A 51887-nucleotide genomic window follows, 5' to 3' on the forward strand; every position below is an offset into this window, starting at 1 on the left:
CTGTTGTCGTGCTGAATCGCCGTCAGCGAGCCTACAGACAACGCTTCTTTATAATGCTTACGGCAGACCGAAACATAGCGTTCATTACCGCCTATCACCACCTGCTCACCATCTGCATAAGGTTTACCGGCCTGGTCAAGACGAAGCACCATACTGGCTTTGCGACCGCAGAAGCAGATCGTTTTTAATTCGACGAGTTTATCCGACCAGGCGAGCAAATACTGACTCCCGGCAAACAGCTCACCGCGAAAATCCGTGCGCAGACCGTAACAAAGAACGGGGATATCAAGCTCATCGACCACTTCTGACAGGGCATATACCTGTTCACGCGTCAGAAACTGGCTCTCATCGACCAGGACACAGTGAATCGGCTGTGCAGCATGTTCTGCATGAATGTCTTCAAACAGATCGGTTTTCGGGTTAAAAAGCCTCGCAGGCGACGAGAGTCCTATTCTTGAGCTCACCTTCCCTGCACCAAAGCGATCGTCAATTTCAGCCGTATAAACAACGGTTCGCATCCCGCGCTCCTGGTAATTGTACGAGGATTGCAGCAACGCGGTGGATTTCCCGGCATTCATTGCCGAATAGTAGAAATAAAGTTGTGCCATTGGCCGTAAAACCCTAATCAATGTGTAATATTCCCGATGAGTCATTGTACCATATTTTGTCTGGTCATCAGCGATGTAGCACACAGGGGAAGCGTTTCAGCGAGGAGTTTACAACCTTCTTTTTATGAAAATAGCCCGTTAAAACATGTAGTAAACACCCTCTCCTCGGCCAATATGTTATATGTTCAGCAAAACATAACACTGCTTTTTATAGTGGAATCCCCGTTCATTAAAATTCACTATTTATTAACTATTTCAGTCTTAACATCACGGAGGGGAACTAATACAAAAGGCTGATATTTCTCCGCCGCAACTATAATTCCTGCGGGAAATGTCACAAAAAAAAGACACAATCGACCGGGTTAAGCAGCTTCCGGTGATAACAACCGAGACTGCTGGGCGGTGAAATTTAAGTTAGCGTAATTAATAATAGCGCCATTATTTAGTATTTTTTGAATTCCTTACATTCCTGGCTATTGCACAACTGAATTTATGGCTCTATTATTAGGTCAACAAACCACCCCCCATTATAAGTTTGAGATTACTACAATGAGCGAAGCACTTAAAATTCTGAACAACATCCGTACTCTTCGTGCGCAGGCAAGAGAATGCACCCTCGAAACGCTTGAAGAAATGCTGGAAAAATTAGAAGTTGTAGTTAATGAACGTCGCGAAGAAGAAAGCGCTGCAGCGGCTGAAATCGAAGAGCGTACTCGTAAACTGCAGCAATATCGTGAAATGCTGATTGCTGATGGTATCGATCCAAATGAATTGCTGAACAGCATGGCTGCCGCTAAAACCGGTACTAAAGCCAAGCGTGCGGCACGTCCTGCTAAATATAGCTACGTTGACGAGAACGGCGAAACTAAAACCTGGACTGGCCAGGGTCGTACTCCTGCTGTAATCAAGAAAGCGATGGATGAGCAGGGTAAACAGCTGGACGACTTCCTGATCAAGGATTAATCGAGCCATATTCAGAAAAATCCCGCATATTGCGGGATTTTTTTTAACCTAAATTTGTCGCATACATCCTCTTACACTCTGTCATAAAGCATTATTTAGCAATTTCATCGACTGTACTTTCAGACAGGTTTTTGGGAGTGTTATGGGCATAAAAAAACCGGTGGGCAATGCCTCACCGGTTTCGAACATTTACAACCGTGGCTTATTTCTTAATACCTACGCTCTCTTTGAGCCAGGTTTTAAATTCTTCACCAAGGGTATTGTGGCGGATACCATATTCAACAAACGCCTGCATATAACCGAGCTTATTACCGCAGTCATGGCTCTTACCTTTCATATGGTAGGCCTCAACGGTCTCTTTCTCGATCAGCATATCGATGGCATCCGTCAGCTGGATCTCATCACCCGCTCCTGGAGGCGTTTTAGCCAGCAGAGGCCAGATTTCAGCACTCAGGACATAGCGACCTACAACGGCAAGGTTTGAAGGCGCTACGTCGGCTTTAGGCTTCTCTACGACACCAACCATTGGCACACTTTCGCCCGGCTCAAGGTTAACGCCTTTGCAGTCAACCACACCGTATGCCGTTACGTCTTCAACAGGCTCAACCATAATCTGGCTACTGCCGGTTTCGTCGAAACGTTTGATCATTTCAGCCAGGTTATCCTGAGAAAGATCGGATTCGTATTCGTCCAGAATTACGTCAGGCAGAATTACCGCTACAGGCTCATCACCTACAACAGGATGCGCGCACATAACAGCGTGGCCCAGACCTTTAGCCAGGCCCTGACGAACCTGCATAATGGTGACGTGTGGAGGGCAAATAGATTGAACTTCTTCTAAGAGCTGACGCTTAACACGCTTTTCCAGCATGGCTTCAAGTTCAAAGCTTGTATCGAAATGGTTTTCGATAGAGTTTTTAGATGAATGCGTAACCAGCACAATTTCAGTGATGCCGGCTGCGATACATTCATTAACGACATACTGGATTAATGGCTTATCAACCAGAGGCAGCATCTCTTTAGGAATCGCCTTAGTTGCTGGTAACATCCTGGTCCCCAATCCCGCTACCGGGATAACGGCCTTTCTGACTTTCGAATTTAGGGCAGCCATTCAAATTCTCCTGAGCTGTTCAAGTTTTGAACTTTTATGCAATAAATAACGCGTTGAGTATATCAGCCTCGCCCCGCAGTCCGGGTCTGAAAAGAACGCGTTGCCGATCAATTAGGACAAATACGCATGAATCTGGGCAGCGATAGTAGCACTCCCCGTAAAACACAGGTAAAGCAATCTTAAAATTAAGATCCAATTGCTTATTCCGTGGACAACATTAAGCGTAGCCGTCCCCCGGCGCCCCAAATTTGGCACTGCCAGGAGGAACAGCGGTGGCTAATTTGATTAAGATAAGCCGTTCCCATTGTCCCAAGCGGCACGCCGTTACTCACCTGAATATGATGTTCACCGGTATTCAGTGAAGCGTTGAGACCTGCTGAGACAAGGATCAGATTTTTTAAACCGCTGTGGTAATAGCCGACCAGAAGCGGGAACTGTCCAGGTAAATTGGCCTGACGAAAAAGCTGGTTTACTTGTTTGAGTAAACTGCCTAACTCCGGTAGCCGTTGTCCCTGATGCGATAACTGTTCCTGCAACAAACCATTAAATAGCGCGCGAAGAAGTAACGCGGCTAATACACCGTTATCCCCTGCCCGGGTGACATCCAGAGAATAAAACGCAAGGTCGGTATCAGATAAAGGTGCGATATCCAGCACCAGTCCTGGCTGGTCAGCCGCTACCAGCTGGCGATAATTTACGCGACAGTGTGAAATAGTTTGCTGCACGGGCGGCTGGAGCTCTTGCAATAGTTTCGCCGCAGCAGGCGGATTACTCACCAGGGCATCCCAGTCCTGGAAAAGACGCTCCTCTTCCTCTACTCGGGAATTAAACATATTGGGATAAAGGCACGCCAGGACCGTTTCACGCAGCCGGTTCAGATCCTTGACCGGTTTAAGCAGAATATCCTGGACGCCAAGACGTAATGCTTTGGCAATATCCGCCATATTCTCTGTGGCAGAGATCACCAGAATCGGCGTCTGGTTACCTTCGTTACGCAGATGTTCAACCAGCTTCAGTCCATTCATGCGCGGCATCGCTATGTCGCAAATCATCAAATCGGGCGTAATGCCGATCATTTTTTCCAGGGCATCGATGCCATCTTCAGCCAGTGACGTCACTGCGCCCAGCGAGGATAACCACGAATCCAGTAGCGATCGGAAAACGGGCTCGTCTTCAACAATCAAAATGTGTTTTCCGGCCAATGGCTGCGTCATGGTTCCTCCCCTGGCTGACAGTAACTAAATAGTGGCATGCGATCGGCACTATCGCCTGTCAGATTTTGCTGAAGTAGTCAAAAAAAGGTGCTTAACGTGCGGTCTGCACAAAAGGCAACAATTCGTCTATTTTCTTTTCGACGGCTAACGAGCCCGCTGCGATGGCGGCCTCAGCCCGATGGAAATCAAGAGTAGAGATTTGCGGACAGTACGGCTGAATAAGGATATCCGGAGGGTCGCCTGCCATACGGTTACGTTTAAGGCGATTCTCGAGTACCTGTATTGACGTGGTCATGATTTCTATCGCCGTCGGCGCGGTAACCGAGCGTCGCGCGGCCATACGCCCGATTCTGCCGCGCAGGCGCTCGTGCCAGGCCAGTTTCTCGTCCTCGGCATCTTCGCTCTGCAGATTGACCGGCATGAGGTCCTGTTGCATCAGGTGGGCATCGTGCTGCAGATCGACGGCAATCACGATATCCGCCCCCATTGCACGGGTCAGAGAAATGGGAACCGGGTTAACGACGCCACCATCGACAAGCCAGTAACCGTTGTGTGGGACAGGCGCCATGAGCCCCGGCATACTGCAGGAGGCGCGCACGGCAAGATGGATATCCCCTTCGGTTAGCCAAAGTTCGCGTCCTGTACTGAGGTTCGTCGCGACGGCGCCGAAAGGCATCTGACAATCAGTGAAGTCTTCGAGAGGCATAACCTGGCGGAACTGGTTAAAAACACGTTCGCCGCGCAACAGTCCACCACGCTGCCAGGAGAGGTCCATCAGACGCAGCACGTCCCAGTAGCTGAAGGAACGCACCCAAGTCTCGAGTTCCGTAAGCTTTCCGCACGCGTAAGCGGATCCGACAAGCGATCCGATTGAACATCCTGCGACAATATCTACGTCAATGCCCATCTTGTTTAAGGCATTAATCACGCCGATGTGTGACCATCCCCGGGCTGCACCTGAGCCCAGCGCCAGTCCAATTTTAACCTTTCTCATTAGCCCTGTTTTACTTCCCCTGGATTCCTGACATAGCGTCAACGCAACAGCTCAGTTAACATAGTGCTACCCGAAGCGTTTTACGCCTTTATTTTTTGTTCCAGGAAGAGAATCGTGTCTCAACTCTGCCCTTGTGGTAGCGCTCTGGAGTATAGCCTATGTTGCCAGCGATATCTGTCTGGCGATCAGGTTGCACCAGACCCGTCACACCTCATGCGTTCACGTTACACCGCTTTTGTGATCAAAGACGCAGACTACCTGATTAAAACCTGGCATCCCTCCTGCCACGCTGCCGAATTCAGAAAGGACATCGAAGCCGGCTTCGCGAACACGCAGTGGCTCGGCCTCACCGTCTATGAATCCTCAACTGGCAGTCATGTTGATGAAGGTTACGTCAGCTTTGTAGCCCGTTTTAACGAGAATAATAAACCGGGGGCCATTATCGAACGTTCCCGGTTCTTAAAGGAAAGCGGGCAGTGGTATTATATTGACGGAACGCGCCCACAGTTTGGTCGTAACGATCCCTGCCCGTGTGGTTCAGGTAAAAAATTCAAAAAGTGTTGCGGGCAGTAATGCCTGACAACCCAGATTTCGCAAATACAAACAGGATTTACCGGCGATGCAATCATTACAACGTAAAGTTCTGCGCACCATCTGTCCCGATCAAAAAGGGCTGATCGCACGAATTACCAACATTTGCTATAAACATGAACTGAATATCGTGCAGAACAACGAGTTCGTTGACCACCGTACCGGCCGCTTCTTTATGCGTACCGAACTGGAAGGTATTTTCAACGACACCACTCTGCTGGCCGATCTGGACAGCGCGCTTCCGGAAGGTTCCGTGCGCGAACTGACCCCAGCCGGTCGACGCCGCATCGTGATCCTGGTGACCAAAGAAGCACACTGTCTTGGCGACCTGCTGATGAAAGCAAACTACGGCGGTCTGGACGTCGAAATTGCTGCCGTTATTGGCAACCACGAGACGCTGCGCACGCTGGTCGAACGCTTTGATATTCCTTTCGAGCTGGTCAGCCACGAAGGCCATACGCGTGAAGAACACGACGATTTGATGGCCCAGGCCATTGAAGCGCATAACCCGGACTACGTGGTGCTGGCGAAATACATGCGCGTGTTAACGCCATCTTTCGTGGCGCGTTTCCCGAACAAGATCATCAACATTCACCACTCGTTCCTGCCGGCCTTTATTGGTGCGCGTCCATACCACCAGGCGTACGAGCGTGGCGTGAAGATTATTGGCGCGACAGCCCACTACGTGAATGACAACCTGGACGAAGGTCCCATCATCATGCAGGACGTGATTCATGTGGATCACACTTACACCGCTGAGGACATGATGCGTGCAGGGCGTGACGTTGAGAAGAATGTGTTAAGCCGCGCGCTATATCAGGTGCTGGCGCAGCGTGTCTTTGTCTATGGCAACAGAACCATCATTCTTTAATCTTTCGGAAAATGAATTGATTAGCTTTGCGCCTTTACGGATAAAAAGCAGGCAAACAGCTTCATTTCCCTAAAGGAATGCTTTACAGGGGCGTCTCATTTGATATGATGCGCCCCGCTTCCAGCAGGAAGCAGGCCAGTAAAAAAAGCATTACCCCGTGGTGGGGTTCCCGAGCGGCCAAAGGGAGCAGACTGTAAATCTGCCGTCATCGACTTCGAAGGTTCGAATCCTTCCCCCACCACCATCACTTTCAAACGACACTTAACATTCAGCTCGCACCGTGCATCATGTATTTCCGCAAGGGGAAGGATGAGAAGCTTCGACTAAGATTCGATTCGAGCGCAGCGAGAAAGCGTTGCCGCAGGCAACGACCCGAAGGGCGAGGCGCAACGCGCCGAGTAATCCTTCCCCCGCCACCATCACTTCCAGCAACATCCCAAGTCATATTAAAACCAAACACTCAACCGAATCCGCCTCTGTAGGCCGGGTAAGGCGCAGCCGCCACCCGGCGAAAAAGGGCTAGATCGGCGGCAAACGACGCCTGACCGGTGAACTTTTCACAATCGACGTATTACACTGGGCATGTTCCGCCAGCCCATCCAGCAGCGCATCAAGCTGTTCGATTGACCGCACCACCAGCCTGATGACAAAGCAGTCCTCCCCGGTCACCTTGTCGCTCTCAATACACTCCGGCATCGCCTGAATATACTTATCCACCTTATGCAACAACCCCGGCAAAGGCCGCACGCGCACCAGCGCCTGCAGCGTATACCCCAGCGCCGCCAGGTTCACCCGTGCACCATAACCCTCAATCACACCGCGCTCTTCCAGCCTTTTAAGACGTTCTGCCGTGCTGGGAGACGTCAGACCGATGCGGCCGCTGAGCACCTTCAACGACATGCGCGCATCCTCAACCATGCAGGCTAAAATTTGCCGGTCGATATCATCAATAAGGTATTCCATCGCTTTCACCTAATTTTAAAAAGCCATTGCTGCATTTCACCTTATCTCATCCCTGTAAAACCCGACAGCGATTTTCGACAATAACGTCATTAATCAGGAGGTGGATGATGCGTGATTTACATAAAGGCGTCTGGCAAATGGGCCTGGCGATGTTAATTTCCGGCTCTATCGGTGCGTTTGTTTTGCTCAGCGGCCTGCCGGTAACGGAAGTGGTGTTCTGGCGCTGCCTTATCGGGGCAATGGCGCTTTTTATTTTTATCCGGGTGAGTCAAAAGCCCTTTAGCCCCCTCACCCGCACCACGCTGATGCTGGCTATTCTCGGCGGCGTAGCGCTCGTGGTGAACTGGCTGCTGCTCTTCGCGGCCTATGAACGGATCTCGATTGGTCTTTCGACCGTGGTCTATAACACCCAGCCGTTTATGCTGGTCCTGATGGGGATGTTTTTAGGCGAGCGCGTCAGCCTGTTGAAATGGGGCTGGTTGTTCCTCGCCTTTGGCGGCGTGGTGATCTTGCTCTCCAGCGAGCTGACCGGCGCGCATGGCAGTGAATGGCTCGCCGGAATCGGCCTGGCAATGGCCGCGGCCTTCTTCTACGCGCTGACGGCAATCATTGCGCGCAAGCTGAAAACAATCGCGCCGCAGCATATTGCCTTTATCCAGGTGCTGACGGGCGTCGTGATGCTTTTGCCGTTTGCCAGCATGCCGTCATTTTCAGGTGATTTTCCCTGGCCTACCCTGCTGACGCTGGGCATCGTCCATACCGGTATTATGTACCAGCTGCTCTACAGCGCAATTCAGAAGCTGCCGACGCCTATAACCGGCTCCCTGTCGTTTATCTATCCGGTGGTGGCGATCGTTGTCGATAATCTGGTGTTCGGACACTCGCTGAACCTGACGCAGCTCGCGGGCGGCGCGCTGATCCTGTTTGCTGCAGCGGGCAACAACCTGGGCTGGGGCGAAAAAAAACCCCGCGAGTGCGGGGTTGGTATCAAAACGGCGAATTAGCGACGGGCGCGCACAATCTGGTATTTGCGCGTCAGGTACTCCACCGGCGCGCTCCAGATATGCACCAGACGAGAGAACGGGAACAGCACAAACAGCGTCATTCCCAGCACCAGGTGAACGCGGAAGATAAACGCCACGCCGTCCAGGTGCGCGGAGGCTCCGCCGTGGAAGGTCACCACGGACTGCGCCCAGCCGACCAGCTTCATCATTTCGCTGCCGTCCATATGCTGCGCCGAGAACGGAATGGTCAGCAGGCCCAGCGCGCACTGCACCATCAGCAGGGAGAGGATCAGAATATCCGCTGCGGTCGTGGTCGCACGCACGCGCGGGCTGAACAGACGACGTTTCAGCAGCAGCAGGCCACCCACCAGGGTCATCACCCCGCAGGCACCGCCGGCGATCATCGCCATCTTCTGCTTCACCTCAATCGGTAGCCATGCTTCATACATCCAGTGCGGCGTCAGCATCCCCAGGAAGTGACCGGCAAAAATCCCCAGAATACCGATGTGGAACAGGTTAGAACCCACATGCATCCCTTTACGATCCAGCATCTGGCTGGAGGCGGCACGCCAGGTGTACTGGCCGTAGTCGTAACGCAGCCAGCTTCCCACCAGGAACACGGTGCCCGCGATATACGGGTAAATGTCAAAGAAGAACATATTCAGGAAGTGCATTAGTGCCGTCCTCCGTTAGAGATATTCAAATATTGCGGGGCAACCGCGCCGGCAAAACGACGCTGGTGAGCGGAGATTTCAGACTCGCCGCAGTTCTGGTCAGCAAAGAATTTCACCTGCTCTTCTTCCCAGACCGCATCCAGCGCTTGTGGCGTATCATCGCGGGCTTCATCCGCAATTTTCTCCGCCACTTTTTCACTGTCGACCGAGGCGTTGGCCAGCTTCACCAGCAGATCGAACAGCACCGCATAGCGGCTCTCGCGCTGCTGCAGGCGCGCGCCGAGCAGCGCCAGGATCGGCGCGATATCCTGCAGACCGCCCAGCGCCTCTTCTTTCGGCAGCTGCGCCAGGTACTCCAGATACAGCGGCAGATGATCCGGCAGCTCGCGGCTGTCGAGCTGCAGGCCGTGCTGTTCGTACTGGGCCATCAGGTCCACCATCGCCTGACCGCGGTCGCGGGATTCACCGTGAACGTGTTCAAACAGCAGCAGCGAGGTCGCACGCCCCCGGTCAAACAGCTGGCTGTAGTCCGACTGGGCATCCAGAAGGTCGCGCGCCAGCAGATCGCGGAGGAAAACGCCAAGCCGCTGGGCATCGTCTTTATCCAGATTTTCAGATGACGCGAGTGCATCAAAGAGTTCCTGCTGATGCTGCGCAAGCGCAGCATCCGGGTACTCGAGCAGGCGCGAAACAATGACGAGTTCAATCATTGGTGCGGCTCCGTTTTGCTGGTCACATCCATGGCATCGATGCGGCGGCTGTTGAACAGGTTGAATTTGCTGTCTGACCCGTGGCAGCCGTCGCCAAAGGTAAAGCCACAGCCATTTTTTTCCGGGAAGGCTTCGCGGGCCAGCTCACGGTGGCTGCTCGGCACCACGAAACGGTCTTCGTAGTTGGCAATCGCCAGATAGCGGTACATCTCTTGCGCCTGCGCTTCGGTCAGACCGACCTCTTCCAGCGCGCGGGTATCGATCACGCCGTCTACGGTTTCCGCACGTTTAAAGTGACGCATCGCCAGCATACGCTTCAGCGCGAGCAGGACCGGCTGGGTGTCCCCTGCGGTCAACAGGTTCGCCAGGTACTGAACCGGAATACGCAGGCTTTCAACGTCCGGCAGGATGCCGTTGCTGCCCAGTTCGCCCGCGTCAGCCGCGGACTGAATCGGCGACAGCGGCGGCACGTACCAGACCATCGGCAGGGTGCGGTATTCCGGGTGCAGCGGCAGCGCGAGCTTCCAGTCCATTGCCATTTTGTACACCGGTGACTGCTGCGCCGCGTCAATCACGCTCTGCGGCACGCCGTCCTTCAGCGCCTGCTCAATCACCTTCGGATCGTTCGGATCGAGGAACACGTCCAGCTGACGCTGATACAGATCTTTCTCGTGCTCGGTGCTCGCGGCATTTTCAATCGCGTCCGCGTCATACAGCAGCACGCCGAGGTAGCGAATACGGCCTACGCAGCTTTCTGAGCAGACGGTCGGCATTCCGGCTTCGATACGCGGGTAGCAGAAGATGCACTTCTCTGACTTGCCGCTCTTCCAGTTGAAGTAGATCTTTTTGTACGGGCAGCCGGTGATGCACATACGCCAGCCGCGGCACTTGTCCTGGTCGATCAGCACGATACCGTCTTCTTCACGCTTGTAGATCGCGCCGCTCGGGCAGGTCGCCACGCACGCCGGGTTGAGGCAGTGCTCGCACAGACGCGGCAGATACATCATGAAGGTGTTTTCGAACTGGCCGTACATCGCCTTCTGCATATTCTCGAAGTTCTGGTCTTTGGCGCGTTTCTCGAACTCGCCGCCCAGAATCTCTTCCCAGTTTGGACCGCTGGTGATCTTGTCCATGCGCTGACCGGTGATCAGCGAGCGAGGACGGGCAATCGGCTGGTGTTTGCTTTCCGGCGCGTTGTGCAGGTTCTGGTAGTCGTAATCAAACGGCTCGTAGTAATCGTCGATGCCCGGCAGGTGCGGGTTGGCGAAGATTTTTCCCAGAAGCCAAGCGCGGTTGCCCATGCGCGGCTGCAGCTTGCCGTTGATTTTACGGATCCAGCCGCCCTTCCACTTCTCCTGGTTTTCCCAGTCGGTCGGGAAGCCGGTGCCCGGCTTGCTTTCTACGTTGTTGAACCAGGCGTACTCCATACCTTCGCGGCTGGTCCAGACGTTTTTACAGGTGACCGAGCAGGTATGGCAGCCGATGCATTTATCCAGATTCAGCACCATGCCGACTTGTGAACGAATTTTCATTTTACGCTCTCCTGTACCTGGTCATTACCTTCGCCGTCTAACCAGTTAATGTTCTTCATCTTACGTACCACCACGAACTCATCGCGGTTCGATCCTACGGTGCCGTAGTAGTTAAAGCCGTAGGCCAGCTGTGCATAACCACCGATCATGTGGGTCGGCTTAGGCGTAATGCGGGTCACGGAGTTGTGGATCCCGCCGCGCTGCTCGGTGATCTCTGAACCGGGCAGGTTAACGATACGTTCCTGCGCGTGGTACATCATGGTCATCCCGGCCGGTACGCGCTGGCTCACCACCGCACGCGCCGTCAGGGCGCCGTTGCTGTTGAACACTTCAATCCAGTCGTTATCTTCAATACCCAGGTCTTTGGCGTCCGTTTCGCTCATCCAGACAATCGGACCGCCGCGCGACAGGGTCAGCATCAGCAGGTTGTCGCTGTAGGTGGAGTGAATCCCCCACTTCTGGTGCGGCGTCAGGAAGTTCAGCGCCTTCTCAGGGTTACCGTTCGATTTCGCGCCCATCACCGCTTTCACGGAGCGGGTGTCGATTGGCGGACGGTAAACCAGCAGGCTTTCACCGAAGTCGCGCATCCACTGGTGATCCTGATACAGCGACTGACGGCCGGACAGGGTGCGCCACGGGATCAGCTCGTGAACGTTGGTGTAGCCCGCGTTGTAGGACACATGCTCATCTTCCAGGCCTGACCAGGTCGGGCTGGAGATAATCTTGCGCGGCTGGGCCTGAATATCGCGGAAGCGGATTTTCTCTTCCTCTTTATTCGTCGCCAGGTGCGTATGGTCGCGACCGGTGAACTCGCTCAGTGCCGCCCAGGCCTTCACGGCAACGTGGCCGTTGGTTTCCGGTGCCAGGGTCAGGATCATCTCCGCCGCATCAATTGCCGTATTGAGCATTGGCTGGCCTTTCGCCGGGCCGTCCGCTTTGGTGTAGTTGAGCTTGCGCAGCAGGTCCATTTCGCTCTGGGTGTTCCAGGCGATCCCTTTCCCGCCGTTACCGATTTTCTCCATCAGCGGACCGATAGAGGTAAAGCGCTCGTACGTTGCCGGGTAGTCACGTTCAACCGGAATAATGTGCGGCGCGGTCACGCCCGGGATCAGGTCGCATTCGCCTTTTTTCCAGTCCTTCACGTCCAGCGGCTGCGCCAGTTCGGCGGCAGAGTCGTGCTGGATTGGCAGCGTCACCACGTCGGTCTCTTTGCCCAGGTGCCCCACGCAGACTTCGGAGAATTTCTTCGCGATGTCTTTGTAGATATCCCAGTCGCTTTTCGATTCCCACGCCGGGTCAACGGCCGCAGACAGCGGATGAATAAACGGATGCATATCCGAGGTATTCATGTCGTCTTTTTCGTACCAGGTCGCGGTTGGCAGCACGATGTCGGAGTACAGGCAGGTGCTGGACAGACGGAAGTCGAGGGTTACCACCAGATCCAGCTTGCCGTCGAGACCGTTATCTTTCCACTCCACCTCTTCCGGCTTCACGCCGCCCTGCTTGCCGAGATCCTTCCCCTGGATACCGTTTTCGGTACCGAGCAGGTATTTCAGCATGTACTCGTGGCCTTTACCGGACGAGCCCAGCAGGTTGGAGCGCCAGATGAACAGGTTGCGCGGGTGGTTTTTACCGTTCTCCGGCTGTTCCGCCGCGAAGCGGATTGAGCCATCCTTCAGCGATTTCACGGTGTAATCCACCGGCGACATGCCCGCTTTCTTCGCCTCTTCCGCAATGCGCAGCGGGTTAGTGCCCAGCTGCGGCGCCGACGGCAGCCAGCCCATGCGCTCGGCGCGCACGTTGAAGTCAATCAGGTGGCCGCTGTAGCGGGATTTATCCGCCATCGGCGAGAGCAGTTCCTGCGCGGTGACCGTCTCGTAGCGCCACTGGCTGGAGTGGTTATAGAAGTAAGAGGTGCTGTTCATGTGGCGTGCAGGACGCTGCCAGTCGAGGGCAAACGCCAGCGGCTGCCAGCCGGTCTGCGGACGCAGTTTCTCCTGGCCAACGTAGTGCGCCCAGCCGCCGCCGCTCTGACCGACGCAGCCGCAGAAGATCAGCATGTTGATCAGTCCACGGTAGTTCATATCGAGGTGATACCAGTGGTTCAGACCGGCACCGACGATGATCATCGAACGGCCGTGCGTTTTGTCCGCGTTTTCTGCGAACTCGCGTGCGATACGGGTAATGTGCGCGCGTGGCACGCCGGTAATCTGTTCCGCCCAGGCCGGGGTGTAGGCCTTCACGTCGTCATAGCCGGTTGCGCAGTTTTCATCGCCCAGGCCGCGTTCCAGACCATAGTTCGCCATGGTCAGGTCATAAACGGTGGTGACCAGCGCGGTGGAGCCGTCGGCCAGCTGCAGGCGTTTCACCGGCAGCTTGTGCATCAGTACGTTTTTCAGTTCAACCTTGTTGAAGTGCTCGGAACCTTCGCCGCCGAAGTACGGGAACCCGACCTCGGCGATCTCATCCTGGCTGCCCAGCATGCTGAGGCGCAGCTCAGTCTCTTCGCCGGTGGTGCCGTTACGTTGCTCAAGGTTCCACTTGCCCTTCTCGCCCCAGCGGAAGCCGATAGAGCCGTTTGGCGCCACCAGCTCGCCGTTGCTGTTATAGGCAACGGTTTTCCACTCAGGATTATTTTCCTGACCCAGCGCGTCCACCAGATCGGCAGCACGCAGCGTACGTCCTGCGGCATAGTACCCGTCACGCTCTTCCAGCATGACCAGCATTGGCATGTCGGTGTAGCGGCGGACGTAGTCGGTGAAGTACTGGCTTGGCTTATCAAGATGGAATTCGCGCAGCATGACGTGACCCATCGCCATCGCCATCGCGGCATCGGTACCCTGTTTCGGTGCCAGCCACAGATCGCAGAGCTTGGCGATTTCCGCGTAGTCAGGGGTTACCGCCACGGTTTTGGTGCCTTTGTAACGGACTTCAGTAAAGAAGTGCGCGTCCGGCGTACGGGTCTGAGGAACGTTTGAACCCCAGGCGATAATGTAGCTGGAGTTGTACCAGTCGGCGGACTCCGGCACGTCGGTCTGCTCGCCCCAGGTCTGCGGAGACGCCGGCGGCAGGTCGCAGTACCAGTCGTAGAAGCTCAGGCAGGTCCCGCCGATAAGCGACAGATAGCGAGCCCCGGAGGCGTAAGAGACCATCGACATCGCCGGGATTGGCGAGAAGCCAGCCACGCGGTCAGGACCGTAGGTTTTAACGGTGTAGACGTTGGAGGCGGCAATCAGCTCGTTCACTTCTTTCCATGAGGAACGCACAAAGCCGCCGCGGCCGCGAGCCTGCTTGAAGCTTTTCGCTTTATCCGCGTCTTCAATGATGGAGGCCCAGGCATCAACCGGATCGCTGTGCTGCGCTTTCGCTTCACGCCACATTTTCATCAGCCGCTTGCGCATCAGCGGATATTTCAGACGGTTAGCGCTGTAGAGATACCAGGAGTAGCTGGCGCCACGCGGGCAGCCGCGCGGTTCATGGTTTGGCATATCCGGGCGGGTGCGCGGGTAGTCGGTCTGCTGCATTTCCCAGGTCACCAGACCATTTTTAACGAAAATCTTCCAGCTGCATGAGCCAGTACAGTTCACGCCGTGGGTCGAACGGACGACTTTGTCATGCTGCCAGCGCTGACGGTAACCGTCTTCCCAGTCCCGGTTGGTATCCAGAACCTGGCCGTGCCCATCGGCAAAAGTTTCACCCTTCTGTTTGAAGTAGCGAAACCGGTCCAAAAATTTGCTCATCGGGTATCTCCTGTATGGAGCCTGTGGCTCTCTAAATCGACATTGCTGATTTGCAGCGAAGGTAACGCCCTGAAAGAGGGGGAGAATTGATAACGATCAAGACGAGGAGGGACTTTCAGGCGAGGGGTTACACCAAATACCACCAAAGCGGTATCTCCAAAAAATCCATATCAATATGAAAAATAAGGTTAATGTTATTTCATCGTACAAAAAGCCAGTCGAAATTTAACATCTCAGGTATTAAGGGGTAGACCCACCTGCAAAGCGATGGCGATCGCAGTGTCACCGCAGGCGCCCGCCGTAAAAGCCGTAAGTATGTTGTAACTATTATTCAGGCTAAAAAAAACGCGGCCCGAAGGCCGCGTAAACGGATAATCACACTTACTTATTTTTCTTGGTATTTCGGCCATATACCAGCCACGTAATCACAACGCAGGCGATATAGAAGACGAGGAAAACTTTCATGGCACCGGCCGGAGAGCCGGTCAGATCCAGAGAGATACCGAACGCTTTCGGGATAAAGAAGCCGCCAATCGCGCCGATGGCTGAGATAAAGCCCAGCGCCGCAGCCGTATCCGTCGCCGCTTCGCGCATTGCCTGCTCTTCGCTCCCGCCCTGCGCTTTCACGCGATCCATCGTCAGCTTACGGAAGATCACGGAGATCATCTGGAAGGTGGACGCACTCCCCAGCCCCGCCGTCAGGAACAGCACCATAAACACACCGAAGAAGGCGATGAAGTTACCGCCCTGTCCGTCGGCCGGCAGCGTGAGGAACAGCAGCGCGCAGAAGACCGCCATCACCACGAAGTTAACCAGCGTCACGCGGGTACCGCCCAGGCGGTCAGAGACCATGCCGCCCAGCGAACGTGCAAGGGCACCAATAAACGGCCCGAAGAAGGCAAAGTGCAGGATCTGAATCTCCGGGAACTGCGTTTTCGACAGCATTGCGAAGCCCGCCGAGAAGCCGATAAACGAACCGAAGGTGGCCAGATACAGCAGCGCCATCACCCAGAGGTGTCCACGCTTCAGCACCGGCAGCTGTTCGCTCAGCGACGCCTTCGACGCGGACAGGTCGTTCATAAAGAACCAGGCTGCGAGGGTGAAGACCACCAGGAAAGGTACCCAGATCCAGGCGGCGTTTTGCAGATAGAGGGAAGAACCATCCGCCTGCTCAACGCCACCGCCGCCAAAGGCCGCAAAAATAGAAACAGATATCGCCAGCGGGGCAATCAGCTGCATCACGCTCACGCCCATATTGCCCAGACCGCCGTTAATACCCAGCGCGCCGCCCTGCTTCGCTTTCGGGAAGAAGAAGCTGATGTTCGCCATGCTGGAGGCGAAGTTCGCACCCGCAAAACCGCACAGCAGGGAGATAATCACGAACACGCTGAACGGCGTAGAGGTATCCTGCACCGCGAAGCCGAGCCAGACGCAGGGGACGATCATGATGCCCGTACTGAATGCCGTCCAGCGACGGCCGCCAAAGACCGGCACCATAAACGCGTAAGGCACACGCAGCAGCGCGCCTGACAGCGACGGCAGCGCGGTCAGCATAAACAGCTGATCGGTCGTAAACGTAAAACCCACTTTCGGCAGATTGACCGCCACCGCGCTAAACAACATCCATACGCAAAACGCCAATAACAAACACGGCACGGAAATCCAAAGATTCCGGCTTGCTACACGATGGCCGCGCTGTTGCCAGAACGCCGGATCCTCTGGACGCCAGTCTGTAATAACGGCACCATTTTCCCTTTCGGGAGCGGATGAGTGACTCATAGACACCTCTGATTCTCGAATGATGCTGCAAACATTAGGGTTTTAGGGCGGCGGTAAGTTGATATAAATCAAAGGAAAAGTGGGAGGATTTGCGGCGCAAAATAAGGTCTCACCCTTAGTGAGTAGGCTAATTCGGTAAAAAAGACGTGGTTTTTCACGGCACTGACGGTTCCTGGCTACTCCCACCTCCTTCCCCCTACTCCGTTGGCAATTTAGGGGTAATCCTTTATTGGTATGGGTATACTCCAGGGTATGCACCAGAATAGCGCCATTCCTGCAAGCAGGCCACGTCAGGAGCACGCCACCTCTATGTTAAAAAGATGTTTATCTCCGCTGACGCTCGTGAATCAGCTAGCCCTGATTGTTTTGCTGTCCACCGCCATCGGCGTGACCGGCATGGCGATCTCCGGCTGGCTGGTACAGGGAGTACAGGGTAATGCGCATGCCATCAACGAGGCAGGCTCGCTACGCATGCAGAGTTATCGCCTGCTGGCGTCGGTCCCCCTGACGCAGGACGATCGGCCTCTGATTGATGAAATGGAGCGCACGGTCTTCAGCCCCGAGCTGGAAAACGCCGCCATCCGCGCCGGTCAGCAGTCCCAGCTTAACGCCCTTCAGGGTTACTGGCACACCCAGCTGCAGCCCGGGCTGAAACAGGCTCGCAGCACGGAAACCGTTGCGCAGGACGTTGCGGGGTTCGTCTCACGTATTGATGCGCTGGTCTCCGCTTTTGACCAGACGACCGAATTACGCATCGACCGGGTGGTGATGGTGCACCGCGCAATGGCGCTGTTTATGGGGCTGCTGCTGATCTTCACCATCGTCTGGCTCCGCGCGCGGCTGCTGAACCCGTGGAAACAGCTGCTGGCGATGGCCCGCGCGGTGACCGCACGCGATTTTACCCAGCGCACGCACATCAGCGGGCGCAACGAGATGGCCATGCTTGGCCAGGCGCTCAACACCATGTCGGCAGAGCTCTCCGAGAGCTACGCGGTACTGGAACAGCGCGTTCAGGAAAAAACGGCGGGACTGGAGCAGAAAAACGAGATCCTATCCTTCCTGTGGCAAGCCAACCGCCGTCTGCACATGCAGGTGCCGCTATGCGAGCGCCTCTCTCCGGTGCTGAACGGCCTGCAAAATCTGACCCTGCTGCACGACCTTGAGCTGCGCGTCTACGACGTGGAAGACGAAGATAACCATCAGGAATTTACCTGCCAGTCGGATATGTCGTGCGATGACAAAGGCTGCCATCTTTGCCCTCGCGGCCTGCCGCCGCTGACGTCCGGCGGCACCACCCTGAAGTGGCGCCTGACCGACAGCCACACCCAGTACGGTATTCTGCTGGCAACGCTGCCAGCCGGGCGTCATCTGAGCCACGACCAGCAGCAGCTGGTTGATACGCTGGTCGAACAGCTAACGGCCACGCTGGCGCTCGACAGGCATCAGGAAAAGCAACAACAGCTGATCGTCATGGAAGAGCGCGCGACTATCGCCCGCGAGCTTCACGACTCTATCGCCCAGTCGCTCTCCTGTATGAAAATGCAGGTGAGCTGCCTGCAGATGCAGGATGCAGAGATGCCGGAAAGCAATAAGCAGCTGCTTAGCCAGATCCGCAACGAGCTGAACACCTCCTGGGTGCAGCTTCGCGAGCTGCTGACCACCTTCCGCCTGCAGCTGACCGAGCCGGGCCTACGTCCGGCGCTGGAGGCCAGCTGTCATGAATTTAGCGCCCGGCTGGGGTTCCCGGTGAAGCTTGACTACCAGCTGCCGCCGCGGTTTGTCCCCTCCCATCAGGCCATACATTTACTGCAGATCGCCCGTGAAGCGCTGAGCAACGTGCTCAAGCACTCCGGCGCGACGGCGGTAACGGTCACCGTCAGCCAGCACAACAACCAGGTGAAGCTTACGGTTCACGACAACGGCCGCGGCGTGCCGGAAAATGCCGAACGCACTAACCACTATGGTTTAATTATTATGCGAGACCGCGCCCAAAGCCTGCGCGGTGATTGCCAGGTTCGCCGGAGAGAGACGGGCGGCACGGAAGTTGTCGTCACCTTTATTCCCGAGAAACCGCTTACAACTGCTCAAGGAGAAACCCATGACTAATCAGGAACCGGCATCCATCCTGTTGATCGACGACCATCCGATGCTGCGTACTGGCGTAAAACAGCTGGTCAGCATGGCACCCGATATCACCGTGGTTGGCGAAGCCAGCAACGGCGAACAGGGCATTGAGCTTGCCGAATCCCTCGATCCCGATCTGATCCTGCTCGATCTGAATATGCCCGGCATGAACGGTCTGGAGACCCTCGACAAGCTGCGGGAAAAATCGCTTTCCGGGCGCATCGTCGTCTTTAGCGTCTCGAACCATGAAGAGGATGTGGTCACGGCGCTGAAGCGCGGGGCGGATGGTTATCTGCTCAAAGACATGGAGCCGGAAGACTTGCTTAAGGCGCTGCAGCAGGCTGCGGCGGGCGAGATGGTTCTCAGCGAAGCCTTAACGCCGGTGCTGGCCGCCAGCCTGCGCGCCAACCGCGCCACCTCTGACCGCGACGTCAGCCAGCTAACGCCGCGCGAGCGCGACATTCTCAAGCTCATTGCCCAGGGGCTGCCGAACAAAATGATCGCCCGGCGCCTGGACATCACGGAAAGTACGGTCAAAGTGCACGTGAAGCATATGCTGAAGAAAATGAAGCTTAAATCCCGCGTCGAAGCCGCGGTGTGGGTGCATCAGGAACGCATTTTTTAAGGGCTACTCATCCGGCAGCAGCTTCCAGCGCGGATCGTCGTCAGGCAATGCGACCAGCGGCTGCACCACAGCAAGCGCGATCTCATTGGACGAGACGCGCTGGCCTTTCTCATCTTCCACCACCGCCGACAGGTGCCAGCGGTTTGTCGCCCCTTCGCTGTCATCCCAGGCAGGCATAATCACGCTCCAGCCGTCGGTGCTGTTGCTTTTCGCCGGTGACGTCAGGCTCAATGCCTGCGTATCCCCCTGCCAGTGTATCTGACGAATGCCGTGCGTGCTGCGGACCTGGAGCTTCAGCATGACGGTCTCGCCCCCCTTCAGATCCCACGGCGGCGTTGCCAGCCACACGGACAGCGTTTTGCGCTGACGGAACTCCATCACCGGCAGGCTATTGCGCTCCGGCGAGTCGTAGCGGCTTCCGCGCAGGGATCGCGTGGCGGCGACTTCACCGGCGGAAAGCTGTTTCACCAGCGGCACGCCAAAGCGATAGTTGAGCTTCAGCCCGAGGTTATTCTGGCTCTCGCCGCTTTCGCCCTGCTTATGCCCGGCCGTCAACGTGACCAGCGGAACGGGGGTGTAGTTAAGCCCCAGATTCACCGCTACCGGATTGTGGTAGCCGGTTCCGCTGTTGAAAAGATCGACGTTATCGCCAAAGTATTGCTCGAAGCTGACGCTGGTGTTCAGGTGATGGAACCACGGCAGCCAGGCTTTAGCGGTGACGTCATATCCGCGCGCCATGCGCTGCTCCCGGACGTCAGAGCGCTCACGCCAGCCGGCAAAGGGCTGATAATAGTTGGCTGACAGGCGCAGATTTTCCCCCCACGCTTCCGCGCCCAGCCCGGCACGCTGCAGGTTTTCATCCAGCAGGTTATCGTAAAAAGTGTTGTAACCCAGCAGCCATTTCCCGGCGACCCAGCGCTGGCCGATTCCAGCGTTACTCACCAGGCCATCCGTCTGCTGGGTCAGGCCAAGCTGGCTCCAGCTCAGATAACGGTTGTTATCGTTCCACGGGATAAACCAGCTCCCGCTGCTGCCGTTAAATTTGCCATCGTTGTCCACCAGCAAGTTCACGCTGGCGTTCCCCCAGGGCGAAAGCCAGGACTCAATCTGCTGGTTCACTTCGCCGCTTACCGCGTCGCGCACCTGACCAAACGCGAACTGACGCGCCTGCTCGCCGGTCGTCAGTCCATTGTCGGTCATGCTGGCTTCACCAAAGGCTTTCGCCATTTCGGCCAGATGCTTCTCCCCCTCGCCGGTTGGCGCCGCCATGCCGAGGTCGGGCAGATTATCCCCGTCATTATCAAAGGGATTTTGTGCCTGCTGGATAAAGGAATTCGGCGCACCGTGAACGGCTCCGACCGTAAGAAGGGGGAGTAAAAACAGCAAACGAATGCGGGACGATACAGCCATCAACGTCGTCAATAAGAACCTGTGTTTATGAATAAACTCTTATTATGTTAACGCGATAAGCCCTGAAATGCAGTCCTGGCGGACATTTCAGGATTATCCTGAAACAGCCCTTTCAGCTCCGGCACGCAGGAACCACAGTTCGTACCACAGCGCAGCTTCGCCCCCAGCGCGTTGACGGAATCACACCCTCCGACGATCGCCTCCCGTATCGCATTCTCCCCGACGCTGAAACAGCTGCAGATGATGCGTCCCGGATCCGCTTCCTTCCCGACGCTCTGTCCGTTCAGCAAGGCGTGACGTTCTGAGGCCAGCACGGGTGGTGATTGAAAAGCGGCTTCAATCACCGTATGCGCCAGCGCCGGTAACGCGGTGCCCTCCCAGAAGCCCAGCATCAGCTGACCTTCATGCCAGGCCAGCACGCTGCTGCGTTCGCCGGTTTGGGCAACCTGCAGCTGCCAGCCCCGGACGCCGGCGTATTCCATTACCCACGACAGCAAAGGTTTATCGCACGCCACCGTCAGACGTGAGGCTTTGCGCCACCAGTAAACGGAAGAAGGCATTTCCGGCCATTCCCGGGCATAGAGTTCCCCCTGCCAGGCAGGCTGCCACGGCAGAATTCTGACCGCGGTTTGTTTACTCTCCGGCTGGCCCGAAACCGGATCGCAGCGCCCTTCCACCAGCGCATTCACCTTTCCCTGGCGGGCAAACTCAGCGTTCCAGTGCATCGGGGCAAACGCCTCGCCTTCCCGTATCCCGTCATTGATTCGTACTCTGACGACCATCATGCCGCGCGGCGAGCTAATTCGCGCCAGCTGGCCGTCGCACAGGGAAAGCCGAACGGCGTCTGCGGGGCAAACCTCAACAAACGGTTCGGCGATATGCTGCATCAGTCTGGCTACGTATCCCGTTCGGGTCATGGTATGCCACTGATCGCGGATGCGCCCCGAGTTAAGAATCAGCGGGTACAACGCGCTGACCGTCGCACCGTGCGACAGAGGGTTAACGGGAACAATGTTTCGGCGCGGGAAATCCCCCGTCGGCCACTGATAAGGCTCAAGCTGCTCCCACTCCTCACGGGTTAGCGCAGCAAGGTCATGAAGGTTTAACGCACGCGCGCCGTCATTTTCAAAGGCCGTCAGCGCCGCATGTTCGCAAAAAATCTCGTGCGGATGTTGCCAGGCAAAGGCCTCGCCGTAGCCCAGCCGCTTCGCTACCTGCGCGACGATCCACCAGTCCGGCTTCGCCTCGCCCGGCGCAGGCAGAAACGCGCGCTGGCGTGAAATGCGCCGCTCGGAATTGGTCACCGTCCCGTCCTTTTCTCCCCAGCCCAAAGCCGGAAAACGGATATGGGCGAACCGGCTGGTGTCGGTATCGTTCATCACCTCAGAGACCATCACCAGCGGGCAGCCCGCCAGCGCCTGACACACCGCGTGGCTGTCCGGCAGCGACACGGCGGGGTTAGTGCCCATAATCCACACCGCCTTCACCTCACCGCGGGCAATGGCGTCAAACAACTCCACCGCCATCAGCCCCGGCGTCTGCGCCAGCCGTTCCGTTCCCCAGAAACGCGCCACCCGCGAAAGATCGTCCGGCTCAAAGTTCATGTGCGCCGCCAGCTGGTTCGCCAGTCCGCCCACCTCCCTTCCTCCCATCGCGTTTGGCTGTCCGGTCAGCGAAAACGGGCCGCAGCCCGGACGGTTGAACTTCCCGCTGGCAAGATGAACGTTAATAATAGCGTTACACTTGTCGCTGCCGCTGGCGGACTGGTTGATACCCATGGTGTAGAGCGTAATTGCGCGAGGCGCGGTGATAAACCAGTCGTAAAAGGTACCAATGTCTTCTGACGGAAGATCGCAAAACGCCGCCACGCGGGCAATCGGCCACGCCTCGGTCCCCTGAATCAGATTGAGCAATCCTACAAACAGGCCGGCGTCGCTGCCGGGGGCGAGCGCCAGATGCAGGTCAGCAATATCACAGGTGGCGGTTCTGCGCGGATCGATTACCACCACCTTCATCTGCGGGTTGTTGCGCTTCGCCTGCACCAGCCGCTGATAGAGCACCGGATGCGTCCAGGCCGCGTTTGAACCCACCAGCACCACCAGATCGCTGTTTTCGACGTCCTCGTAGCTGCACGGCACCACGTCTTCGCCGAAGGCGCGCTTGTAGCCAACCACCGCCGAAGACATGCAGAGCCGGGAGTTGGTATCGATGTTTGCCGCACCGATAAACCCTTTCATCAGCTTGTTGGCGGCGTAGTAGTCCTCGGTAAGCAATTGTCCGGAGGCGTAAAACGCCACCGCCTGCGGTCCCCATGTGTCGATAATCTCCCGCAGACGCTCCCCTGCCGCGTTCAGCGCCTGCGCCCAGTCCACCTCAAGTCCGTCAACAACGGGGCGCAGCAATCGCCCCTGTAACCCCGTCGTTTCCCCCAGGGCCGATCCTTTCACGCACAGACGTCCCAGGTTCGCAGGATGGGTTTCATCTCCCCGAACGCTGACCGCTTCACCTTCCACGCTGGCAACTACGCCGCAGCCGACCCCGCAGTAGGGGCACGTTGTCCGGGTTTCCGTCATGAAGCCTCCGCACGCATTACCAGGGCGTCGCTGCCAACCCATACCTTGCCGTTTTCAATTTTCACCGGCCAGGCGCGCACCGCGGGTTCGCCGTTCTCTACCTGACAGCCGTCGCGCAGGCGAATGCGCTGCTTATACAGCGGTGAAATCACCACCGGCTCGCCCGCCGCATCGCCAAGAATGCCGCGTGAAAGCACGTTCGCATTACCGCCCGGTTCCCGATCGTCGAGGGCGTAAACGGTTTTGCCAAATCGGAAGAGCGCAATCGGCTTACGTCCAAGCCGCGCGCCGATGCCCGCCTGCTCGGGGATATCGTCGATGCCGCAAATTTCCTGCCAGCGCTTGCTTTCATCCGGCGTGGTGTCGTTCACCGTCGTGCGGAACAGCGCCAGCCGGTTGGGATCGTTAAGCGTGGTTTGCCATTCGCACTGATAGGTTTCCACCACCCGGGCCATCTCCTGCTCCAGCTCGTGGGCGATACCCAGGCTGTCGTTGAGGATCACCTCCCGCAGGTAGTCGAGACCGCCTTCCAGGTTATCCATCCAGGTGCTGGTGCGCTGCAGGCGATCCGCCGTGCGGATGTAGAACATCAGGAAGCGGTCGACGGTGCGGATTAACGTTTCGTCATCCAGATCGCTGGCGAAGAGATCCGCATGGCGCGGCTTCATCCCGCCGTTGCCGCAGAGATAGAGGTTCCAGCCTTTATCGGTGGCAATCACCCCCACGTCTTTGCTCTGCGCCTCCGCGCACTCGCGGGTGCAGCCGGAGACCGCCATTTTGATTTTGTGCGGCGCGCGCAGGCCCTTGTAGCGGTGCTCAAGCCTGACCGCGAGGCCGGTGGAGTCCTGCACCCCGTAGCGGCACCAGGTTGAACCGACGCAGGATTTCACCGTGCGCAGGGATTTCCCGTAAGCGTGCCCGGTTTCAAACCCGGCCTCGACCAGCGCCTGCCAGATCTCAGGCAGTTGTTCCAGAGTGGCGCCGAAAAGGTCGATACGCTGCCCGCCGGTAATTTTGCTGTACAGGCTGTAGCGTTTCGCAATCTGCCCGATGGCGATCAGCCCGTCCGCGGTCACTTCCCCCGCCGGCATGCGCGGCACGATAGAGTAGGTACCGTCTTTCTGGATATTGGCGAAGTAGCGGTCATTGGTGTCCTGCAGCGGCAGGTGTGCCGGTTTCAGCAGATACTCGTTCCAGCACGAGGCAAGCACTGACCCCACCAGCGGCTTACAAATTTCGCATCCGTGTCCCTGTCCGTAGCGGCTGATAAGCTGGTCAAAGGTGCGAATATGGTTGACGCGCACGAGGTGGTAAATCTCCTGGCGCGAGTACGGGAAGTGCTCGCAGATGTCCTTTTTCACCTCCACGCCCTGCTCAGCCAGCTGGAACTCCATCACCTGCTTCACCAGCGCGCTACATCCCCCGCAGCCGGTCGCCGCTTTGGTGCACTGCTTAACGGCGCCGATATCCGTCGCGCCCGAGCTCACCGCCCGGCAGATATCGCCCTTGCTGACGTTATGACACGAACAGATTTGCGCGCTTTCCGGCAGCGCCGCCACGCCGAGCGCTTTCGGCGCGCTGCCTGACGACGCGGGTAAAATCAGCGTTTCCGGCTCTTTTGGCAGGGCTATCCCGTTAAGCATCATCTGCACCAGCGTGGCGTATTCGCTGGCGTCACCCACCAGCACGCCGCCGAGCAGCGTTTTGCCGTCGTGGCTGACCACGATTTTCTTGTAGATTTGCTGCGGACCGTGCGTCCACTGATAGCTCAGCGCCCCCGGCGTGCGCCCGTGAGCGTCGCCGAACGAGGCGACGTCCACGCCGAGCAGCTTGAGCTTAGTGCTCATATCCGCGCCGGCGAAGGTTTTATCCTCACCCGCCAGCGCGGCGGCGGCCACCCGCGCCATCTGATAGCCGGGCGCGACCAGACCGAAGATTTTCCCTTCCCACAGCGCGCATTCGCCGATGGCCATCACGTCCGGATCGGAGGTCTGGCAACCGTCGTCAATGCAGATCCCGCCGCGTTCGCCGATAGCCAGCCCGCTGCTGCGCGCCAGCGCGTCCTGGGGACGAATGCCGGCAGAAAAGACCACCATGTCCGTTTCCAGCTGTTCGCCATCGGCAAAGCGCAGCACCAGCCCGCCGTCCGCCGTGGCGATCTCCGTTGTCGCTTTACTGGTGTGAACGCCGACGCCCAGCGCCTCAATTTTCTTGCGCAGCATCATCGCGCCGTCGTTGTCGAGCTGGACCGCCATCAGGTTAGGCGCAAATTCCACCACGTGGGTTTCCAGCCCGAGCTGCTTCAGGGCATTCGCCGCCTCCAGCCCGAGCAGGCCGCCGCCAATCACCACGCCGCGGCGCGAGCCCGCCGCATGCGCCGCAATGTTGTCCAGGTCGTCAAGGGTGCGGTAGACAAAACAGCCCGGCAAATCGTTGCCCGGCACGGGCGGCACGAACGGGTATGAGCCGGTCGCCAGCACCAGCTTGTCCCAGTGGGTTTCGTGCCCGCTGGCGGTGCGTACAACGCGCGCGTCGCGATCGATAGCGACGACCTGCTGCGACAGGCGCAGCTCAATGCCGTTGTCGGCAAAGAAATTCCCCTCCACCAGCGAGAGCGACGCCGCGCTGCGGCCGCCAAAATATTCCGACAGATGCACGCGGTCGTAGGCGGCATAGCGCTCCTCGCCAAAGACAACGATCTGATACTGCTTATGCAGATTGCGGTTAACGCAGTCTTCGAGAAAATGATGGCCGACCATACCGTGCCCAACCACCACCAGAGTAGGTTTTGTCATAGCATTGTGTCCTGCAACCTGCGGTTGCGTAGTAAAACGATCGAACAGCCAGTCCGCGTGGGCGGGCGCAGCCGTTGCCAGTAAATCGGTAAATGTTGCCGCGCTGCGGCAGTCGCCCATCAGCAGTACGCCAGCCAGCGCCCCCTGATTGATCAGTAAACGGCGATAGTGACGGGTCAGCGGATCCCATGCGCTCCAGACCACGTCGCCCTCCCGCTCTGCCGCGCGACCGAGACTGAACAGCTCCACGCCGGTCACCTTGAGGCGTACGCCGTTGTCAGTCAGGACAAACGGCGCGGTGACGTCCCCAGCCAGCCGCGCGGCAAGGATATCCGCCTGCGCCAGACAGGGGGCGACCAGGCCAAACGTCTGGCCGTCAATTTCGCAGCACTCGCCAATGGCGTAGACGTCCGGCTCGGAGGTTTGCATCTGGTGATCCACCACGATGCCGCGCGCGCAGCGAATGCCGCTGGCCTGCGCCAGCGCGACGCTGGGCTGCACGCCGGTCGCTAGCACCACGCGCGCGGCGGCGATACTGCGTCCGTTAAACAGCGTCACGCTATCTCCGTTCACCGCTGCGATGCCAGAGACGAGCTCACAGCGCACGCCCCGCGCCGCCAGCGCCTCTTCCAGCAGCATTCCCGCCTGCCGATCCAGCTGCTGCTCCATCAGCCACGGACCGCGATGAACAAGCGTGACCTCGTGACCTGAACGCGCCAGCGCAGCCGCCGCCTCAACCCCGAGCACGCCGCCGCCCAGCACCACCGCAGGACCGACGATCGCCTGAATGGCCCGGGTATCTGCCAGGGTACGGAACGTGAACACATGCGGCGCATCGCAGCCGGGGATTGGCGGAATAAAGGGCGTTGATCCGGTGGCAAACACCAGCGCATCCCAATCCAGCGTGCGGGCGGCGGTTTGCACTTCCCGCGTGTCCACGTTTACGGCGATCGCCTTTTCGCCCCGCAGCAACGTCACGCCGCGCGCCTGGTACCAGTCGTCATCCTGAAGACAGATGTCTGCAGCCTGCTTTTCACCGCCCAGCACCGGCGAAAGCTGGATGCGGTTATAGGCATGTTCCGGCTCGTCACCGATGACCGTGATAGCGAAACGACCGGCAGCACGCCCGGTGAGCGAGGCAATCAGCCGTGTAGCCGCCATGCCATTTCCGATAATGACCAGTCGCATCAAAGCCCCCTCGCTACGCCGCTTTTGGCTGCTTTTCATAGAGGAAATGAAGGATCTGCTGGCGCATGTGGTGATAGCGGCTGTCGTCCGCCAGCTGCACCCGGTTGCGCGGGCGCGGCAGATCGACGCGCAGGATCTCCCCGACGGTCGCCGCCGGGCCGTTGGTCATCATCAGCACGCGATCGGAGAGCAGCACCGCCTCGTCCACGTCGTGGGTAATGAGCACGATGGTGGTGTTAAGCGCCTGCTGGATCTGCATTACCGAGTCCTGCAGATGAGCACGCGTCAGCGCATCGAGCGCGCCGAAGGGTTCATCCATCAGCAGCACTTTCGGCTTCATCGCCAGCGCGCGGGCAATCCCGACGCGCTGCTTCATGCCGCCGGAGATCTCCCCCGGGCGCTTGTGCAGGGCGTGCCCCATCTGCACGCGGTCGAGATTGTGTTCAATCCACTCCCTGCGCTCCGCCTTGCTCATGCTGTGGCGAAACACGTGATCTACCGCCAGGGCCACGTTGTCGAAGCAGGTGAGCCACGGCAGCAGCGAGTGGTTCTGGAACACCACCGCGCGCTCCGGCCCCGGCCCGGCGATTTCGCGGTTGTCACAAATCAGCCCGCCTTCCGTCGGCAGGGTAATACCGGCGATGAGGTTCAGCAGCGTCGATTTGCCGCAGCCAGAGTGCCCAATCAGGCTCACGGTTTCGCCCTCGTGGATATCAAAAGAGACGTTCTGCAGCGCCAGAAACTCGCCGCTGGCGGTGGAAAAACGCTGGCTCACGGCCTGGACCTGAATTAATGGTTTCATGTTCGCTCCTTATTTTTCCTGCCAGCTAAAGCGCCGGGCGATCAGCATCAGCCCCTGCTCCAGCAGCAGCCCGACCACGCCAATGATGACGATGGCGATGAGAATGTTTTCGACGTTGAGGTTGTTCCACTCGTTCCAGATCCAGAAGCCGATCCCCAGCCCTCCGGTCAGCATCTCGGCGGCGACAATCACCAGCCAGGCGATGCCGATGGAGAGGCGCACCCCGGTCAGCACCGCGGGCAGCACCGCCGGGAAGAGAATGCGGCGCAGGATGGTCCACTCGGAAAGCTGCAGCACCCGGGCAACGTTGAGGTAGTCCTGCGGAATGCGGCGCACGCCTTCGGCGGTGTTGATCACCATCGGCCAGATAGAGCAGATAAAAATGGTCCAGCTCGACGCGGGCTCCGCTTTCTGGAACAGCAGCAGGCCGATGGGCAGCCAGGCCAGCGGGCTAACCGGGCGTAACAGCGCGATCAGCGGGCCGAACATGCGCGAAAAAAAGGTGAAGCGGCCAATCAGGAAGCCGAGCGGGATCCCGGCGAACGCGGCCAGGCCAAAGCCCACCGCCACGCGCTGTAATGAAGCGAGCACGTTCCAGCCGATGCCCATATCGTTAGGCCCGTCGCGATAAAACGGATCGGCAAACAGAGTAATGGCGGAATCGAGCGTGCTGAGCGGCGTCGGGAAACCTTTGCTGTTAATCGCCGCCAGCTGCCACAGCACGACCAGCAGTCCCAGACCGATTAACGCCGGAATGATGCGCTGAAGGATCGCGTTAATCCGACGCGCAAACGTCGGCGTACGGCGGCGAACCTGCACCGGAGGGAGGACAATCACCTCCCCACTCTCTGGCGTATCTGGTGATTTCGTCTTTTGCAGATGCTGCATAATCAGGCCCCTTTACGATGAATGGCGAAACGGCTGGCGTATCCTTCCGGGTCGGTACCGTTCCAGACGGTGCCGTCCATCAATGTGCTGCTGCGTAATGGTGAAGTCGGTGTGGTGATGCCCCCCACCGCCGTGGCGGCATCCTGCCAGACAGCGGTCTGGTTAATGCGCTGTGCAATACCCGCGTAGTCCGGCGCGGTTTTGAGCAAGCCCCAGCGGCGGAACTGGGTTAAGAACCACATACCGTCGGAGAGATATGGGTAGCTGACGGCCCCCTCGTTGAAGAAACGGATCGGGTGCGCGTCCTGCCAGCGCTGGCCCAGGCCGTTGTCGTACTCGCCGAGCATTCGCCCGGTGAGAAACTGTTCCTTGCAGTTGAGCCACGCCCGGCGGGAGAGGATCCGCGCGGTCTCGCGCTTGTTTTCCGGGGAGGCTTCGATCCAGCGTGCGGCCTCCAGCACCGCGCTGACCAGCGCCCGCGCGGTGTGCGGGTTTTTCTCCACCCAGTCGCGACGCGTGCCGAGGATTTTTTCCGGATGGTCGGCCCAGACAGACTGTGACGTCGCGGCGGTAAAGCCGATGCGGTCGTTAATCGCCCGCGCGTTCCACGGCTCGCCGACGCAAAAGCCGACCATGTTGCCAATGCGCATGTTCATCACCATCTGCGGCGGCGGCACCACCACCGTGCGCACGTCGTCAAAGGGGTTAATGCCCGCGCTGGCCAGCCAGTAGTAGAGCCACATGGCGTGCGTCCCGGTCGGGAAGGTGTGCGCGAAGGTGTAGGTGCCGGGCGCCTGCTGACCAATTAGCTTTTTCAGCCCGTCAAGGTCTCGAACGCCCTTCTCCGCCAGATCGCTGGAAAGCGTAATCGCCTGGCCGTTCTGATTAAGCGTCATCAGGTTTGCCATCTGCTGCGGCTTGCCGGCAATGCCCAGCTCCAGGCCGTACAGCAGGCCGTAGAGAATGTGCGCGGCATCAAGCTCGCCCGCCACCAGCTTGTCGCGCACCGCCGCCCAGCTCGCCTCTTTGGTGGGCACGATGGTAATGCCGTATTTTTTATCAAAGCCTTTCAGCGCCGCGATAACCACGGGCGCGCAGTCGGTCAGCGGGATAAACCCGATGCGCACTGTTTCCTGCTCCGGTTTATCCGAGCCTGCCGCCCATGCGGCCTGCATGATACCCGGTAACAGCATTGCGCCACTCGCCAGCATGCTGGCCTGCAATAAACGCCGTCTCGACAAATCCGCCATGACCACTCCTGAATAAAAACCAAAAAAAAGCGCCCACGATGCCGAAGCACCAGTGGACGCCTTTATCCCGAAGACGAATGCACCGCCGTTGGCGCATCGTCAAAAATGGTTAATCTGATAATGCAAAGCGAATGCCAGGTTTTAACACGCGGTTTTCGCGGTGTATCCCGCTTTACCCTCAGGTTTACGCACCTCAATCAGGCACAAAATGCCCGCTGATTGTGCAGCTACTCCTTTGGTATTACCTGCCACAAATTCTTCACCATGAGCAGCGCGCGGGCGATATCCACCATCCTTTGGTTCTTATCCATCGCCATTTTGCGCAGCGCCGTCCAGGCCTGTTCCTCACTCATATTCTGGTGGGTCATCAAAACGCTTTTCGCTTTATCTATGACTTTGCGCTCTTCAAGCGTATCGCGCAGCGACGCAAGCTGGCGCGAGAGCTGTTCTATCTCACGCGCCTGCTGGCGCACCAGGGTGAGCAACGGTTTTTCCGGGTACTGTATCAGCGGATCGTCCTGCTCATCGGCGGGAGGCACGTACTCATCGTTACGGAAAATACGCTCGTCCACCGCCGTCATCAGATCGGCGATGAGCGTCTCCTCCAGCGCGCGCAGATGCTCAAGGCGCGCGGTTTGCAGCGCAAACCAGGCCAGTGCGGTATGGCCGTTATCGGCGGCGGGCTGGCGGGTGCAGGCCACCCTTCGTAGCTGCTCCGTTTCACGATCGGGCTGGCAGTTTAAGGCAAAGGTGGCCTGTACCTCAGCGTGGCTGTGCGAGAGAAAGATTTCAAAGCAGGCCTGCTGCCCGTCGATGCGGTCAACCAGCCTCTGGCGAGTCACATCATCGAAAAAACCCTGCGTGAAGCCAATCGCCCCCAGCGCCCGCTCCTGTCCCGCCAGCTCCTTGCCCTGCATCAGGCTATAAAGCGCGACAAAACGTCCTGCGATTTGCGGATCGTCAATGCTGTCATTAAGCTGCGGTACGATACTGAGCAGATGGCGAAGCATGCGGGAGTAGTGTTCCATCGCCTGGGGTGCCGTTACCGTTTGCTGAATCACACCGTCGCGCAGCGCGGGAAGCATATCCAGGCTCAGGAGCGCGCCGCCGATGCGTTCACAGACGGCACTTCCCGGAATCGGCGACTGTGTTTCAAGAATGCCGTAAAGGGCTGCGAGGTTTTCATCCACCAGCGCCCGGCTGGCTTTGCATTCGGGGGCGTAAAGCTTACCCTGTGAGCAGAGCCAGACGTTGGACGCCCCACGCTCGCACTGTAACATGTGCACCAGTTGGCTAATGCCGTGCACAAGCTCGCCAAGCTGTGACAGCTTGCTGAGCTGCTCCCGGCGCATCATCTTTGCGCGCTCGAGCCATTCGGCAGCGCCTGGCGAAATGCCAGCCATTAATGTCATGCTTTCTCTCCGGAACAGCGAAACTCGGGAATGCTAAGCAATATTCGTGCCTTTATAAGAACAGGAGTCAACATGCAAAAGATTTTGATCGTCGCCAACGGTGCGGCCTACGGCAGCGAATCCCTTTTTAACAGCCTGCGCTTGGCGATTGCGCTGCGTGAAAAAGAGAGTGACCTCGCGTTACGACTCTTTTTAATGTCGGACGCGGTCACCGCGGGCCTGAAGGGACAAAAACCAGCCGAGGGCTATAACATTCAGCAGATGCTGGAGATCCTGACCGCGCAAAACGTACCTGTGAAGCTTTGCAAGACCTGCACCGATGGCCGCGGTATTACCGGTCTGCCGCTGATTGATGGCGTAGAGATTGGTACGCTGGTTGAGCTGGCCGAGTGGACGCTGTCCGCGGATAAAGTATTAACTTTTTAATAATAAACCCGTAAAAATATTATTTTCTTATGGACGCGGTTTCAGCATCAAGTTTACCTGCGGGGTTGCCGATAGGCATGGAAACAACACAGCAGGTATTTCACTTATGTTCAGATCGATTCGTGCACGCATCATCGCGACGACGGCAGGCTGTCTGGTCGTCGCACTTCTCCTTAATACCGTTATTAACTTCCAGGTCACGCGCCAGGATAACCAGCAGTCCCAGCGCGATATTCTGACCAGCACCAGCGCCAGCCATAACATGGCGATTGCCGACTGGGTAAAAAGCAAGATGGCGGTGATCGCCTCCGCGCAAACCGTTGCGTTGAGTGAAGACCCGGTTCCGGTGTTTAAACAGCTTGCGCAGGCGGGTGGCTTCACCAACGTTTATGTTGGCTACGCCAGCAAAACGGCGAAATTCTCTGAACCGGCGGGTGTCCCGGCGGACTATGACCCGACTATCCGCCCGTGGTATCAGCAGGTGGTCAGCACGGACGGTCCGGTTGTCACCGCGCCCTACGTTGACGCGGGGACCGGCAAACTGGTGGTAACCTTCGCCGTGCCGGTAAAAGAGAATGGTACGCTGAAAGCGGTGGTGGCGGGCGATGTGGCGATGGACAGCGTGGTGGCTAACGTGCGCGGGATCCATCCAACCCCAGCCAGCAGCGGGTTGCTTCTGAACAGTGACGGCAGCGTGATTGCCGCTAACGATCCGGCGCTCACGCTTAAACCATTCGCTGAGACGATCAAAGGCATTGATTTTGCTGCGCTGAAAAGCGGTAACCTCGTCGACGGAACGCTGAACGGCGCTGAAAAAACCTTCGTGGCGACAGCCGTGCCGGGCACAAACTGGCTGTTAGTCGTCGCGCTCGACAACGGTGATGCCACCTCCGGCATGCGTTCCCTGCTTAAAGCCTCGGCGATTTCGCTGGTGATCCTGGCACTGCTGAGCGCGGCCATTGTGCATTTCCTGATTGCCCGCCTGCTCAAGCGTTTGTCAGACATTCGCGACGCGATGCACAACATTGCTAACGGGACTAACGATCTGTCCCAGCGCCTGCCGGACAACGGCGAGGACGAGGTTGCGCAGATTGCGCAGGCCTTTAACGCCTTCAGCGATAAGCTGTCGGTGGTGATGGTGCAGCTCCGTGATGCCAGCGAATCGGTTAAAAACGCTGCGCAGGAGATTGCCGCCGGTAACCAGGATCTTTCCGGACGTACCGAGCAGGCCGCATCCAGCCTGCGCGAGACGGCCAGCGCCGTGGAGCAGATCACCGCCTCCGTGACCCAGTCGAACGAATCGGCGGCAGAAGCGAATGACCAGGCGAGCAAAGCCTCAGCGGCCGCTGCGCGCGGCGGCGAGGTGGTATCCCAGGCGATCAGCACTATGCAGTCCATCGAAGTCGCGTCGGCTAAAATTGGCGATATCACCAGCGTGATTGACGGCATCGCGTTCCAGACCAACATTCTGGCGCTGAACGCCTCCGTCGAGGCGGCGCGTGCGGGTGAGCAGGGACGCGGGTTTGCCGTGGTGGCAGGCGAAGTGCGTAACCTGGCGAGCCGCAGCGCCCAGGCGGCGAAAGAGATCAAATCGCTGATCGATTCCACCACCGACAGCGTGGCCACCGGCTCCCGCTACGTGCACCTGGCCGGGGAAAGCATGGACGAGATCCGCTCCAGCATCGGCAGCGTCTCCGGCATTATGCGCGAAATTTCCATCGCCACCAGCGAGCAGATGAAAGGGATTCATGAGATCAACCACGCGGTGACCCATCTCGACAGAATGGTTCAGCAGAACGCCGAGCTGGTCGTGGAATCCGCCGCCGCTGCGGGTGCCCTGCAGAGCCAGGCGGGCGACCTTGCTGAAACAGCCGGTCATTTCCGCATTTAATTTTCTCGCGGCGCGCGTTTAGCGGGTAAAACGCGCGCCAGCTGAAATTTTGAGGGATTTTGTCATTTTTGTTTAATCGTTATGCCATTTTTTGATCAAAATCAGCATCCCACCCCCTCCCCTTTGGTGTTATGCCATGAGTGAATTGTGAACAACATCACGCTCGGATATGGCTGCAGGGAGAGCGTTGTTTAAGACTACGGGGTAAAAAATGGCACTGGTAAAAACAAGTTTGAAACTGTTTGGCGGGGATACGGTGGTGGTGCGTTGCTCAGAACGCTGTCGTATTCATCTGATGAGTTCGAAAGCACAAAAACAGTCCCAGGCGGATATTCTCACCGTACAGGATGATAAGGCCTGGCTTACAGTGCCCTACACCGGCACATGGGATGTGCTGATTGACAGCCACAGTCAGTCTCTGGAGCATTCCATCAGCTACGTGGCAGCATAATATTAAACGCCCGGCAAGCCGGGCGTAATATCAGGCAAAACCCGGTCGCAGCGTGCCGTTGAGCGGGTTCCCTTCCAGCAGCGCCTTCACCTTCACCACCAGTTCATTCAGACAATCGTCCTGCATGCCGAGGCGGGTCAACTCCTGATCGAGGGAGAAGAGATACTGCGCGTTGGTACCCAGCGGTCCGCTGGCGGCGGCAATTAACGGAGCAATCACCTGCGTGCGGGTATCCGCTTCATACAGCGGATGGCGGGGGTCCATGATAAACACCAGCGCATTGACGGTGCGTCCGTCGTCCAGTTCCAGCTTGCACCAGCTTGGCATGTAGCAGCCGGTGATCATCTCGCGCTTCCAGAGCAGCGTAAGCTCCTCTTCCAGCGTGGCATCCGGCAGGCGATACGCCACGCCAGTGGTGCGCCCGCCCTCTTTCAGTGCAAGCATGCGCCCGGGCTGGCACGCGCTGCCGCGTCCGGCCGTCAGACGCAGGCAAAATGCGCGGTGCCAGCCAGGCAGCGTTCCCGTTGCCGATTCGACAAATTCGAGCGCCGGGTTCCACATCAGGGAGCCGTAGCCAAAAATCCATACCGGGCCATCATCCGGGCGGCAGGCAAGCGTGGCAGCGAGCGACGCCGCACGTTGTTCAGCTGACCAGAGAAGCGATTCCTCAATAGCACCAAATGCCGTCTTACAATCTGCCTTCATTAAGAAATCACGCGTTAACACTTTCCACCTCCGCCACTGCATGCTTCCTTGCGACATCTGTAATTCGCCTTCCCGGCCTTAGGTGCTGGTCATTTTACCAGCAGTTGAATAACGATAAGCAATTAGCGGACCAGTTGCAATACAGCGGCAATTCAACCGCCTGAAAAGTCAAAATGAAGGCAGCGAATTATTTCACGGCTATTTCTTTTTATGCCATTTATCGTCGTCTCCTTTTTCATATTCATGTTTTACGGCGGCCCAGGCGACTTTGTGGGCCGTCTCTTCACGGCTGGCATCATCCCGGCGATCTTCCTTGTCTTTGTATTGATCCCAGGCGCTGTTAAACGCCTCTTTATAGATATCCTGCGCGTGAGCGGGCAGCACGTTTTGCACGTTATCGGGTAATTCGCGTTTCGTTTTATATGGCATCACTCACCTCTCTTTTGCTTAAAGAGATAAGTGTGGACGACGATATGCCAGCGTGCCACCCGGCCTTAATTTATGGATTAACATTACATGTAATTATTTGTTATTTAATAAATATTATGTGAAAGCTGTCAATTACAGGAGTCAGGCGTTAAATTTATGAAAAAGGGTAAAATTAAGTAAAAAATAAAGGGTATTTAACAGAGATCTGTTAGTTTAATGCCCTTAAAAATCTATCTATAATTACAAGCACCTGCATTGATGGAGAAGCACATGACAGCAACACACGAGGCGGTAAAGACCCGCCACAAGGAGACGTCACTCATTTTCCCGGTTCTGGCACTGGCTGTGCTGCTCTTCTGGGGAAGCAGTCAGTCACTGCCAGTGGTGGTTGGTATCAATATTCTTGCCCTGGTCGGCATCTTAACCAGCGCATTTAGCGTCGTTCGCCATGCGGACGTCCTGGCCCACCGTCTGGGCGAGCCGTATGGTTCTTTAATTCTCAGCCTTTCCGTTGTTATTCTCGAAGTTAGCCTGATTTCCGCGCTCATGGCGACCGGCGATGCAGCGCCGACGCTGATGCGCGATACGCTTTACTCGATCATTATGATTGTGACGGGTGGTCTGGTGGGCTTCTCTCTGCTGTTGGGTGGGCGTAAATTCGCGACCCAGTATATGAACCTGTTTGGCATCAAACAGTATCTGATTGCCCTCTTCCCGCTTGCCATTATCGTGCTGGTCTTCCCGATGGCGCTGCCGGGTGCAAACTTCTCCACCGGTCAGGCGCTGCTGGTCGCGCTGATTTCCGCCGCCATGTACGGCGTGTTCCTGTTGATTCAGACCAAAACGCACCAGAGCCTGTTTGTGTATGAGCATGAAGACGACGGCGACGACGATGATCCGCACCACGGTAAGCCGTCGGCCCACAGCAGCGCGTGGCATACGGTTTGGCTGATCGTACATCTGATTGCGGTGATTGCCGTTACCAAGATGAACGCTAACCCGCTGGAGACGCTGTTAACCGAGCTGAACGCGCCGGTGGCGTTTACCGGCTTCCTGGTGGCGCTGCTGATCCTTTCCCCTGAAGGGCTGGGCGCGCTGAAAGCGGTGTTGAATAATCAGGTGCAGCGCGCAATGAACCTGTTCTTCGGCTCCGTGCTGGCAACGATTTCACTCACCGTACCGGTGGTGACGCTGATTGCCTTTATGACCGGTAACGAGCTGCAGTTTGCGCTGGGTGCGCCGGAGATGATCGTGATGGTAGCATCATTGCTGCTGTGCCAGATTTCGTTCTCCACCGGGCGCACCAACGTGCTGAACGGAGCGGCGCATATGGCGTTGTTTGTTGCGTATCTGATGACGATATTTGCGTAAGAGTGGGCCGGTGCAGGCTGATGCCCCCACCCTAACCCTCTCCGCCAGGGAGAGGGAGGCATAAAAAAACCCGCCGAAGCGGGTTTTTTTATTATTTGCTGGTATCCAGCTCGTCGAAGCTCTTCACCAGATCGTCAATCGCTTTGATCTGTTTCAGGAACGGCTCAAGCTTATCCAGCGGCAGCGCGGATGGACCGTCGCATTTTGCGTTATCCGGATCCGGGTGCGCTTCAATGAACAGGCCAGCCAGGCCGGTTGCCATACCGGCGCGCGCCAGTTCGGTCACCTGAGCACGGCGGCCGCCGGACGCGGCGCCAAACGGGTCGCGGCACTGCAGAGCATGGGTCACGTCGAAAATCACCGGAGACTGGTTAGAGACGTTCTTCATTACGCTGAAGCCCAGCATATCCACGACCAGGTTGTCGTAACCGAAGTTTGCACCACGGTCGCACAGGATGACCTGATCGTTACCACCTTCGATAAACTTATCGACGATGTTACCCATCTGGCCCGGGCTGACGAACTGTGGTTTTTTCACGTTGATCACGGCACCGGTTTTCGCCATCGCGGCCACCAGGTCGGTCTGGCGAGCCAGGAATGCCGGGAGCTGAATCACGTCCACCACGTCTGCCACCGGCTGCGCCTGGGAGGCTTCATGCACGTCGGTGATCACTTTCACGCCAAAGGTCTGCTTCAGCTCCTGGAAAATTTTCATACCCTCTTCCAGACCCGGGCCACGGTAAGAGTTGATGGAGGAGCGGTTGGCTTTGTCAAAAGAGGCTTTAAACACGTACGGGATGCCCAGCTTCTGGGTCACGGTAACGTAGTGTTCGCAGATACGCATGGCGAGATCGCGGGATTCCAGCACGTTCATGCCGCCAAACAGTACGAACGGCAGGTCGTTTGCTACCTTGATATCACCAATGCTAACCACTTTTTGTTTCATAGGATCGCCTTATTCAGGTGTGAATCGGAATTAAGATTAATGCAGTGTAATTTGTTTGTGCGAGATCGCGTTGATCTGCGCACGAATCATTTCGCTAATAGGGTCTTCCGGGCACTGCTCGACGAAATAGCTCAGATCGTTCAGCGCCACGTGCTCGCAGTCGAGCTGGGCATAAATCAGCCCTCGGTCGCGGATTTCGTACGGATCTTCCGGGTTGAACTGCAGCAGTACTTCACTGGCGCGCAACGCCAGCTCCATCTGACGCTCTTCCATTAAAGCGGACTTTAGCGTGTCCAGCAGCTTACGAATGACCTCTGCGTTATCCGCCTCGTCGAGATCTTCGTTGAAGAGTTCAGCCACCGGGCTAATATTGCCTTTCAGCCATACGTCCAGCGTATGTTCATCCAGCGTGTCGCCGTTGAAAGGATTAATGAGCCACATTTCGCCGTCCAGCCACTCAGCACGCAGGATCATCTGCGTCGGGAAAATGACCGGGACCAGCGGAATATCCAGACGGTGCGCGACCCACAGCAAAATAGAACCCAGCGCCACGGCGCTGCCCTGACGATTTTTTAAGACCTGGTCCAGCCATAATGCGTCAGACAGGCGATACACGCCCCGCGTGTCGCAGAAACCCCATTCGCCGTAGAAAAGCTCAAGCAGCTTCTCTAATTGCCAGTCTTGCGGTCGCGCCTGATTAATCTCTTCACGCGCCAGGCTGACCAGATTCTCCAGCTCATCGTAGACAAACTGCGACGTAAAATCGTCGCGAATCATCTCTGAAATCAGGATCATGCCATCGCAAAGCGGCACTTTATTAAATTCGAAATCGGCTAAGGACCTCATGACTTACCCCAGTAACGGTATTCTTGTGGTGGCGAGTTTAATGATGATGTACAGCACCACCAGACCCAGCAGAAAGGCGATAAACCCGACCTGCTGGCTGCGCGGACGACGACGCCCAAGCGCGATAAAACCCAAAACGATGTAGATGATAACGCCAAACAGCTTTTCAGTCAGCCATGCGCCTTTATCAGTAAATGGCAGATAGCCGGTCTTCCACATAAGCCCGGCACCGGAAAGGAGCAACACCGTGTCAATACAGTGTGGCGCGATACGCACCCAGCGGGCATCCATCAGCGGATTGTTGCTGTAGCGCCACCAGTAACGGACGATGAAAAAGGTGATGGTCAGCGCAACGGAAATCAAGTGGACGGTAATAAGTACGGTAAAAAGGCTCATAACCACTGCCCCAGCGTCAGGCGCTCATTGCCGCCGTAGTCGCGGCAGGTTTGGACAGCGGCGTAGCCTGCTTGCATAAACAGCGCTCGCACGGCTTCCCCCTGCGTCCAGCCATGCTCCACCAGCAGCCAGCCACCGGGAAGTAAATGTTGTCGTGACGTTGTCACAATGTGATCAAGATCGGCTAATCCCGCGTTGGCAGCAACCAGCGCCGTGAGCGGTTCAAAGCGAACATCTCCCTGCGCAAGGTGCGGATCATGTTCGTCGATGTAGGGAGGATTGCTGACAATCATCGCAAATGAACGATTCTCAAGCGCAGCAAACCAGCTGCTTTGCAGCACCGTCACGTTACTGAGCCCGATTCGTTCCACGTTACGCTGCGCCAGCGTGACCGCATCAGGCATCACGTCCACCGCCGTAACGGTGCAGTCCGGCCGCTCGCTGGCGAGCGCCAGCGCGATGGCCCCGGTGCCTGTACCGAGATCGAGAATGCTGCAGGCCTCCGCAGGTAAACGCGCCAGCGCCTGCTCAACCAGACACTCGGTGTCCGGACGCGGGATCAGCGTTGCCGCCGAAACGTACAGCGGTAACGACCAGAACTCGCGCTCGCCGACAAGGTGCGCCACCGGCTCGCCGGTTTTACGGCGGGCAAGCAGCGCGGCGAGCTGTGCTTCCTGTTCCGCGGTCAGTTCAGTTTCGCCGAAGGCCAGCAGGTACGTGCGGGCTTTACCCGTCACATGCTCAAGCAAAATTTCGGCATCGCGTTTAGGGCTTTCACTTTCGGAAAGCTCACCGGCAGCCTCACATAACCAGCGCTGAAAATCCATTATTCCTGCTCGGACAGTGCCGCCAGCTGGTCGGCCTGGTATTCCTGCACGATAGGCTCAATCAGCATGTCCAGCTTGCCTTCCATCACCTCGTCCAGACGGTACAGCGTCAGGTTGATGCGGTGGTCGGTTACGCGCCCCTGCGGGAAGTTGTAGGTGCGGTTTCGGTCGCTGCGATCGCCGCTGCCCAGCAGGTTACGACGCGTGGATGCTTCCGCCTGCTGGCGTTTCGCCATTTCGGCCGCGTGGATACGCGCGCCCAGCACCGACAACGCTTTGGCTTTGTTTTTATGCTGGGAACGCTCGTCCTGACATTCGACAACTATACCGGTTGGCAGGTGGGTAATACGAATGGCGGAATCAGTGGTGTTAACGTGCTGACCGCCCGCGCCAGAGGAGCGGAAAGTATCAATACGCAGGTCCGCCGGATTGATGTCCGGCAGTTCCGCTTCCGGCAGCTCCGGCATCACCGCCACCGTACAGGCGGAGGTGTGAATGCGGCCCTGAGATTCGGTGGCCGGTACGCGCTGCACGCGGTGACCGCCGGATTCAAACTTGAGACGTCCATACACGCCGTCGCCGCTGATCTTGGCGATAACCTCTTTATAGCCACCGTGTTCGCCTTCGTTGGCGCTCATGATCTCCACGCGCCAGCGACGCGACTCGGCGTAGCGGCTGTACATGCGGAACAGATCCCCGGCAAACAGCGCCGCTTCGTCACCGCCGGTACCGGCGCGAACTTCCACAAAGGCGTTACGCTCATCGTCCGGATCTTTCGGCAGGAGAAGTACCTGAAGCTGCTGCTCCATCTCTTCAGAACGCGCTTTCGCATCCTGCAGCTCTTCCTGCGCCATCTCGCGCATTTCAGGATCGTCGAGCATCATCTGCGCGGTTTCGATATCTTCCTGAACCTGTCGCCAGTCGGTAAAGCATTTAGAAACATCACTTAACTGCGCGTATTCACGTGAAAGGGCGCGAAAACGTTCCTGGTCCGCAATGGTCCCGGCATCCCCGAGCAGCGCCTGTACTTCTTCATGGCGCTCGTGCAGAGCTTCCAGTTTAGCGACGATAGAAGGCTTCATAGGCGTAAGTGCACCTTGTCTTAGAAAATGGGTATAGGGCGCTATTCCAGCCCGAGGCTGTTGCGCAGAATAGTCAGGCGTTCATCATCCCCGTCACGGGCGGCCTGCTGAAGAGATTTGGTTGGTGCATGGATAAGGCGGTTGGTCAGTTTCCACGCCAGATCCTGCATAATTGCGTGCGCGTCACCGCCCTGTTCAAGGGCCGCTAACGCTTTGGCAGTCAGGTCATCACGCACCTGCTCCGCCTGTCCGCGATACTCGCGGATGGTCTCGCTGACGCTTTGCGCGCGCAGCCAGGCCATAAACTCACTGGTTTCCTGCTCAACGATGGTTTCCGCCTGAACCGCCGCCGCTTTACGCTGCGCGAGGTTGTGCGAAATGATGCTTTGCAGGTCATCCACGCTGTAAAGGTAGGCGTTAGGCAGCTTGCCCACTTCCGGCTCTACATCGCGCGGGACGGCGATATCCACCAGCAGCATCGGCTGATTACGACGGGACTTCAGCGCACGCTCCACCATCCCTTTTCCGATAATCGGCAGCGGGCTGGCGGTAGAGCTGATGATAATGTCCGCCTCTTTAAGGCGTTCATCGATGTCGCTCAGGGCAACCACCTCTGCCCCCACTTCATCCGCCAGCACCTGCGCGCGTTCGCGGGTGCGGTTAGCGATGATCATCTTTTTCACTTTATGCTCGCGCAGATGGCGCGCCACAAGTTCGATGGTTTCGCCCGCGCCCACCAGCATCACGGTGACGGTAGAAAGGGATTCAAAGATTTGGCGCGCAAGGGTGCAGGCCGCGAAAGCAACAGAAACCGCACTGGCACCAATGTCGGTTTCGGTTCGCACACGCTTCGCCACGGAGAACGACTTCTGGAACATGCGCTCCAGCTCGCTGGCCTTCAGATGCCCTTTTTGTGAGTCGGCAAACGCTTTTTTCACCTGACCGAGAATTTGCGGCTCGCCCAGCACCAGCGAATCCAGACCGCTGGCCACGCGCATCAGATGGCTGACGGCATCGTTATCCTGATGCCAGTACAGGCTGTTGCGCAGCTCGTCTTCGTTGAGATTGTGGTAGTCGCATAGCCAGCGGATCAGCGCTTCGTGCAGGTTGTCCTGCTCTTCCACGCTTAAATAGAGCTCGGTACGGTTGCACGTCGAGAGCACCACGCCACCCTGCACCATCGGCTGTGCAAGCAGGCTGTCCAGCGCCAGGTCAAGCGTATCCGGCGAAAACGTTACGCGTTCTCGCAGCGAAACCGGGGCTGTTTTGTGGTTGATACCGAGTGCTAATAGGGTCATGTTGAGCGGGAGTAGTACCAGCGTTAATAAGGTTAGCAGAACGCATCATACAGGATGCGCGAGATCAATAAAAGAGACAGCCCCCTTTCGGAGTAATAGGTTACACAGCGCTTTGAGATAATTTGAACGTAGACGGTAGCCCCCTTCGACGCTAGCATTAACAGTCATAACTGCAACGTATCTCAAGGATTTGTCCTCATTATGACCCGACTGATTCGCCTGCTGCCGCTGGCAGCACTGGTTCTGACCGCCTGTACCGTCACCCAACCAAAAGGCCCGGGCAAAAGCCCTGATTCACCGCAGTGGCGTCAGCACCAGCAGGACGTCCGTAATTTGAACCAGTACCAGACCCGCGGCGCTTTCGCTTATCTCTCTGACGAGCAAAAGGTTTATGCCCGCTTCTTCTGGCAGCAGACGGGGCAGGACAACTACCGCCTGCTGCTGCTGAACCCGCTGGGCAGCACCGAGCTGGAGCTTATCGCGAAACCGGGCGAAGCGCAGATCACCGATAACAAAGGCCAGCACTATACCGCGACCGATGCCGAAGAGATGATTGGCAAGCTGACCGGGATGCCTATCCCGCTCAACAGTCTGCGCCAGTGGATCCTGGGCCTGCCGGGTGACGCCACCGACTACACCCTGGACGACCAGTACCGTCTGAGCCAGGTGAACTACCCCCAGAACGGCAAAACCTGGAAAGTGGTGTACAGCGCCTATGACAGTAAGAGTAAACCGTCGCTGCCATCGAATATGGAACTGACTCAGGGAAGCCAGCGCATCAAGCTGAAAATGGACAACTGGATCGTTAAATGATGACCCACTGGCCCTCTCCGGCGAAGCTAAACCTGTTTTTATACATTACCGGCCAGCGCGCTGACGGCTATCACACGCTGCAGACGCTGTTTCAGTTTATTGACTATGGCGACACGATCTCCATTGAACAGCGCCAGGACGGGCAGATTTGCCTCCTGACCCCGGTCGAGGGCGTGGCGCATGAGGAGAACCTGATCGTGCGCGCCGCGCGTCTGCTGATGAAAGCCGCAGCGGAATCGGGCCGTCTACCCGCGGGAAGCGGCGCGGAAATCCGTATTGAGAAGCGGCTGCCGATGGGCGGTGGTCTGGGCGGTGGCTCATCCAACGCTGCAACCGTGCTGGTTGCGCTGAACCATCTCTGGGGCTGCGGGCTGTCGAAGGATGAACTGGCAGCACTGGGCTTGACGCTGGGGGCTGATGTCCCGGTATTTGTGCGCGGTCATGCGGCCTTTGCCGAGGGCGTGGGGGAAATCCTCTCCCCTGTAGAACCGCCGGAAAAATGGTACCTGGTTGCCCATCCTGGCGTAAGCATTCCGACCCCGGTCATCTTTAAAGATCCTGACCTGAAAAGGAATACCCCGGTTCGGTCAATAGAAACGTTATTAAATTGTGAATTCAGCAACGATTGCGAGGATATCGCAAGAAAACGTTTTCGCGAGGTTGATGCGGTGCTTTCCTGGCTGTTAGAATACGCGCCGTCGCGCCTGACTGGTACAGGAGCCTGTGTCTTTGCTGAATTTGACACCGAATCCGCCGCTCGTCAGGTGCTTGAGCAAGCGCCGGTTTGGCTGCATGGTTTTGTAGCACGTGGGATGAACACCTCCCCCCTACAGCAGGCCATTCTGGCGCAGACTGAGTTTCGGTGACAACGTCACCCTGTTCCAGACGTTGCATCGCGCTCTTTAATACACCGCCTGGATAGCCTTTGCCTGGCCCGCACAGTTTACGGCGAACGCTATCCACCACTGGACGCATGCCTGAGGTTCTTCTCGTGCCTGATATGAAGCTTTTTGCTGGTAACGCCACCCCGGAACTAGCACAACGTATTGCCAACCGCCTGTACACTTCCCTCGGCGACGCCGCCGTAGGTCGCTTTAGCGACGGCGAAGTCAGCGTACAAATTAACGAAAATGTACGCGGTGGTGATATTTTCATCATCCAGTCCACCTGTGCTCCAACGAACGACAACCTGATGGAACTGGTTGTTATGGTCGACGCTCTGCGTCGCGCTTCCGCAGGCCGTATCACTGCTGTAATCCCTTACTTCGGCTATGCACGTCAGGACCGTCGCGTCCGTTCCGCGCGTGTGCCAATTACCGCTAAAGTTGTCGCTGACTTCCTGTCCAGCGTTGGCGTTGACCGCGTACTGACCGTTGACCTGCACGCTGAGCAGATCCAGGGCTTCTTCGACGTCCCGGTTGATAACGTATTCGGCAGCCCAATCCTGCTGGAAGACATGCTGCAGCTGAACCTGGATAACCCAATCGTGGTTTCTCCGGACATCGGCGGCGTGGTACGTGCCCGTGCTATCGCTAAGCTGCTGAATGATACCGACATGGCGATCATCGACAAACGTCGTCCGCGCGCTAACGTTTCTCAGGTGATGCACATCATCGGTGACGTGGCTGGCCGCGACTGTGTGCTGGTCGACGACATGATCGATACCGGCGGTACGCTGTGTAAAGCGGCTGAAGCGCTGAAAGAGCGTGGTGCTAAGCGCGTGTTCGCGTACGCGACTCACCCGATCTTCTCCGGTAATGCCGTAAACAACCTGCGCAACTCCGTCATTGACGAAGTTGTAGTATGCGATACCATCCCACTGAGCGACGAGATCAAGGCACTGCCAAACGTGCGTACCCTGACCCTGTCCGGGATGCTGGCCGAAGCGATTCGTCGTATCAGCAACGAAGAATCCATCTCTGCAATGTTCGAACACTAATCGAACACGGCCGAAAAACCCGCTGCGGCGGGTTTTTTTGTCTCCGGGTTTTATTTGTATGATTAATGCCTCCTTCACCTGCCATTCATATGACAGATGATGCGCATACGGATGATAGATAATTGTGAAAAACGTAGCCTCCTCACATGTTCTGCCCTTTCGCGCCCTCATCGACGCCTGCTGGAAAGAGAAGTACACCTCGTCACGCTTTGTCCGTGACCTGATTGCCGGGATCACCGTCGGTATTATTGCCATCCCGCTGGCGATGGCGCTGGCAATTGGCAGCGGCGTTGCGCCGCAGTACGGTCTGTACACCTCGGCCGTTGCCGGGATCGTCATTGCCCTGACGGGCGGCTCGCGCTTCAGCGTCTCCGGCCCGACTGCCGCCTTTGTGGTGATCCTCTACCCCGTTTCGCAACAGTTTGGTCTGGCAGGCCTGCTGGTCGCCACCCTGATGTCCGGCGTCTTTTTGATTCTGTTTGGCGTGGCACGCTTTGGTCGCCTGATTGAGTACATTCCCCTTTCCGTGACGCTGGGGTTCACCTCTGGGATTGGTATCACCATCGGAACCATGCAGATCAAGGATTTCCTCGGCCTGCAGATGCCCCACGTACCGGAGCACTACCTGCAAAAAGTGGGGGCGCTGTTTATGGCGCTGCCAACTGCGAACCTGGGCGACGCCGCCATCGGGATTGTGACGCTGGGCACGCTGATCGTCTGGCCTCGTCTGGGTATCCGTCTGCCGGGTCACCTGCCCGCGCTGCTGCTGGGCTGCGCGGTGATGGCCATCGTCAATATGTTCGGTGTTCACGTCGCGACTATCGGCTCGCAGTTCCACTATGTTCTGGCGGACGGTTCACAGGGTAGCGGCATTCCGCAACTGCTACCGCAGCTGGTGCTGCCGTGGGACATGCCCGGCTCCAGCTTTACCCTAAGCTGGGATTCCCTGCGCGCCCTGCTTCCCGCCGCGTTCTCGATGGCGATGCTGGGAGCGATTGAATCCCTGCTCTGCGCCGTCGTTCTGGACGGCATGACCGGCACCAAGCACAAAGCTAACAGCGAACTGGTCGGTCAGGGATTGGGGAACCTCGTCGCGCCGTTCTTTGGCGGTATTACCGCAACGGCAGCCATCGCCCGCTCTGCGGCCAACGTGCGCGCGGGTGCAACGTCACCCGTTTCGGCGGTTATCCACTCCGTGCTGGTGATCCTTGCCCTGCTGATCCTTGCCCCGCTGCTCTCCTGGCTACCGCTTTCCGCCATGGCCGCCCTGCTGCTGATGGTGGCCTGGAACATGAGCGAGGCGCATAAGGTCGTGAACCTGCTGCGTCGCGCGCCGAAAGACGACATTATCGTGATGCTGATCTGCATGTCGCTGACCGTGCTGTTCGATATGGTTATCGCCATCAGCGTCGGGATCGTGCTGGCTTCCCTGCTGTTTATGCGCCGTATCGCGCAGATGACGCGCCTTTCCCCGGTAAACGTCGAGGTGCCTGACGATGTGCTGGTGCTGCGCGTGATTGGCCCGCTGTTCTTCGCCGCGGCGGAAGGTCTGTTCAGCGATCTGGAGTCCCGCATCGCGGGCAAACGGGTTGTGGTGCTGAAATGGGATGCCGTACCGGTGCTGGATGCAGGCGGCCTGGATGCCTTCCAGCGCTTTGTGAAACGTCTGCCGGAAGGCTGCGAGCTGCGGGTGAGTAACCTGGAATTCCAACCTCTGCGCACCATGGCGCGCGCGAGCGTGCAGCCTATCCCTGGCCGACTCTCCTTCTATCCTAACCGTGAAGCCGCGCTAGCGGATATGTGAGTTATCTGATGCAGAGAAACGTCTCTGCATCATCACTCCGATCGCCTGCTGGAGCCATGCAAGCACGGCAGGCGTCATCCAGGTTCCTTTCATCAGGTGCGGTTCCTGCTGCATGGCAGCGCGAAACTTTTGCTGAGTTTCCGGGTTCTTGCCCGCGTAAGACTGGAACAATGCCAGCCAGTTTTCAGCTAGCTTTTGCGCCTTCTCCGAGGCAGGATCGATATTTTCCCGCTGCGCCTGATGCAGTTTCGCCACCAGCGGCGGCCACTCCATCATGCGGTCAAAGTAGTGCTTCCGGGTAAAGGCCATCTCCTCGGCAGAAAGATATTTCTCCCAGATAATCAGCTTCGACTCGGCAAACGCCCGCGTGATGTAATCGGTCATCACCGGCGTGATGCCGGTCTGCGCCTGCATCTGCGGTTCAACGCTGTGCATCTCGTTTAACCGGGTGAGAAACTCCGGCTTGCCCGCCGTGTCCTGCTCCAGGCGCTCCATCCAGCGCGTCGCCAGATCCATCGCCCGCGCGTCCGTAGCGGGTATACGGTGTTCCAGCAGCGTGTTGGCCTCTGCAACCAGCCCTGACCAGATTGCCGTCAGCGCATCCTTGTGTACCGCAAACGGCAGCTGCTGTAACTCTTCTTTGCTAAACCAGCGATCGTACATATTCATTAACTCCAGAGTCTGTAGCCAGGATTCCAGATCCGGCGTCGCATCGTCGAGAAGCCCGGCTCGCAGCTCCACCAGCCGGTCGCGCAGCGTATGTATGCTGCGCAACTGTTTATCCAGCAGCGTGATTTGCGCATCGAGTAACTCGGTTAACGACAGCGACTCCTGCTCCAGGAAATCCCTGATTTCAGCAAGTTCCAGCCCCGCTTTTGCCAGCGCCTGGATCATGTGCAGACGCTGGACATCCGCCAGGTTGTAAAGCCGGTAACCTGCCGCGCTTCTGGCAGAAGGCAGCAACAACCCTGTTTGCTCATAGTGGTGCAATGTCCGCACGGTGATCCCGGCACGTTTCGCCAACTCACCCACCTGAATCAACATAACTGCTCCTTTTTCTTTGCCAGTGGCGCCACTCTGGAGCCTTACGTTACGTGAGGGTCAACCCCTGATGCAAAAAAAAACGACTCCCTCGGGAGCCGTTTCGGTGTTCTTTATCGCAGCACTAGCTGTGCTTATGCTGGTCGCGACGACAGCGTTTGTCGTAGTGGCGCACCCACCAGTATTTATCGCACACTTCCTCATGTCCGCTCATGCGTGCCCCGGCGAGCCACAATACCGCACCGAGGAAGATGCTCAGTATCGCGCCATGGGCGAAGTATTGCGGGAGATCAAGCTGCGGCAACTGGTTCAAAATGGAATAACCCACGCCGCCTACCATCACGAACAGCCCCAACCCCATCAGCACGTTACCGAGTAACGAAGCGTTTTTGCGTTTCATGTGTCACCTCCGGAACTTTGGGTTGTCAGGGGAAAAGCCCCTAATCCTTGTGTGTAAAGTATAGACAACGCCCCTTTTATGAGTTGCGTGAATGATCACAATTACAGATAACTCCCAAACAAAAGTTTACAAATAAGACTTTGAACAGCTTGAAATTCTAATTGTTCAAACAAGTAATTATTCGTATTTCGCTGCGACGATCGCAGAATTTTGTCAAGCGGCGCGCCAGACAGTAAACTACGCGCCAGATCTGGAACCCATTAGGAATTGAATCGTGACGATTAAACTGATTGTCGGCCTCGCCAACCCGGGCGCAGAATATGCGGCTACCCGCCATAATGCCGGTGCATGGTACGTCGATCTGCTGGCCGAGCAGTTACGTGCTCCCCTGCGTGAAGAACCTAAATTCTTCGGGTATACCTCACGTATCAACCTTGCAGGCGCAGACATTCGCCTGCTGGTACCCACCACGTTTATGAACCTGAGCGGTAAAGCCGTGGCGGCGATGGCAACGTTTTATCGCATCAATCCGGATGAAATTCTGGTCGCCCACGATGAGCTGGATCTCCCCCCTGGCGTGGCGAAATTCAAGCTGGGCGGCGGCCACGGCGGCCACAACGGTCTTAAAGACATCATCAGCAAGCTGGGCAATAACCCGAATTTCCACCGTTTGCGCGTGGGAATCGGCCATCCGGGCGATAAAAACAAAGTTGTCGGTTTCGTGCTCGGTAAGCCCCCGGTTTCCGAACAGAAACTGATTGACGAGGCGGTAGACGAAGCGGCGCGCTGCACTGAAATCTGGCTGAAAGACGGCTTAACCAAAGCGACAAACCGCTTGCACGCTTTTAAAGCGCAATAATCCGCCCGATACGGCTTTTTTACCGCGCGTCATGCGGGTTACGTGTATAATAGGCGTAGTTATTTACTTTTCATCAATCGGTTATGACTAACGGATTGATTATCAAGATATTAAGGTGATTTAGAAATGGGATTCAAATGCGGTATCGTCGGTCTGCCAAACGTGGGCAAATCCACCCTGTTTAACGCGCTTACCAAAGCGGGTATCGAAGCGGCGAACTTCCCGTTCTGTACCATCGAACCGAACACCGGCGTTGTGCCAATGCCGGACCCGCGTCTGGACCAGCTCGCGGAAATCGTGAAGCCGCAGCGCATTCTGCCAACCACTATGGAATTCGTGGACATCGCGGGCCTGGTAAAAGGCGCATCCAAAGGTGAAGGCCTGGGCAACCAGTTCCTGACCAATATTCGTGAAACCGAAGCGATCGGCCACGTTGTGCGCTGCTTCGAGAACGACAACATCATCCACGTAAACAACAAAGTGGATCCGGCTGACGACATCGACGTTATCAACACCGAGCTGGCGCTCTCTGACCTCGACACCTGCGAACGCGCGATTCACCGCGTGCAGAAGAAAGCCAAAGGCGGCGACAAGGACGCGAAAGCGGAACTGGCTGCGCTGGAAAAATGTCTGCCACAGCTGGAAAACGCCGGCATGCTGCGCGCGCTGAAAAACCTGACTGACGAAGACAAAGCGGCGATCAAATACCTGAGCTTCCTGACCCTGAAGCCAACCATGTACATCGCCAACGTTAACGAAGACGGTTTCGAGAACAACCCTTACCTCGACAAAGTGCGTGAAATCGCCGCGGCGGAAGGTTCTGTGGTTGTTGCTGTGTGCGCTGCCGTTGAATCCGACATCGCCGAGCTGGACGATGCCGACCGTGAAGAGTTCATGGCCGAGCTGGGTCTGGAAGAGCCGGGCCTGAACCGCGTGATCCGCGCAGGCTATGAGCTGCTGAACCTGCAGACCTACTTCACCGCTGGCGTGAAGGAAGTGCGTGCCTGGACCATCCCTGTGGGTGCGACTGCGCCTCAGGCGGCCGGTAAAATCCATACCGACTTCGAGAAAGGCTTTATTCGTGCGCAGACTATCGCGTTTGAAGACTTCATCACCTACAAGGGTGAGCAAGGCGCGAAAGAAGCAGGCAAGATGCGTGCGGAAGGGAAAGATTACATCGTTAAAGATGGCGATGTGATGAACTTCCTGTTTAACGTTTGATTGGTTTTGAATGAAAAAAATCCACGCTTTGGCGTGGATTTTTTTTCATAAATTACCGGTTTTACGCCTTCTTGCGCAGATAGAACTCAAGGTATTTTTTAGGTCTATCCTGAAACGCACGCTCTTTGCCGTAGTTATAAGCATCGTTGAAATATTTATACGCTTCATCGAATTGATTCAACTCGTAACAGACCATGCCGAGGTCGATTGATGGTGCGGTGTCTATATCCGATCCACGTGTGCGCAAAGTCGTCTCTCCCCATTTCTTCGCCTCATCGTAATCCTCAAGATCAAAGTAAGCGCTGTACATGCACGCAGCGATCCAGTTAGCAAATTCCGATTCAAACTTTGGCTCAGGAAGAGCTTGCCAGGCTTTTTGGTATTGCTCTAAAGCTTCGGCGTATTTTTGGTTGTCGTGAAACTCGTTTCCTTTTTCTACAAGAGATGTAACTCTTTTTTCATCGAATTTATAGCATACGTTTTTCATATATTTATTCATTATCATTCGAAAAGAGACCTCCTTGCCTATATAAAAGGGATATAAGCAATAAATGCCTTCAGAAGCATGGAGGTCTCTAAAAGAGTAAGTTTTTATTGTTAACTAACCAAAAAAGAAATATTTAAAAGCTTCTGCCTCAACATCCTTAAGCTTGCTTTTTAGCATTAAATCGATATCTTCCAGAAAGTCCTCTCTGAAATTAAAATCATCATCTGTAGCATCACCATCATATTTACTTTGTTCTATCTCAATGGCAGAACAAAAAGCATCCAAAAAATCGGCTAACGAATTGGAAATAATGAAATTTCTTTTTTGAATACTACCATAAACAGGAGATGTAATATTTTGGGTATCACAAAAAAGAACATCTCCATTTCTTTCAGCAAAGATTATATATTCATCGCGCCAGGTCGTGTCATTTTGAACTCGCCAGCCTGATAACATTTCATTAAGCTCTTGGGACTCAACAATCTGTATAAAGAAAGCACCATCAAATGTTGGGTGATCATTTAAAATCAAATGGCTATAAAAAAAACGAATTTCGCCATTTAAATTCACTGGAAAAGAAGTTTCATTTTCATCATCTGTATAGTCTATCTCTCCCATATTTAAATCATTCATTTTGAATTTGATAACAAAGTCTTGGACTGCATTTTTTATGTTCATCTTTCCCCCTATAATTGCTTACAAGAGAATCGTGTGGGCGGTAGCGAATCAGATCTTCAGGAGTTAACCCCCACGGATCCACCCACCCCAGCGCATTCGGCGCATACTGGTAAAGGTTTATCCCCCCCGCCAGCCCTATCGGGTCCTGCTGCGTAA

Annotated in this window: 46 protein-coding genes, 1 tRNA gene and 1 other RNA gene (1 of these 48 cut by a window edge); 18 read left to right on the plus strand and 30 right to left on the minus strand. The window is 56.8% G+C overall.

Translation table 11 applies throughout. The annotated features are described in order from the left end of the window. A protein-coding gene (tdk, locus tag USH94_RS17970; RefSeq protein ID WP_111965933.1) for a thymidine kinase crosses the window boundary here: on the minus strand, positions 1-608 show its 5' portion. Its footprint begins 7 nt before the window's first position; 608 of the gene's 615 nt are visible here — the first part of the coding sequence; its start codon is at positions 606-608; its stop codon lies off the left edge, out of view. A 549-nt stretch (positions 609-1157) separates the two neighbouring features. On the opposite strand from tdk, the gene hns reads away from it, so the two are divergent. Next, positions 1158-1571, plus strand: coding sequence for a histone-like nucleoid-structuring protein H-NS (hns, locus tag USH94_RS17975; protein WP_008502781.1), 414 nt, complete (start codon positions 1158-1160; stop codon positions 1569-1571). A 202-nt stretch (positions 1572-1773) separates the two neighbouring features. Here hns and galU read toward each other — a convergent pair whose 3' ends face one another. From galU to rssA, 3 genes are all read right to left on the minus strand, one after another. Then, entirely contained in the window at positions 1774-2682 is a 909-nt protein-coding gene (galU, locus tag USH94_RS17980; protein WP_008502780.1) for a UTP--glucose-1-phosphate uridylyltransferase GalU, read from the minus strand. Positions 2683-2882: 200 nt separating this feature from the next. After that, the gene (gene rssB / locus USH94_RS17985; protein ID WP_111965932.1) at positions 2883-3896 is read right to left on the minus strand and encodes a two-component system response regulator RssB; all 1014 of its coding nucleotides are present in this window, start codon (positions 3894-3896) and stop codon (positions 2883-2885) included. Positions 3897-3987: 91 nt separating this feature from the next. Next, the gene (gene rssA / locus USH94_RS17990; RefSeq protein ID WP_111965931.1) at positions 3988-4890 is read right to left on the minus strand and encodes a patatin-like phospholipase RssA; all 903 of its coding nucleotides are present in this window, start codon (positions 4888-4890) and stop codon (positions 3988-3990) included. 114 nt (positions 4891-5004) lie between these two features. Between rssA and USH94_RS17995 the strand changes: the two genes are divergently transcribed. The 4 genes from USH94_RS17995 to USH94_RS18010 all read left to right on the plus strand — a co-directional run bounded on the left by USH94_RS17995 (position 5005) and on the right by USH94_RS18010 (position 6771). After that, positions 5005-5463, plus strand: a complete 459-nt coding sequence (locus tag USH94_RS17995; RefSeq protein WP_111965930.1) for a YchJ family protein — start codon at positions 5005-5007, stop codon at positions 5461-5463. Between the two features lie 46 nt (positions 5464-5509). After that, complete coding sequence (purU, locus tag USH94_RS18000) at positions 5510-6352, plus strand: formyltetrahydrofolate deformylase (RefSeq protein WP_023312104.1); 843 nt, start codon at positions 5510-5512, stop codon at positions 6350-6352. Between the two features lie 159 nt (positions 6353-6511). Next, positions 6512-6596 (plus strand) — tRNA-Tyr (locus USH94_RS18005). 44 nt (positions 6597-6640) lie between these two features. Next, positions 6641-6771: non-coding RNA, RtT sRNA (locus tag USH94_RS18010), on the plus strand. A gap of 100 nt (positions 6772-6871) precedes the next feature. Here the strand turns inward: USH94_RS18010 and USH94_RS18015 are convergent. Beyond that, positions 6872-7315 (minus strand): Lrp/AsnC family transcriptional regulator, encoded by a 444-nt coding sequence (locus tag USH94_RS18015; protein ID WP_111965961.1) that lies wholly within the window; start codon positions 7313-7315, stop codon positions 6872-6874. A gap of 107 nt (positions 7316-7422) precedes the next feature. Between USH94_RS18015 and USH94_RS18020 the strand changes: the two genes are divergently transcribed. Continuing rightward, positions 7423-8319, plus strand: coding sequence for a DMT family transporter (locus USH94_RS18020; RefSeq protein WP_111965929.1), 897 nt, complete (start codon positions 7423-7425; stop codon positions 8317-8319). On the opposite strand, the gene narI is transcribed toward USH94_RS18020, so the two are convergent. The 5 genes from narI to USH94_RS18045 form a co-directional block, all read right to left on the minus strand. After that, positions 8316-8993 carry a respiratory nitrate reductase subunit gamma gene (gene narI / locus USH94_RS18025; RefSeq protein ID WP_023312107.1) on the minus strand — a complete coding sequence of 226 codons (678 nt, stop codon included), beginning with the start codon at positions 8991-8993 and terminating at the stop codon, positions 8316-8318. The genes USH94_RS18020 and narI overlap by 4 nt on opposite strands. Beyond that, positions 8993-9703 (minus strand): nitrate reductase molybdenum cofactor assembly chaperone, encoded by a 711-nt coding sequence (narJ, locus tag USH94_RS18030; protein ID WP_045404951.1) that lies wholly within the window; start codon positions 9701-9703, stop codon positions 8993-8995. Before narJ ends, narI begins: the two co-directional genes overlap by 1 nt. Further along, complete coding sequence (gene narH / locus USH94_RS18035) at positions 9700-11235, minus strand: nitrate reductase subunit beta (RefSeq protein ID WP_111965928.1); 1536 nt, start codon at positions 11233-11235, stop codon at positions 9700-9702. Before narH ends, narJ begins: the two co-directional genes overlap by 4 nt. Continuing rightward, positions 11232-14975, minus strand: a complete 3744-nt coding sequence (locus USH94_RS18040) for a nitrate reductase subunit alpha (RefSeq protein ID WP_111965927.1) — start codon at positions 14973-14975, stop codon at positions 11232-11234. Before USH94_RS18040 ends, narH begins: the two co-directional genes overlap by 4 nt. A gap of 381 nt (positions 14976-15356) precedes the next feature. Continuing rightward, positions 15357-16754, minus strand: a complete 1398-nt coding sequence (locus USH94_RS18045) for a NarK family nitrate/nitrite MFS transporter (protein WP_048989619.1) — start codon at positions 16752-16754, stop codon at positions 15357-15359. A 309-nt stretch (positions 16755-17063) separates the two neighbouring features. Between USH94_RS18045 and narX the strand changes: the two genes are divergently transcribed. Next, positions 17064-18860, plus strand: coding sequence for a nitrate/nitrite two-component system sensor histidine kinase NarX (narX, locus tag USH94_RS18050; protein ID WP_111965926.1), 1797 nt, complete (start codon positions 17064-17066; stop codon positions 18858-18860). Next, positions 18853-19503, plus strand: a complete 651-nt coding sequence (gene narL / locus USH94_RS18055) for a two-component system response regulator NarL (protein WP_008499531.1) — start codon at positions 18853-18855, stop codon at positions 19501-19503. The genes narX and narL overlap by 8 nt, the downstream gene beginning before the upstream one ends. Before the next feature lie 3 nt (positions 19504-19506). Here the strand turns inward: narL and USH94_RS18060 are convergent, their stop codons facing one another. The 7 genes from USH94_RS18060 to nasR form a co-directional block, all read right to left on the minus strand. Then, positions 19507-20913, minus strand: a complete 1407-nt coding sequence (locus USH94_RS18060; protein ID WP_111965925.1) for a YchO/YchP family invasin — start codon at positions 20911-20913, stop codon at positions 19507-19509. A 47-nt stretch (positions 20914-20960) separates the two neighbouring features. After that, complete coding sequence (locus tag USH94_RS18065) at positions 20961-23486, minus strand: nitrate reductase (protein ID WP_111965924.1); 2526 nt, start codon at positions 23484-23486, stop codon at positions 20961-20963. Continuing rightward, positions 23483-27469, minus strand: coding sequence for a nitrite reductase large subunit NirB (nirB, locus tag USH94_RS18070; protein ID WP_111965923.1), 3987 nt, complete (start codon positions 27467-27469; stop codon positions 23483-23485). The genes USH94_RS18065 and nirB overlap by 4 nt, the downstream gene beginning before the upstream one ends. 13 nt (positions 27470-27482) lie before the next feature. Next, entirely contained in the window at positions 27483-28271 is a 789-nt protein-coding gene (locus USH94_RS18075; RefSeq protein ID WP_033145769.1) for an ABC transporter ATP-binding protein, read from the minus strand. 9 nt (positions 28272-28280) lie between these two features. After that, positions 28281-29159 (minus strand): nitrate ABC transporter permease, encoded by an 879-nt coding sequence (ntrB, locus tag USH94_RS18080; RefSeq protein ID WP_111965922.1) that lies wholly within the window; start codon positions 29157-29159, stop codon positions 28281-28283. A 2-nt stretch (positions 29160-29161) separates the two neighbouring features. Further along, positions 29162-30409, minus strand: coding sequence for a CmpA/NrtA family ABC transporter substrate-binding protein (locus tag USH94_RS18085; protein WP_111965921.1), 1248 nt, complete (start codon positions 30407-30409; stop codon positions 29162-29164). A 227-nt stretch (positions 30410-30636) separates the two neighbouring features. Continuing rightward, positions 30637-31821 carry a nitrate regulatory protein NasR gene (gene nasR, locus USH94_RS18090; protein ID WP_111965920.1) on the minus strand — a complete coding sequence of 395 codons (1185 nt, stop codon included), beginning with the start codon at positions 31819-31821 and terminating at the stop codon, positions 30637-30639. A 72-nt stretch (positions 31822-31893) separates the two neighbouring features. Here nasR and USH94_RS18095 point away from each other — a divergent pair, with 72 nt between their 5' ends. From USH94_RS18095 to USH94_RS18105, 3 genes are all read left to right on the plus strand, one after another. Next, positions 31894-32247, plus strand: coding sequence for a DsrE/DsrF/TusD sulfur relay family protein (locus tag USH94_RS18095; protein ID WP_111965919.1), 354 nt, complete (start codon positions 31894-31896; stop codon positions 32245-32247). 106 nt (positions 32248-32353) lie between these two features. Beyond that, positions 32354-34138, plus strand: a complete 1785-nt coding sequence (locus USH94_RS18100; protein ID WP_111965918.1) for a methyl-accepting chemotaxis protein — start codon at positions 32354-32356, stop codon at positions 34136-34138. 211 nt (positions 34139-34349) lie between these two features. Continuing rightward, the gene (locus USH94_RS18105; RefSeq protein ID WP_111965917.1) at positions 34350-34589 is read left to right on the plus strand and encodes a DUF1883 domain-containing protein; all 240 of its coding nucleotides are present in this window, start codon (positions 34350-34352) and stop codon (positions 34587-34589) included. 30 nt (positions 34590-34619) lie between these two features. On the opposite strand, the gene USH94_RS18110 is transcribed toward USH94_RS18105, so the two are convergent. Together USH94_RS18110 and chaB are read right to left on the minus strand one after the other, a co-directional pair. Further along, entirely contained in the window at positions 34620-35315 is a 696-nt protein-coding gene (locus USH94_RS18110) for a gamma-glutamylcyclotransferase (RefSeq protein ID WP_061097960.1), read from the minus strand. A 177-nt stretch (positions 35316-35492) separates the two neighbouring features. Continuing rightward, positions 35493-35723 carry a putative cation transport regulator ChaB gene (gene chaB / locus USH94_RS18115; RefSeq protein WP_045908986.1) on the minus strand — a complete coding sequence of 77 codons (231 nt, stop codon included), beginning with the start codon at positions 35721-35723 and terminating at the stop codon, positions 35493-35495. A gap of 270 nt (positions 35724-35993) precedes the next feature. On the opposite strand from chaB, the gene chaA reads away from it, so the two are divergent. Continuing rightward, positions 35994-37094 (plus strand): sodium-potassium/proton antiporter ChaA, encoded by a 1101-nt coding sequence (chaA, locus tag USH94_RS18120; RefSeq protein ID WP_039024239.1) that lies wholly within the window; start codon positions 35994-35996, stop codon positions 37092-37094. Positions 37095-37185: 91 nt separating this feature from the next. On the opposite strand, the gene kdsA is transcribed toward chaA, so the two are convergent. Genes kdsA through hemA form a run of 6 tightly spaced genes read right to left on the minus strand, consistent with a single transcriptional unit; the run spans position 37186 to position 42489 of the window. Beyond that, positions 37186-38040 carry a 3-deoxy-8-phosphooctulonate synthase gene (gene kdsA / locus USH94_RS18125; protein WP_104950756.1) on the minus strand — a complete coding sequence of 285 codons (855 nt, stop codon included), beginning with the start codon at positions 38038-38040 and terminating at the stop codon, positions 37186-37188. A 36-nt stretch (positions 38041-38076) separates the two neighbouring features. Further along, positions 38077-38886: an invasion regulator SirB1 gene (gene sirB1, locus USH94_RS18130; RefSeq protein ID WP_024907069.1), complete on the minus strand. Its 810-nt coding sequence runs from the start codon at positions 38884-38886 to the stop codon at positions 38077-38079. 3 nt (positions 38887-38889) lie between these two features. Beyond that, complete coding sequence (gene sirB2, locus USH94_RS18135) at positions 38890-39282, minus strand: invasion regulator SirB2 (protein WP_111965916.1); 393 nt, start codon at positions 39280-39282, stop codon at positions 38890-38892. After that, the gene (prmC, locus tag USH94_RS18140) at positions 39279-40109 is read right to left on the minus strand and encodes a peptide chain release factor N(5)-glutamine methyltransferase (protein WP_111965915.1); all 831 of its coding nucleotides are present in this window, start codon (positions 40107-40109) and stop codon (positions 39279-39281) included. The genes sirB2 and prmC overlap by 4 nt, the downstream gene beginning before the upstream one ends. Beyond that, complete coding sequence (prfA, locus tag USH94_RS18145; protein ID WP_021240360.1) at positions 40109-41191, minus strand: peptide chain release factor 1; 1083 nt, start codon at positions 41189-41191, stop codon at positions 40109-40111. The genes prmC and prfA overlap by 1 nt, the downstream gene beginning before the upstream one ends. Before the next feature lie 41 nt (positions 41192-41232). Beyond that, entirely contained in the window at positions 41233-42489 is a 1257-nt protein-coding gene (gene hemA, locus USH94_RS18150; protein ID WP_024907067.1) for a glutamyl-tRNA reductase, read from the minus strand. Between the two features lie 201 nt (positions 42490-42690). Here hemA and lolB point away from each other — a divergent pair, with 201 nt between their 5' ends. The 4 genes from lolB (at position 42691) to dauA (ending at position 47045) form a co-directional block, all read left to right on the plus strand. Next, entirely contained in the window at positions 42691-43302 is a 612-nt protein-coding gene (gene lolB, locus USH94_RS18155; RefSeq protein ID WP_111965914.1) for a lipoprotein insertase outer membrane protein LolB, read from the plus strand. After that, on the plus strand, positions 43299-44168 hold the full coding sequence (gene ispE, locus USH94_RS18160; RefSeq protein WP_111965913.1) for a 4-(cytidine 5'-diphospho)-2-C-methyl-D-erythritol kinase: 870 nt from the start codon (positions 43299-43301) through the stop codon (positions 44166-44168). Before lolB ends, ispE begins: the two co-directional genes overlap by 4 nt. 125 nt (positions 44169-44293) lie before the next feature. Beyond that, positions 44294-45241, plus strand: a complete 948-nt coding sequence (prs, locus tag USH94_RS18165; protein ID WP_003856663.1) for a ribose-phosphate diphosphokinase — start codon at positions 44294-44296, stop codon at positions 45239-45241. A gap of 124 nt (positions 45242-45365) precedes the next feature. Further along, entirely contained in the window at positions 45366-47045 is a 1680-nt protein-coding gene (dauA, locus tag USH94_RS18170) for a C4-dicarboxylic acid transporter DauA (RefSeq protein WP_111965912.1), read from the plus strand. Here dauA and USH94_RS18175 read toward each other — a convergent pair. Both USH94_RS18175 and ychH read right to left on the minus strand, forming a co-directional pair. Beyond that, on the minus strand, positions 47031-48089 hold the full coding sequence (locus USH94_RS18175) for a MerR family transcriptional regulator (protein ID WP_111965911.1): 1059 nt from the start codon (positions 48087-48089) through the stop codon (positions 47031-47033). The two genes, dauA and USH94_RS18175, sit on opposite strands and share 15 nt — an antisense overlap. 121 nt (positions 48090-48210) lie before the next feature. Further along, the gene (ychH, locus tag USH94_RS18180; RefSeq protein WP_111965910.1) at positions 48211-48486 is read right to left on the minus strand and encodes a stress-induced protein YchH; all 276 of its coding nucleotides are present in this window, start codon (positions 48484-48486) and stop codon (positions 48211-48213) included. Between the two features lie 274 nt (positions 48487-48760). Between ychH and pth the strand changes: the two genes are divergently transcribed. Together pth and ychF are read left to right on the plus strand one after the other, a co-directional pair. Then, the gene (gene pth / locus USH94_RS18185; protein ID WP_111965909.1) at positions 48761-49345 is read left to right on the plus strand and encodes an aminoacyl-tRNA hydrolase; all 585 of its coding nucleotides are present in this window, start codon (positions 48761-48763) and stop codon (positions 49343-49345) included. Between the two features lie 126 nt (positions 49346-49471). Next, positions 49472-50566 carry a redox-regulated ATPase YchF gene (gene ychF / locus USH94_RS18190; protein ID WP_003856650.1) on the plus strand — a complete coding sequence of 365 codons (1095 nt, stop codon included), beginning with the start codon at positions 49472-49474 and terminating at the stop codon, positions 50564-50566. A 61-nt stretch (positions 50567-50627) separates the two neighbouring features. Here ychF and USH94_RS18195 read toward each other — a convergent pair whose 3' ends face one another. The 3 genes from USH94_RS18195 to USH94_RS18205 form a co-directional block, all read right to left on the minus strand. Beyond that, positions 50628-51053, minus strand: a complete 426-nt coding sequence (locus USH94_RS18195; RefSeq protein WP_045405000.1) for a tetratricopeptide repeat protein — start codon at positions 51051-51053, stop codon at positions 50628-50630. Between the two features lie 114 nt (positions 51054-51167). Then, positions 51168-51731, minus strand: coding sequence for a hypothetical protein (locus USH94_RS18200; RefSeq protein ID WP_111965908.1), 564 nt, complete (start codon positions 51729-51731; stop codon positions 51168-51170). Then, positions 51679-51887 (minus strand): hypothetical protein (locus tag USH94_RS18205; protein WP_320731328.1); only part of this gene is annotated, 209 nt, incomplete at its 5' end. The genes USH94_RS18205 and USH94_RS18200, both read right to left, overlap by 53 nt.

The sequence above is a fragment of the Enterobacter sp. 148H3 genome (genome assembly GCF_034107425.1).
Classification (GTDB): Bacteria; Pseudomonadota; Gammaproteobacteria; order Enterobacterales; family Enterobacteriaceae; genus Enterobacter; species Enterobacter vonholyi.

Excerpts from the sequence above, each read along its gene's own strand:
- nasR (WP_111965920.1), bottom strand. The coding sequence starts at position 31,821 with ATGACATTAATGGCTGGCATTTCGCCAGGCGCTGCCGAATGGCTCGAG.
- USH94_RS18200 (WP_111965908.1), bottom strand. The coding sequence starts at position 51,731 with ATGAACATAAAAAATGCAGTCCAAGACTTTGTTATCAAATTCAAAATG.
- USH94_RS18020 (WP_111965929.1), top strand. The coding sequence starts at position 7,423 with ATGCGTGATTTACATAAAGGCGTCTGGCAAATGGGCCTGGCGATGTTA.
- narX (WP_111965926.1), top strand. The coding sequence starts at position 17,064 with ATGTTAAAAAGATGTTTATCTCCGCTGACGCTCGTGAATCAGCTAGCC.
- prfA (WP_021240360.1), bottom strand. The coding sequence starts at position 41,191 with ATGAAGCCTTCTATCGTCGCTAAACTGGAAGCTCTGCACGAGCGCCAT.
- narJ (WP_045404951.1), bottom strand. The coding sequence starts at position 9,703 with ATGATTGAACTCGTCATTGTTTCGCGCCTGCTCGAGTACCCGGATGCT.
- USH94_RS18105 (WP_111965917.1), top strand. The coding sequence starts at position 34,350 with ATGGCACTGGTAAAAACAAGTTTGAAACTGTTTGGCGGGGATACGGTG.
- USH94_RS18085 (WP_111965921.1), bottom strand. The coding sequence starts at position 30,409 with ATGGCGGATTTGTCGAGACGGCGTTTATTGCAGGCCAGCATGCTGGCG.
- ntrB (WP_111965922.1), bottom strand. The coding sequence starts at position 29,159 with ATGCAGCATCTGCAAAAGACGAAATCACCAGATACGCCAGAGAGTGGG.
- USH94_RS18100 (WP_111965918.1), top strand. The coding sequence starts at position 32,354 with ATGTTCAGATCGATTCGTGCACGCATCATCGCGACGACGGCAGGCTGT.
- USH94_RS18045 (WP_048989619.1), bottom strand. The coding sequence starts at position 16,754 with ATGAGTCACTCATCCGCTCCCGAAAGGGAAAATGGTGCCGTTATTACA.
- USH94_RS18195 (WP_045405000.1), bottom strand. The coding sequence starts at position 51,053 with ATGAAAAACGTATGCTATAAATTCGATGAAAAAAGAGTTACATCTCTT.
- USH94_RS18065 (WP_111965924.1), bottom strand. The coding sequence starts at position 23,486 with ATGACGGAAACCCGGACAACGTGCCCCTACTGCGGGGTCGGCTGCGGC.
- ychF (WP_003856650.1), top strand. The coding sequence starts at position 49,472 with ATGGGATTCAAATGCGGTATCGTCGGTCTGCCAAACGTGGGCAAATCC.
- rssA (WP_111965931.1), bottom strand. The coding sequence starts at position 4,890 with ATGAGAAAGGTTAAAATTGGACTGGCGCTGGGCTCAGGTGCAGCCCGG.
- narI (WP_023312107.1), bottom strand. The coding sequence starts at position 8,993 with ATGCACTTCCTGAATATGTTCTTCTTTGACATTTACCCGTATATCGCG.
- kdsA (WP_104950756.1), bottom strand. The coding sequence starts at position 38,040 with ATGAAACAAAAAGTGGTTAGCATTGGTGATATCAAGGTAGCAAACGAC.
- USH94_RS18060 (WP_111965925.1), bottom strand. The coding sequence starts at position 20,913 with ATGGCTGTATCGTCCCGCATTCGTTTGCTGTTTTTACTCCCCCTTCTT.
- narL (WP_008499531.1), top strand. The coding sequence starts at position 18,853 with ATGACTAATCAGGAACCGGCATCCATCCTGTTGATCGACGACCATCCG.
- galU (WP_008502780.1), bottom strand. The coding sequence starts at position 2,682 with ATGGCTGCCCTAAATTCGAAAGTCAGAAAGGCCGTTATCCCGGTAGCG.
- prmC (WP_111965915.1), bottom strand. The coding sequence starts at position 40,109 with ATGGATTTTCAGCGCTGGTTATGTGAGGCTGCCGGTGAGCTTTCCGAA.
- nirB (WP_111965923.1), bottom strand. The coding sequence starts at position 27,469 with ATGCGACTGGTCATTATCGGAAATGGCATGGCGGCTACACGGCTGATT.
- USH94_RS18095 (WP_111965919.1), top strand. The coding sequence starts at position 31,894 with ATGCAAAAGATTTTGATCGTCGCCAACGGTGCGGCCTACGGCAGCGAA.
- USH94_RS18040 (WP_111965927.1), bottom strand. The coding sequence starts at position 14,975 with ATGAGCAAATTTTTGGACCGGTTTCGCTACTTCAAACAGAAGGGTGAA.
- sirB2 (WP_111965916.1), bottom strand. The coding sequence starts at position 39,282 with ATGAGCCTTTTTACCGTACTTATTACCGTCCACTTGATTTCCGTTGCG.
- USH94_RS18075 (WP_033145769.1), bottom strand. The coding sequence starts at position 28,271 with ATGAAACCATTAATTCAGGTCCAGGCCGTGAGCCAGCGTTTTTCCACC.
- ispE (WP_111965913.1), top strand. The coding sequence starts at position 43,299 with ATGATGACCCACTGGCCCTCTCCGGCGAAGCTAAACCTGTTTTTATAC.
- chaA (WP_039024239.1), top strand. The coding sequence starts at position 35,994 with ATGACAGCAACACACGAGGCGGTAAAGACCCGCCACAAGGAGACGTCA.
- narH (WP_111965928.1), bottom strand. The coding sequence starts at position 11,235 with ATGAAAATTCGTTCACAAGTCGGCATGGTGCTGAATCTGGATAAATGC.
- purU (WP_023312104.1), top strand. The coding sequence starts at position 5,510 with ATGCAATCATTACAACGTAAAGTTCTGCGCACCATCTGTCCCGATCAA.
- USH94_RS18015 (WP_111965961.1), bottom strand. The coding sequence starts at position 7,315 with ATGGAATACCTTATTGATGATATCGACCGGCAAATTTTAGCCTGCATG.
- rssB (WP_111965932.1), bottom strand. The coding sequence starts at position 3,896 with ATGACGCAGCCATTGGCCGGAAAACACATTTTGATTGTTGAAGACGAG.
- hemA (WP_024907067.1), bottom strand. The coding sequence starts at position 42,489 with ATGACCCTATTAGCACTCGGTATCAACCACAAAACAGCCCCGGTTTCG.
- USH94_RS18175 (WP_111965911.1), bottom strand. The coding sequence starts at position 48,089 with ATGTTGATTCAGGTGGGTGAGTTGGCGAAACGTGCCGGGATCACCGTG.
- lolB (WP_111965914.1), top strand. The coding sequence starts at position 42,691 with ATGACCCGACTGATTCGCCTGCTGCCGCTGGCAGCACTGGTTCTGACC.
- chaB (WP_045908986.1), bottom strand. The coding sequence starts at position 35,723 with ATGCCATATAAAACGAAACGCGAATTACCCGATAACGTGCAAAACGTG.
- ychH (WP_111965910.1), bottom strand. The coding sequence starts at position 48,486 with ATGAAACGCAAAAACGCTTCGTTACTCGGTAACGTGCTGATGGGGTTG.
- sirB1 (WP_024907069.1), bottom strand. The coding sequence starts at position 38,886 with ATGAGGTCCTTAGCCGATTTCGAATTTAATAAAGTGCCGCTTTGCGAT.
- hns (WP_008502781.1), top strand. The coding sequence starts at position 1,158 with ATGAGCGAAGCACTTAAAATTCTGAACAACATCCGTACTCTTCGTGCG.